General features: G+C 45.4%; 45 protein-coding genes (1 of these 45 cut by a window edge). 22 read left to right on the top strand and 23 right to left on the bottom strand.

Going from position 1 to position 57,671, the window contains the following annotated elements; all coding sequences use genetic code 11:
• Nucleotides 1–708, top strand: the 3' portion of a protein-coding gene (locus tag QT973_RS11305; protein WP_333056088.1) for a glycosyltransferase family 2 protein. 480 nt of this gene lie to the left of the window's left edge; the window shows 708 of its 1,188 coding nt (coding positions 481–1,188); the start codon falls outside the window, past its left edge; it ends in the stop codon at nt 706–708.
• A gap of 259 nt (nt 709–967) precedes the next feature.
• On the opposite strand, the gene QT973_RS11300 is transcribed toward QT973_RS11305, so the two are convergent.
• On the bottom strand, nt 968–6,898 hold the full coding sequence (locus QT973_RS11300; protein ID WP_333056089.1) for an AAA family ATPase: 5,931 nt from the start codon (nt 6,896–6,898) through the stop codon (nt 968–970).
• Nucleotides 6,899–7,060: 162 nt separating this feature from the next.
• Here QT973_RS11300 and QT973_RS11295 point away from each other — a divergent pair, with 162 nt between their 5' ends.
• The 4 genes from QT973_RS11295 to QT973_RS11280 all read left to right on the top strand — a co-directional run bounded on the left by QT973_RS11295 (nt 7,061) and on the right by QT973_RS11280 (nt 10,376).
• Nucleotides 7,061–7,285: a hypothetical protein gene (locus tag QT973_RS11295; RefSeq protein WP_333260511.1), complete on the top strand. Its 225-nt coding sequence runs from the start codon at nt 7,061–7,063 to the stop codon at nt 7,283–7,285.
• Between the two features lie 113 nt (nt 7,286–7,398).
• Nucleotides 7,399–8,145 carry a hypothetical protein gene (locus QT973_RS11290; RefSeq protein WP_333056090.1) on the top strand — a complete coding sequence of 249 codons (747 nt, stop codon included), beginning with the start codon at nt 7,399–7,401 and terminating at the stop codon, nt 8,143–8,145.
• Between the two features lie 84 nt (nt 8,146–8,229).
• A complete protein-coding gene (locus tag QT973_RS11285; RefSeq protein ID WP_333056091.1) occupies nt 8,230–8,421 on the top strand; it encodes a hypothetical protein in 192 nt (63 codons plus the stop codon).
• A gap of 251 nt (nt 8,422–8,672) precedes the next feature.
• A complete protein-coding gene (locus QT973_RS11280) occupies nt 8,673–10,376 on the top strand; it encodes an NAD(P)/FAD-dependent oxidoreductase (protein WP_333339809.1) in 1,704 nt (567 codons plus the stop codon).
• Nucleotides 10,377–10,948: 572 nt separating this feature from the next.
• Here the strand turns inward: QT973_RS11280 and QT973_RS11275 are convergent.
• The 6 genes from QT973_RS11275 to QT973_RS11250 all read right to left on the bottom strand — a co-directional run bounded on the left by QT973_RS11275 (nt 10,949) and on the right by QT973_RS11250 (nt 18,238).
• Nucleotides 10,949–11,503, bottom strand: coding sequence for an NYN domain-containing protein (locus QT973_RS11275; protein ID WP_006635267.1), 555 nt, complete (start codon nt 11,501–11,503; stop codon nt 10,949–10,951).
• A gap of 180 nt (nt 11,504–11,683) precedes the next feature.
• Nucleotides 11,684–12,544, bottom strand: coding sequence for a glutamate racemase (murI, locus tag QT973_RS11270; protein ID WP_333056093.1), 861 nt, complete (start codon nt 12,542–12,544; stop codon nt 11,684–11,686).
• 112 nt (nt 12,545–12,656) lie between these two features.
• A complete protein-coding gene (locus QT973_RS11265; RefSeq protein WP_333339812.1) occupies nt 12,657–14,450 on the bottom strand; it encodes an N-acetylmuramoyl-L-alanine amidase in 1,794 nt (597 codons plus the stop codon).
• A gap of 573 nt (nt 14,451–15,023) precedes the next feature.
• Nucleotides 15,024–15,398, bottom strand: a complete 375-nt coding sequence (locus QT973_RS11260) for a hypothetical protein (RefSeq protein WP_333232085.1) — start codon at nt 15,396–15,398, stop codon at nt 15,024–15,026.
• A 284-nt stretch (nt 15,399–15,682) separates the two neighbouring features.
• Nucleotides 15,683–16,960, bottom strand: a complete 1,278-nt coding sequence (iscB, locus tag QT973_RS11255; RefSeq protein ID WP_333056097.1) for an RNA-guided endonuclease IscB — start codon at nt 16,958–16,960, stop codon at nt 15,683–15,685.
• A gap of 255 nt (nt 16,961–17,215) precedes the next feature.
• Nucleotides 17,216–18,238, bottom strand: a complete 1,023-nt coding sequence (locus QT973_RS11250) for an alpha/beta fold hydrolase (protein ID WP_333232087.1) — start codon at nt 18,236–18,238, stop codon at nt 17,216–17,218.
• Between the two features lie 417 nt (nt 18,239–18,655).
• Here QT973_RS11250 and infC point away from each other — a divergent pair, with 417 nt between their 5' ends.
• The 3 genes from infC to QT973_RS11235 all read left to right on the top strand — a co-directional run bounded on the left by infC (nt 18,656) and on the right by QT973_RS11235 (nt 22,945).
• Nucleotides 18,656–19,192, top strand: coding sequence for a translation initiation factor IF-3 (gene infC / locus QT973_RS11245; RefSeq protein WP_006635262.1), 537 nt, complete (start codon nt 18,656–18,658; stop codon nt 19,190–19,192).
• Nucleotides 19,193–19,299: 107 nt separating this feature from the next.
• Nucleotides 19,300–22,347 carry a HEAT repeat domain-containing protein gene (locus QT973_RS11240; RefSeq protein ID WP_333056100.1) on the top strand — a complete coding sequence of 1,016 codons (3,048 nt, stop codon included), beginning with the start codon at nt 19,300–19,302 and terminating at the stop codon, nt 22,345–22,347.
• 121 nt (nt 22,348–22,468) lie between these two features.
• Entirely contained in the window at nt 22,469–22,945 is a 477-nt protein-coding gene (locus QT973_RS11235; protein WP_190660410.1) for a Crp/Fnr family transcriptional regulator, read from the top strand.
• Between the two features lie 248 nt (nt 22,946–23,193).
• Here the strand turns inward: QT973_RS11235 and QT973_RS11230 are convergent, their stop codons facing one another.
• On the bottom strand, nt 23,194–23,607 hold the full coding sequence (locus QT973_RS11230; protein ID WP_333056101.1) for a peptide chain release factor 1: 414 nt from the start codon (nt 23,605–23,607) through the stop codon (nt 23,194–23,196).
• 165 nt (nt 23,608–23,772) lie between these two features.
• Here QT973_RS11230 and QT973_RS11225 point away from each other — a divergent pair, with 165 nt between their 5' ends.
• Both QT973_RS11225 and QT973_RS11220 read left to right on the top strand, forming a co-directional pair.
• Nucleotides 23,773–23,979: a hypothetical protein gene (locus QT973_RS11225; RefSeq protein WP_333056102.1), complete on the top strand. Its 207-nt coding sequence runs from the start codon at nt 23,773–23,775 to the stop codon at nt 23,977–23,979.
• 238 nt (nt 23,980–24,217) lie between these two features.
• The gene (locus QT973_RS11220; RefSeq protein WP_333056103.1) at nt 24,218–24,637 is read left to right on the top strand and encodes a DUF6335 family protein; all 420 of its coding nucleotides are present in this window, start codon (nt 24,218–24,220) and stop codon (nt 24,635–24,637) included.
• Between the two features lie 93 nt (nt 24,638–24,730).
• Here QT973_RS11220 and QT973_RS11215 read toward each other — a convergent pair whose 3' ends face one another.
• The 3 genes from QT973_RS11215 to QT973_RS11205 all read right to left on the bottom strand — a co-directional run bounded on the left by QT973_RS11215 (nt 24,731) and on the right by QT973_RS11205 (nt 27,677).
• The gene (locus tag QT973_RS11215) at nt 24,731–25,411 is read right to left on the bottom strand and encodes a response regulator transcription factor (RefSeq protein WP_333391342.1); all 681 of its coding nucleotides are present in this window, start codon (nt 25,409–25,411) and stop codon (nt 24,731–24,733) included.
• The gene (locus tag QT973_RS11210; protein WP_333056106.1) at nt 25,408–26,862 is read right to left on the bottom strand and encodes a HAMP domain-containing sensor histidine kinase; all 1,455 of its coding nucleotides are present in this window, start codon (nt 26,860–26,862) and stop codon (nt 25,408–25,410) included. Before QT973_RS11210 ends, QT973_RS11215 begins: the two co-directional genes overlap by 4 nt.
• Nucleotides 26,863–27,065: 203 nt before the next feature.
• The gene (locus QT973_RS11205) at nt 27,066–27,677 is read right to left on the bottom strand and encodes a cupin (protein WP_333056107.1); all 612 of its coding nucleotides are present in this window, start codon (nt 27,675–27,677) and stop codon (nt 27,066–27,068) included.
• A 407-nt stretch (nt 27,678–28,084) separates the two neighbouring features.
• Between QT973_RS11205 and QT973_RS11200 the strand changes: the two genes are divergently transcribed.
• Nucleotides 28,085–28,732 (top strand): YHS domain-containing (seleno)protein, encoded by a 648-nt coding sequence (locus tag QT973_RS11200; RefSeq protein WP_333232092.1) that lies wholly within the window; start codon nt 28,085–28,087, stop codon nt 28,730–28,732.
• A 355-nt stretch (nt 28,733–29,087) separates the two neighbouring features.
• A complete protein-coding gene (locus QT973_RS11195) occupies nt 29,088–29,789 on the top strand; it encodes a DUF4079 domain-containing protein (protein WP_333260498.1) in 702 nt (233 codons plus the stop codon).
• Between the two features lie 239 nt (nt 29,790–30,028).
• Here QT973_RS11195 and QT973_RS11190 read toward each other — a convergent pair whose 3' ends face one another.
• The 3 genes from QT973_RS11190 to QT973_RS11180 form a co-directional block, all read right to left on the bottom strand.
• Nucleotides 30,029–30,907, bottom strand: coding sequence for a sugar ABC transporter permease (locus QT973_RS11190; protein ID WP_333391340.1), 879 nt, complete (start codon nt 30,905–30,907; stop codon nt 30,029–30,031).
• Nucleotides 30,908–31,039: 132 nt separating this feature from the next.
• Nucleotides 31,040–32,503, bottom strand: a complete 1,464-nt coding sequence (locus QT973_RS11185; RefSeq protein WP_333057409.1) for a CIA30 family protein — start codon at nt 32,501–32,503, stop codon at nt 31,040–31,042.
• Between the two features lie 123 nt (nt 32,504–32,626).
• Nucleotides 32,627–35,149: an ATP-binding protein gene (locus tag QT973_RS11180; RefSeq protein ID WP_333232095.1), complete on the bottom strand. Its 2,523-nt coding sequence runs from the start codon at nt 35,147–35,149 to the stop codon at nt 32,627–32,629.
• A 500-nt stretch (nt 35,150–35,649) separates the two neighbouring features.
• Between QT973_RS11180 and QT973_RS11175 the strand changes: the two genes are divergently transcribed.
• The gene (locus tag QT973_RS11175; protein WP_333057411.1) at nt 35,650–36,024 is read left to right on the top strand and encodes a hypothetical protein; all 375 of its coding nucleotides are present in this window, start codon (nt 35,650–35,652) and stop codon (nt 36,022–36,024) included.
• A 111-nt stretch (nt 36,025–36,135) separates the two neighbouring features.
• On the opposite strand, the gene QT973_RS11170 is transcribed toward QT973_RS11175, so the two are convergent.
• On the bottom strand, nt 36,136–36,993 hold the full coding sequence (locus tag QT973_RS11170) for an Hpt domain-containing protein (protein WP_333391337.1): 858 nt from the start codon (nt 36,991–36,993) through the stop codon (nt 36,136–36,138).
• A gap of 163 nt (nt 36,994–37,156) precedes the next feature.
• The gene (locus tag QT973_RS11165) at nt 37,157–38,083 is read right to left on the bottom strand and encodes a DMT family transporter (protein ID WP_333209525.1); all 927 of its coding nucleotides are present in this window, start codon (nt 38,081–38,083) and stop codon (nt 37,157–37,159) included.
• A 501-nt stretch (nt 38,084–38,584) separates the two neighbouring features.
• Here QT973_RS11165 and QT973_RS11160 point away from each other — a divergent pair.
• Nucleotides 38,585–39,388: an SDR family oxidoreductase gene (locus QT973_RS11160; RefSeq protein WP_333209527.1), complete on the top strand. Its 804-nt coding sequence runs from the start codon at nt 38,585–38,587 to the stop codon at nt 39,386–39,388.
• 112 nt (nt 39,389–39,500) lie between these two features.
• Here the strand turns inward: QT973_RS11160 and QT973_RS11155 are convergent, their stop codons facing one another.
• Entirely contained in the window at nt 39,501–39,683 is a 183-nt protein-coding gene (locus tag QT973_RS11155) for a hypothetical protein (protein WP_333057415.1), read from the bottom strand.
• 15 nt (nt 39,684–39,698) lie between these two features.
• Here QT973_RS11155 and QT973_RS11150 point away from each other — a divergent pair, with 15 nt between their 5' ends.
• Nucleotides 39,699–40,706, top strand: a complete 1,008-nt coding sequence (locus QT973_RS11150; protein ID WP_333057417.1) for an NAD(P)-dependent alcohol dehydrogenase — start codon at nt 39,699–39,701, stop codon at nt 40,704–40,706.
• A 61-nt stretch (nt 40,707–40,767) separates the two neighbouring features.
• On the opposite strand, the gene QT973_RS11145 is transcribed toward QT973_RS11150, so the two are convergent.
• Entirely contained in the window at nt 40,768–41,577 is an 810-nt protein-coding gene (locus QT973_RS11145) for a calcium-binding protein (RefSeq protein ID WP_333057419.1), read from the bottom strand.
• Nucleotides 41,578–41,775: 198 nt separating this feature from the next.
• On the opposite strand from QT973_RS11145, the gene QT973_RS11140 reads away from it, so the two are divergent.
• The 5 genes from QT973_RS11140 (at nt 41,776) to QT973_RS11120 (ending at nt 49,603) form a co-directional block, all read left to right on the top strand.
• Nucleotides 41,776–42,756 carry an ATP-binding cassette domain-containing protein gene (locus QT973_RS11140; RefSeq protein WP_333391334.1) on the top strand — a complete coding sequence of 327 codons (981 nt, stop codon included), beginning with the start codon at nt 41,776–41,778 and terminating at the stop codon, nt 42,754–42,756.
• Nucleotides 42,757–42,970: 214 nt separating this feature from the next.
• Nucleotides 42,971–43,759, top strand: a complete 789-nt coding sequence (locus QT973_RS11135; protein WP_333057421.1) for an ABC-2 family transporter protein — start codon at nt 42,971–42,973, stop codon at nt 43,757–43,759.
• Nucleotides 43,760–44,106: 347 nt separating this feature from the next.
• Entirely contained in the window at nt 44,107–46,671 is a 2,565-nt protein-coding gene (gene nirB / locus QT973_RS11130; protein WP_333260480.1) for a nitrite reductase large subunit NirB, read from the top strand.
• A 261-nt stretch (nt 46,672–46,932) separates the two neighbouring features.
• Nucleotides 46,933–47,292, top strand: a complete 360-nt coding sequence (gene nirD / locus QT973_RS11125; protein WP_333057424.1) for a nitrite reductase small subunit NirD — start codon at nt 46,933–46,935, stop codon at nt 47,290–47,292.
• Between the two features lie 217 nt (nt 47,293–47,509).
• Nucleotides 47,510–49,603, top strand: coding sequence for a HEAT repeat domain-containing protein (locus QT973_RS11120; protein WP_333391332.1), 2,094 nt, complete (start codon nt 47,510–47,512; stop codon nt 49,601–49,603).
• Between the two features lie 88 nt (nt 49,604–49,691).
• On the opposite strand, the gene QT973_RS11115 is transcribed toward QT973_RS11120, so the two are convergent.
• The 5 genes from QT973_RS11115 to QT973_RS11095 form a co-directional block, all read right to left on the bottom strand.
• Entirely contained in the window at nt 49,692–50,579 is an 888-nt protein-coding gene (locus QT973_RS11115) for a hypothetical protein (RefSeq protein WP_333391330.1), read from the bottom strand.
• The gene (locus tag QT973_RS11110; RefSeq protein WP_333391328.1) at nt 50,576–52,126 is read right to left on the bottom strand and encodes a DUF3696 domain-containing protein; all 1,551 of its coding nucleotides are present in this window, start codon (nt 52,124–52,126) and stop codon (nt 50,576–50,578) included. Before QT973_RS11110 ends, QT973_RS11115 begins: the two co-directional genes overlap by 4 nt.
• Before the next feature lie 124 nt (nt 52,127–52,250).
• On the bottom strand, nt 52,251–52,430 hold the full coding sequence (locus QT973_RS11105; protein WP_333391327.1) for a hypothetical protein: 180 nt from the start codon (nt 52,428–52,430) through the stop codon (nt 52,251–52,253).
• Between the two features lie 30 nt (nt 52,431–52,460).
• Complete coding sequence (locus tag QT973_RS11100; protein ID WP_333391325.1) at nt 52,461–54,161, bottom strand: pentapeptide repeat-containing protein; 1,701 nt, start codon at nt 54,159–54,161, stop codon at nt 52,461–52,463.
• Nucleotides 54,162–54,732: 571 nt separating this feature from the next.
• A complete protein-coding gene (locus QT973_RS11095) occupies nt 54,733–55,149 on the bottom strand; it encodes a hypothetical protein (RefSeq protein WP_333057452.1) in 417 nt (138 codons plus the stop codon).
• A gap of 255 nt (nt 55,150–55,404) precedes the next feature.
• Between QT973_RS11095 and QT973_RS11090 the strand changes: the two genes are divergently transcribed.
• Both QT973_RS11090 and QT973_RS11085 read left to right on the top strand, forming a co-directional pair.
• Nucleotides 55,405–57,174, top strand: a complete 1,770-nt coding sequence (locus QT973_RS11090; RefSeq protein ID WP_333232134.1) for a S8 family peptidase — start codon at nt 55,405–55,407, stop codon at nt 57,172–57,174.
• The gene (locus QT973_RS11085) at nt 57,171–57,392 is read left to right on the top strand and encodes a hypothetical protein (protein WP_333057430.1); all 222 of its coding nucleotides are present in this window, start codon (nt 57,171–57,173) and stop codon (nt 57,390–57,392) included. Before QT973_RS11090 ends, QT973_RS11085 begins: the two co-directional genes overlap by 4 nt.
• Nucleotides 57,393–57,671: the final 279 nt, after the last annotated feature.

The following is a 57,671-nucleotide window of genomic DNA, read 5'->3' as shown; positions in this document are numbered from 1 at the left end:
ACTTATCTCATGGAACAGCCACCAAATCCTACTCCCAAAGATTCCATTTCTGCTTTAGCATTTCTTGTGAAAAACTTAGTCCGTCCCAGCGGATTAAAACAGTTAGGATTCCCATCATTACTAACAGGTACTGGCATGGCTTTTCCCTGGTCGATAATTCGATCGGTGTCCCTAGCAAGCAGTAATATTGTTGAAGATATGCAGATGAGTTTGGATTTGGCGATCGCCGGACACCCAACAGTATTCTGCCCCGAAGCCAACGTCACCGGCTGTTTGCCACAGCAGCAGCAAGCAGCTAAAAGTCAAAGAACCAGGTGGGAACACGGTCACATACAGACATTGTTAACTCAAACTCCCCGGCTGACAGCAGCTTCAGTCGAACAAAAACGTTTTGACTTATTGGCGATCGCCCTCGACTTATCCGTCCCTCCCCTATCGCTTTTAGTCGCGATCTGGCTAGCTGCTTTTGCCACCTCTTTACTAGCAGCAATTTTGGGAACATCCTCAATTCCCGCCGTCTTGTTAGCAGTACAAGGATTGCTGATTTTAGTTTCAATTGTCGGCGCTTGGGCAAAATTCGGGCGTGCCGATATTTCTGGCTCAACTCTCTTATCTGTACCTTTTTACATCCTTTGGAAAATCCCTTTGTATCTAGGTTTTCTCCTGAAGCGGCAAACTAAATGGGTGCGGACAGAACGCGATGTTTAATATTGAAATTGAGAATTTTTAACCCCAGATATCAGCAGATAAACACAGATGAACGCAGATATAATTGTATCTGCGTTCATCGGCGTTTATCGGCGGTTAAAAAAACATATATAAAAACTTAGGGATGAGAATTAAATAAAATCCACTTTTCATGACTGTTGTGGGATGGGCCTAAGAGCCCGCCCAGAAAGGACGGGCTCTTAGGCCCATCCCACAAGAAAAAAGGGAAATTATTTAATTGACGATCCTTACAAAAAGTTCACTGCTTCACGGGAATTTCAATCACAAACTCAGCCCCCTCACCGGGCGCGGAAAAGCACATTAGCTTCCCGCCGTGTTTCTCTACCACAATCTGATAACTTATACTCAACCCTAAACCAGTACCTTTTCCCACAGCTTTTGTAGTAAAGAAAGGGTCAAATATTCGCGATCGTACTTCCTCCGTCATCCCCCGACCATTATCAGCAATATAAATTCTCACCAAGTTTAGGTCGCATACCTCAGTCCGAATCTTAATCCTTCGCTCAAAAATTGGAGATAAAGGATTTTCTAGTTGGGCAGTTGTCTCCGGTCGCCCAACTCCTAACTCCACTGCATCAATTGCATTGCTCAAAATATTCATAAACACCTGATTTAACCCAGAAGCATAACAATTTACGTTCGGCAGTTGACCGTATTCTTTAACTACCTCAACCCCATGTCCGAGTGCATCCTTTTTCAACCTGTGCTGCAAAATTAGCAGAGTCGAATCAATCCCGGAGTGAACATCCACTGGTTTCATCTCGGCTTCATCCAGGCGTGAGAAATTCCGCAGCGACAGCACAATATTGCGAACGCGATCGACCCCAACCTGCATTGATTTTAGAATTTTAGGCAAATCTTCTTGAATAAAAGCCAGGTCAATATCTTCTGTTCTAGCAACAATCTCAGGATTAGCATTCGGGTAAGACTCCTGGTACAGCTCAATCAATCCCAGCAGCTCCGAGCTATAATCGCTAGCATGGAGAACATTGCCATAAATGAAATTAATCGGATTATTAATTTCGTGAGCAACCCCCGCCACCAACTGTCCCAAAGAAGACATTTTTTCAGTTTGAATTAGTTGAGTCTGCGTCGAGCGTAATTGGGACAAAGTAACTTCTAATTGTGTCGCTTTTTCTCTCAATTGCCCCTCAGACAGTCGCAAAGCATCCTCCGCTAACTTGCGATCCGTAATGTCCTGTATCGTCCCAAATAACTTAATCACCTTACCGCCATCAAAAATAGCTTGCGCCTTAAGATAAATATATCTGACAGCTCCATCAGCGCGCAAAATTCTCATCTCATAATCGCAAGGATTTCCTAATAGACTAATCTGCTCTACTGCCTCTAACCACAACTTTAGGTCATCTGGATGAATTTGCTTCCTCTGTTCTAAAATAGTCGGTTCTGGTAGTTTAGGGTCAAGGCCAAAAATTCGGAATACTTCCTCCGACCAAGTTAATTTATCCCCCTCCAAATCAAATTCCCAGTTGCCTAGGTGCGCCAGTTTTTGAGCTTCTTGCAGCTTAGCTTCTTTAGTCTTTAATTCCTGCGTGCGCTCTTCCACTCTCACCTCCAGCGTCCGGGAATAATCCTCCAACTGTTCCTTAGCCTCCGACAAATTAGCAACAAGTACCGCATTTTCTAGAGAGATGGCAGCTTGGGAAGAAAGTATTTTCAAAACTTCCAACCTAGTTGGAGAAAACGCTTCAGTAGCTAAATTATTTTCCAGATAAAGGAGACCTACGAGTTTGCTTTGATTCAGAATAGGAGTACAAAGCGCAGATTTCACTTGCTGCCTTTTAATATAGGGATCGTCTGTAAATAGACCTTCTCTAGCAGCCTGACTTAAAACTACATCTAAGTGCGTTTTTTCAACATAATTAATCACGGTTATTGGCAAAACATCTGCAGGAGATACTCTAGGGCATTGTTCAACTGCAACATCGGAAGACTCCACCGATGCCGCTGCTTGAATCAGCAATTTGCCTGCCTTGGGCATCAACAGAAAACCTTTTTGTGCCCCAGCATTCTCGATCGCCATTTTCATTAATTTTTCTAACAACTTGTCTAACACAATTTCACTAGCTAGTGCTTGAGATGCTTTAACAACAGTTGTCAAATCCAATAAACTGCTGTGACTGCTGCTCGTGCTATAATTAGTGCTAGTAATAGTTCGATCTCCGCTGGCTCTTCCTGCCGATACAGGGGGTAAAGAAATCGGATATTCTGACTCCAAATGTTTGACCTTGGCGGTTGCTCCCCAATGAATATAGCCGTAGTAAGCATCTATTAGATAACTCTGAGCCACTTTGTTTCGACCGCGAGCCAGATAAAATTCTGCCGCGCGTTCGTTGGCTAGCGCTTCTTCGTGGATGTATTCATTTTCCGAAGCTCCTTTCACTGCTCGATCGTAATACAGAGCAGCTTTTTCATATTGTCCCAATACTCGCGCTTTCTCTGCCTCTACCAAGTCATATTTATGCTGATAATTCCTCGGAGATTTCACAGCCCAATGCTTCATTTTTTTCTGAAGCGAAGCAACTTTTTTTAAGTATTTTTTCTGTTCAAATTTTGAAGCTGTGGGATACAAAGCTAAGAGTGCTAGGGAATAGTAAAAATTGTGGAGGGGAACATACATCATGCCCATCACAGCCTCAGAATAATTTGATGCCATAATGGCATTTTCAGCAGATATTGCATAATCTTTAAATAGGTAATTTAGCCATAACTTAGACAAATGTACTAGAAATATTACCAGATTATTTTGACCATCTCTTAATCTTGGTAGCATAGTTTCTTCATTAAAATTGTCGCCAGTCAATAGGCAAGGATTGGCTGTTTTACCTTGTAAGTTTAAGACAACTTGTGATCCAACTCTGGCTTGATAAATCATAAATTCATTCTTATAATTCACCAACATTTGAATATAGTGACTCTGCTTAGTCTCCACCGACTCCAGAGGTTCCCCACTCAAAAATATATAATTGCTGTAAAAACTAGCACAATAACAAGCATTGTTGACATCTCCCGTTTCCAGTCCACTCTGAATACCCTCAAGTAAACCGCTAAGACTTTCCGTGACGTGTTCAGACCAGTGACGGATAAAACCATTAAAAATTAGTGAAATTTGAGAGTTGTACAAGTTGGTGTGGAATCGTTCTAAAAGTGCCTGAGCCATTTGACCGTATCGGTATCCAGAATCCATATCGCCTAACACCCCACACTGGAGCGAAGCATAGTTTGAATACCCAACACTAGATAGTGGCGTATTCCCGTACTTAAGAGAAAGAGTAACAATTTTAAAAGCGATCAGTGGGAACATATCGGGTAATGCTATAAAAGCAGCCGGAACCATATTCGTTAAAATCCGTATAGCCGCAATTTTATTAGGGTCAGTCATTGGTGGCAGTTGTAATAAATCCTCAATCTGCTTATTTCTTAAAGCTAGTTTTGTGCGAAATAGCTCCATTAAAATATTGAGTCTTTGTGGATTTTTAGGTATGTACACTCCCAGCATTTTCAAAGCTTCTAGAGCTATATCTATCGAAGCTTGGGCTTGATTTTGATTGAAGTGAAAAATAACTTTTAGCTCATAAACGGGGAGTTTGTCTAGCAATTTTTTGGCGCGGGACATAATAACATTTGATAGGTAAAATGAGCGCTCAAAATCGGTATTTATATAGGAAGCTTCCAGTGCTTCGGAATGGATTTCCATGATTAAATCGTAGTGACTCTGCCAAACCCCATCGGGTAGAAGTTCTAGACCTGCATTAAAATATTTTAGCGCTGCTTGATAGGCGGCACAAGCCTTAGCTTTCTTACCTGCTATGAGATTCAATTTAGCTAGTTCAATTCGCTGTTCCTGATTTGTGATGAATTCCACCCCGATATTGAGTTGGTTGACAATATCAAAGATATTTTCTGCTATCTCCGATGCCGTAGGGGCGGTGCCCCCGTGCCGGCCGTGCAATAGCATGAAGCCGATTTTTAAGTGAGTTTGTTTTTTCTCGGAGTCAGGGATGAGAGAATAGGCGGCTTGCTGTACGCGATCGTGCAAAAACCTGTAATCAATTGAGCGTTGCATAATTGCGGGATGATTTTGATTGTTTTGTGGGATGGGCGTCCCGCCCCTTCGGTGTGTTTTCACGATTTCCTCATCAAACATCGGAATTTTGTAAGCATCGCTCATTGGCAGAATTAAACCAGCTTGAAGTGCATCCCATAAATCTGCCGCCGTTTCCGAGCCTGATTTTTCCCGAACAATTGCCAAATTTTCTAAATTAAAATGGTTGCCCATACAAGCAGCTAATTTTAATACTTGCTGCGTCTCCCCCGGCAGTTGTTGCAGATTCCGAGCAACTAATTCAACGACACTGTAATCTGCAATACCAGCGACTTCAATTTCCGTGATGTCCCACTGCCATGCACCAATAGTGAAATCAAAAACTAATAGTTGTTCAGAGTGAATAGTTGAAATAAGTTGAGTCAGAAAAAATGGATTTCCGCCAGTTTTATTAAAAATTAACTCCGTCAAAGACTTTAAGTTTTCAGTTTGATTACCCAAAGTATCGCATACTAGCTCATTGACGCTGCTCAAATCTAAACATGGGAGGATAATTTGATGCACTGCAGCACCAGTCTGTTGAATATTTTCGACAGTTTGAACTAACGGATGAGTCGAATTCACTTCGTTATCTCGATAGGCTCCTATCAGTAAAAAATATCGGCTATCCAGGTCAGTAACTAATTCCTGAATCAATTTTAAGGAAGCTAAATCTGCCCACTGCAAATCATCCAAAAATAGAACTAATGGATGTTCGGATCGGGCAAACATATTCATGAATTCTTTGAACAATCGATTAAAGCGATTTTGAGATTCTGTCGGCCCCAATTTGGGAACAGAAGGCTGCGAACCAATGATTATTTCGACTGAAGGAACAACATCAATAATAATTGCACCGTTATTACCCAGCCGTGACAAAAGCTTTTCTTTCCAAATTACCAAATCTTCTGAGCTTTTTGTGAATAACTGCTGCATCAATGACTCAAACGCTTGAGTTATTGCAGCATAAGGAATATCCCGCTTAAATTGGTCAAATTTCCCAGCAATAAAATAACCCCGCTGCCTGACAATTGGTTTGTGGATTTCACTGACAACTGATGTTTTACCGATGCCTGAGTAACCGCTTACCAACACCATCTCTGTATTCCCAAAGCTGACTCGCTCGAATGATGCCATCAAATCAGCGACTTCTTGTGTGCGACCGTAGAGTTTTTGGGGAATCAAAAATTGACCAGATTTGTCAAGTGTCCCTGGAATGAAATTTTCAATTTTGCCAGTAGTTTGTAGCTGAGTTAGACAATTTTCCAGGTCTGCTTTTACTCCAAAGGCACTTTGATATCTGTCTTCGGCATTTTTAGCTAGTAGTTTCATGACAAGGGATGAAATTATCTGCGGGACTTGATTGTTTAGTTGATGGGGAGGAACTGGCGTCACCGCAATGTGGCTGTGAATTAATTCTAAGGGGTCGGTTGAATTAAAAGGCAACTCTCCTGTTAGCATTTCATAAAAGGTGATGCCTAGAGAGTACAAGTCAGTCCGGTAGTCGAGGTCTCGGTTCATCCGACCAGTTTGCTCTGGGGATATATAGCCTAGAGTGCCTTCTAGCACCATAGTATTGCTATTTTGGTGGACTTCTCTCGATAGGCGCGTCGCCATGCTAAAGTCGGTAATTTTTACTTGTTTGAAATCTGGTGTTATGATAATATTTGAGGGTTTTATATCTTTATGAATAATCTGATTTTGATGCACTTCTCCGAGAGTTTGAGCCACTTGAATAGCTAGTGGCAAAAATTTCTGAAGTTTAATGCTTTTACCCGCTTGATGGTGCTTGAGAGATTGACCGCCACAATCTTCTAAGATCAGAGCGAAACTGTTGTTATATTTTTCTAAGCTATGGGGTTTGACAATCCCTTCGAGTTTGAGATTCGAGCTAATTTTGTATTCATGTCTCAAACGGGTAATTTCTTCTATTGTAGGGTACTCGGTATTGAGTGTTTTAATAATGACTGACGCTCGATCAGATTCCCTGACAGCGCGATAAATGATGGACTTCACACCAAGTTGAACAACTTCTGTGATTTTGTAACCGGGAAGTGTATTCATGGCTTTTATTCTGTGACGAAATTTTTAGTAAACATTGCGCTTGATATCGATCGAATCTCTGGCGAACTATACCTAAGTATTTTTTGTAAATTTGGTAACTGGGGATACCTTACAACCTAAGTAATTACTCAGGGATTTTTTAGATAGCGAGATGCCTAAACTTTGAAAGTGTCTGGACGGGCGGACAGCCAAACATCTGGTTTGAACTCCGACTTAATCATGTACGGTCTGACACCTCACCCAGTTAATTGCCATATTGTAACAAATTCTGTGATGCCGATCGCACACATGACAGACAAATTTTTATATACTCAAGGTTTTGCTCAACGTTTGAGTCCGCTAACCAACAACGAAGGGGACGCCCGGAGGACGAAAACGCAGGTTTAGGCGATCGAGAACATAATTAAACGTGATGTCAAACACAACAATTATTGATTTAAATCACATTTGCGTCGTGATTAAGTTACTAGCCTATAGATTCATTAATCAGGTGCATCACAATGGAAGAAGTCCTAGAATTGATTGAAAAGAAGAAGCAAGAATTTGCTAAAGCAGAGCTATTTGAGTTTATGCGAGACAAAAGCATAGACCCAAGACAACGCCTAGCTTTCGCTCCCTGCATTGCTCACTTTGCAATGAGTTTTGGTGAATTGAACCAGTCTATTTTCCGAGAAGAACCAACCAACGATCCTCTTCAGGCAATGATCAACAATCATACTTACGAAGACGATCATCACTGGTTGTGGTTTTTGGCCGACATGGAAACACTGGGTATTAATAACAAATCCTTGAAGTTCAGCGATGCTTTGAATTTTGTCTGGAGCGAACAACTAAAAGCTTCACGGTTGGTAACATATCAAATTTTTCGATACGCTTTTGGAGCCAGTCCAATCACTAAGCTAGCAATCCTGGAAGTGGTAGAAGCATCGGGTAACGTGTTCTTGTCAGCGACAGCATCAATTGCCGAAGAACTCCAATCAATTACTAAAAAGGAGCTTATCTATTTTGGCTATTTTCATTTGGATGTGGAAACAGGTCATACTACAGGGACGCCGGATGTTGAGCAATCGATCAAAAACATACCACTGACTATTGAGAGCCGTCAAGAGATTTTTGAGATAGTTGAAAATTTGTTTGAAATTTTCACGAAACAGATCGATCAACTTCTGGTTTATGCAAAAACCCATAGTTTTGACCAACCTTTTACCGAACCCCGCGAGATTTTGCAACCTTTAAAAGCTGCGTAGCTTACGAGATGTAAACTTTGGTACTTTTAGAACCAGATCGATCTTAGAATTAGACAAAGTCTATTACTTACAAGGAGACCTATCATGTCACAACTTAACAGCACTTCTTCTACGATAATGAATGAACTAGAACCGAATTTGATCCACACTTGGACTGAGAATCTGGATATTGCTCACACTTGGACTGAGAATCTGGATATTGCTCACACTTGGACTGAGAATTTGGAGATTTCTCACACTTCTCCCATAGCTGAAGATGAGAAAGTAGTGGGATAAAATCTGTTGGAAACTGAAAGGTTGCACTAATGTTAATTGGGGCTTTTTCGTGGGTGGGGGCGGGTTTACTTAACCTGTTTGTACCATTTAACGCGGTTGGTGAACCCGCCCCTACAAGTTCTTGGGAATGGTGGAACATCTCAAATAAAACCTGTTGAAAATAACTATTTAGCCTCGCTCATTTGGAGGCTGAATAGTTAGAAATTTTTCTCGTAAATACCCAAATTCAGCATCTACTATCTCTCTGTGATATGAGCCATTACGACGTTGTAATTGTGGGCGGCGGCCCCGCTGGGAGCACTGCTGGCACTCTGATCAAGAAATACAATCCCAATCTGAGCGTGCTAATCCTAGAGAAAGAAAAATTCCCTCGCGATCACGTTGGGGAAAGTCAATTGCCTCAAATTAGTGATGTGCTTCAAGAAATGGGATGTTGGGACAAAGTAGAAGCAGCCGACTTCCCAATTAAAATCGGTGCTACCTATCGCTGGGGAACAGATCCAAATCCTTGGGATTTTAATTTTATCAAGCCTGAACAGTTTAAAGATGAACAGCGTCCTGCTAAATTTGAGGGACAGAGACGGCAAACTGCTTTCCAAGTCGATCGAGCAAAATATGACGAAATTTTGCTGCGTCACGCGGAAGAAATGGGATGTTTAGTAAGAGAAGAAACCCCCGTTGTTAAAGTAGATACAGAGGGCGATCGCATTACCACCCTGCACCTGCGGCAAGAACAAATAACTGCCCGCTACTACATCGACGCCTCCGGCCACATCGGCGTGCTGCGGCGAGTTTTAGGAATTGAAACACACTGCCCGACGCGGTTGCAAAATATCGCTATCTGGGACTACTGGACAAACGCTGAATGGGCCGATAAAATTGGCGTTGGTGGCACCCGCGTACAGGTAATGAGTTTGAGTCACGGGTGGATTTGGTTTATTCCCTTGGGCCCCACTCGCACCAGTATCGGCTTTATTTGCCCTGCGGAACATTACAAGCAGATGAAACAGCGGCCAGAGGAGATATATTCTCAAGCACTCAACAGCGAACCCCGCATCAGCAAGTTAATCGCTAATGCTACCAGTACCGGAAAGATTGAAACTACAAAAGATTGGTCATTTTTGGCTGAGAGAACAGTAGGAGAAAACTGGTTTTTGGTCGGAGAAGCTGCTGGTTTTGCCGATCCAATTTTAGCTGCTGGCATGACTTTAGCTCACACAGGTGCCCGTGAAGTCGCTTACACAATTTTGGAACTAGAGCAGCAGAAGCACGAGGCTAACTGGCTGAAAACTCAATACGATCACAATCAGCGCAGCCGAGTTAAAAAGCACATTCGGTTCGCGGATTACTGGTACGCTGCTAACGGTCAGTTCACTGATTTACAAGAGCATTCTAGGGAAATCGCGCGGGATTCTGGGTTGAATTTAAGCCCGGAAAAAGCTTTTCAGTGGTTGGCTCAAGGCGGATTCACGAATGATATTTTGGGTCAAGCTGTGATTGCTGGATTTGATTTGGGTTCTATGAAACAGGTGATGCAACGCTTCTCGCAGCAGGAGGTTCCGTGGCTACTTTCGGCATACAATGTGTTTCAGTTAGATTTATTGGATGCGGAAGTCGAGTTTGTAGCTGTTTATGATGCTGGTCAAATTAGCAAGATCAAGTGTTATGTGAAGAACGGTCAGCGCTTGCCTGTTACAGGTTTATATGGTTTGCTGATTGACATTTTGGGCCGCACTCAGTACATTGAACAAATTTATCGGCAGTTGGTACTGCTGTTTAAGGAACGTTTTTCTGTGCAACACGCACGAGTAGCTCTTCATCAAGCCCTTGGTTGTTTGGAGGTGATGGTGAGTTCTGGTATTGTCAAGGCGATATTAAACCCGGAGTTGTCTAAGTTGAATATTTCCATACCTATGGAAGGTGAGTTAATTCACACTCACAGGGATGTGAATTAAGGCGCTACCAGAAAGCTTGACCCCAAACCATCTCAAGTCTTAAAAACAAAAAGTCTGAAGCTGGAAAATTCCAACTTCAGACTTTTACTAACTCCCCGGGTAGGATTTGAACCTACGACCAATCGGTTACACTTATCCCAACGTTTCCGAAGGGGGCGGACTATTTCATCATCCCTACAAATCATGTTTGTGATTTGTCGTCGGATGTCGGGCGCTATGAGATTTATTGGTTAGGCTCCTCATCTCTAGTCTCTGCACCTTTCCGGCTACTTGCGATCGTAACCGCTGCCTTTCGCCAGACTTGGCTCAAGATTGCCGCCACCCGAAGTGCTGCGGTTTCCTTGAATTCACCCGATTTTTCAGTATCCGTTACCGGATAGAGCTGCTATGTCACTAGGGCTTTTGGTTGATACCAAAGGCTTGCATTCATTACAGCCGACCGCTCTGCCACTGAGCTACCGAGGATTGGGGGTTTTTGTTACCCACATTTACTAACAATAGCTGAACTTCCTCGATTTGGCAAGGCCTTTGAGAAACTTTTTTTTTGTCAGACAGGGAGCGGGTTTCAGCAGCTAATGCAGCCCCATTCTCAACTTGGCGAGGCGCTGCTGGGATTCTGGATCGAGGGAACTGGCGAGAAAGCGACTGGAATTTTGTTTGCGGGATTTGTGTCGGCGCTCGCTGCGGCGGGCGGTGGATTCTACGTCAGCCGCTAGTTGTTCGGCGGACATCCATTCGGCACCGTAGCCGACTACGGTCAATTGCTGCGCTCGGTCTGAGGTGGCGACAATCATGCGGCCTTTGCCTTTGACCGATCGCAACTCGTAGCGCAAACTAGCACAAGATTTTTCAATATAAGTATCTGCTGTCTGACCGAAGTCAGTGTAGTGCACTGATAAATTTTTAGTAATAATTTCTTTAACGCCGGGAGTATCTCGATAGTGGGCGTCAAACACCAGCCTGGCCTCAAAATCTTGAACGGCGCTGTAGTTAACTAAAACCTCAATCAACTCGCGGCGAGCTGTTTCGAGTTCGTCGCGATCGCGCTTCTCTCGGAGTCGAGGCCAAAGTCCAATTATGTTATAGCCGTCTACAAGTAAAACTGCTTGTGATACATAGGGTGACATGGTTCAAGGCTGAAGAGCTCCAGCACGTATAGGACATTATTTGCATTGTTCATCAAAGCTTTTGTTCAATAATATTACCTATTGATGTGTAATTGCTAGGTTACATCGCAATAATTAAACCCCCCAGAGCCAGCTTTACCTGAGTTTTGGGGGGTTAGATTCATCTATAAATTTTCCGGATTATTCGGCAGATTCCAGTGGGACGGGCGATGGCTTACGCCCCGCTTCGCTACGTACAACTGTCGGCAGGGATATTTTCTCAACAGCAGGAGTACAACCGAGCCACTGCACCGACAACTGAGCAAACTGCTGCGGGGGGCCGCTCACGCAAAAACGAGTCGGTAGCGCCGTACCAGGATTTCGCAGCCCCAAAAGCTCCAATTCTCTGGCTGCAGCCGCCACCACCCGTACCGCAGGATCGATCAATGTCACCCCAGCAGGCAAAAGCGATCGAACCACAGGAGCCAACAGCGGATAATGAGTGCAGCCGTAAATCAGCGTATCGATGCGCTGCTGAATCAAAGGAGCCAAATATTCCCTAGCCACCTCACAAGTATAAGGATCGTGAATCCGGTTTTGCTCCACCAGTGGCACAAAAGCCGGACAGCTAACCTGCCACACCAGGCAAGAATCGTCCATCTCCAAAATCGCATTTCGATAAGCATTGCTAGCAGCCGTAGCAGGAGTTGCGATGACCCCGATCCGCTTGCCTTGCTGCACTGCTGCCTGCGCCCCCGGCAGAATTACTCCCAGCACCGGGATATCAAACTCAGCCTGCACCATCTCCATCGCCAAAGCAGAACTGGTGTTGCAGGCCATAATGACCATTTTCACATCCTGTTCCACCAACCAGGCCATAATTTCGCGGACAAACTCCACAATTTCTGACGGGGTGCGAGTGCCGTAAGGCAGCCTCGCGGTATCTCCAAAATAAAGTATCGATTCGTTGGGCAATTGTTGGTACAACTGGGTCAAAACAGTCAAACCGCCCACGCCGCTGTCAAAAATACCGATTCTTTGTTGTCCAGAGTCTGTTGTCATTTGTCAATAGTTAGTTGTCAGTTGGCAGTTGGCAGTTGTTAGTTGGCAGTTGGCAGTTGGTATTAGTCAACAGTTAACCGTCAACCGTCAACCGTCAACCGTCAACAGCCCATTATCTTTGTTGAAGATAAAGCAAAATGCCGCGAGCGATCGAAGCCGCCATTTGACTGCGGTAAACTGGGTCAGAAAGCCTAGCAGCATCCTCAGCACCCGTCACAAAACCCACCTCCAGCAAAACAGAAGGCATAGAAGTCTTCCTCAAAACATAAAATCGCGCCTGTCGCACTCGGCGGTCATTCGCCCCCGTCCCCTCCAAAATACTGGCGTGAATCACCCTGGCCAAATCTTGGCCGTTATTGAAATAATAAGTCTCAATCCCATTGATATCCGGCCGACTCATATTAATCGCATTAGCGTGAATGCTGACAAACAAAGTAGCATTCACCCGTTCCGCCAAAGAAACTCTGGGATCCAGGTCGATTTCCCTGTCGTCAGTCCGAGTCATCACCGCCTGCACCCCTTGCTGTTCCAGCAGCCTCGCCACCTGAAGCGAGATATCCAAAACAATCTCCTTTTCCAGAATGCCCTGAATCCCGACTGCCCCCGGATCGCGGCCACCGTGACCAGGATCGATTACTATTACGGCGCGGCGGTTAGAAGCTTGGGGCAACTCATCGGTTCCGAAAGTCCTTCTCGGCAAAGGCTGCAAATTGGGAGTGCGAGTCAAAGGCTGCGCGCTAGCATTCGACGATCGCAACTGCAAAGACAGCAACTGCGGGTTTGGTCTTGTCACCCTGCCTACCTCTACCCCCGATCGCGGCTGCACCCAAATCACCACAGTCTCCGCATCTTCTTGGCTGGCACTAAACGATACAGGACTGTTGGCATCGAGCTGAGGAATTTCGCCCGTCAGCACACTAGAGGCGATCCTAATCCAGTAAGCTCTCGACCCCTGAGCCCACCCGCTGCTATAGGAGACTTGGCGGTCAGTTCTCACCACCAGTTGCGTGCCGTTACTGGCTAAATCAATTGACTGAACTCTCGCTAAATTTCCTTGAGCTTGTCTAGCCGGAGGGTCTACAGTCAGGCGGCGGGGAACCGAGGGCTGTCGTACTACACTTCCAGGCAATAGCACAACCCCGCCCAAATTGCTCACTGACGCCCGCCACTGAGTATTAGGACTCTTCATCCGCAAAGTCACGCGGGTAACGGGCGGGTCTGTTGGCAGTTGCCGGACTTCAATCTTGTCAACCCCGTGCTGACCGTTCGTTTGAGGCTGTTGGCTGCTTAGGGCCGGAGCTAAAGTAGCTCCTTCAATATCGAGGGTAGCGATGTCCCCAGCGCGACTTTGTTCAAAATTAATTTGGGGGCGACGGCCCTGGGTGCGGACTAAAAAACCGTCCGCCGTCACCTGAACGTTTTGAACTACAGTCGCCTGGGCTGACTCGGCTTGGGATGCTGAAGGTTCAACTGATAACCTTTCTCCCCCTGGCTCTGAAATCGGATTTTGAGTTTCTGCCCGCACCGGCGTTGGCAAATCCACTGTCCACTCGCTCGGAGAAATACCCCGGAATTTTACTTGCTGAGGGTCTATAGTAAACCCGTCTCTGATCTCGACCACAATTCTGGTCGTATTGTTGTCAAACTGCCCTACCCGCACCGATTCGATCGCTCCTGAGAGCGGTCTGCTGACCGAGGGACGACCCAGACTCGTCCCCGGCAAGTCGATTACCAACCGCATCGGGTTGAAGATCAGTTGAGCCTTGGGTTGTACTCCCCCGTCTGTTGTAATGTAAAGCCGGTTCTCTGAAGCATCAAACCGCCAAGATTGCAGTCTAGCTGCTTCGGCGGCTCCGGCGAGCAAAAATACACTTAAGAAACTCGGTAGTAGCCAGTGGAATTTCACGACAGTTTTTTCCTCGTTTGCGTTACTGCCAAAAGCTGGAAGGGCGCTGCTTGCCCTCAGAGGCTTTCAGCAGTTAGCCGCCAGCAGACCGGGGGCACGGGGGCCGTCAGTTGTTGGCTAAATTGACTTTTTTATGCGTTAACAGGCTCCAAAATGCCAGATACCGGCATTTTTGAACTTTCCCGTATACTTGGGGGCGATCGGTTATAAGCAGACTGAAAGATTGTGGACACAAGGGAAGGTATTTATTTTTAGGAGCAAGAGACAAGGTGTTTCTTGAAGTTAGAAGGTACAAGTTAGAAGGTAGAATTTTACCTTTCTTCCAGGGAGGGGTTTCATAGCTCTTTAATGTTGGCGAATATCGTTACGGCTAGGGTTATAATCCGCTTTACACTTGCGTTTTGTTCTAACTTTTCCTAAACTACCTCAATAACTTAACAACTTACCTCGACAACAATCCGGATTTCCAAGATTTAGGTAACTTTTCAATACCGGCAAATGTTAGTCCCAGACAAACTAACATTTTTTTTGGAAAAAGCTTTTTTGCTAACTTTTTTGCTAACACATTGACAGTTAAATACAACTACATATCGCCCCTACTCTTTTTTTTCTGATTTTTAAAATCAGGGATTTTCGGTGCTGCTTGAAACTTAGTGGGGCGATCGCGATCGCGCCCGCCAATTTAACACTATGATAGCTAGTCCATGTTTTCAGCAGTAACGGGAGAGTTTTGTGTGTTACTTGGGCCGGCAATGCTTTGTACTTTAGACTCTTTTTGAGTGTTCGATCGACAGCCAGAGCATTGGTTGGTTGACCTGAGAAAAAGTTTTGACCGTAGATATAGTAGTTATCGCAGTTGTAAAGTTTGTTGGACAGCAAAGACAATCGATCGGCTTCTGGGTAAAACCTGTGATTTGGTTTAATGACTTGCCTTTCGACTAACTGCATAACTTGGATCTGTACTACCAGTTAGAGAAGATACACTATCTTGGTGATTGTGTCAATCTCTGAGCTTCTCAAAGAAGCAACCATCAATAACAGTAGATACATGACATCACAGAAAGACGGAGACTTACTTTGCTCCATGAGTCGTCCACCTAAAATGCGACAAGGGGGCGGACGCTATAACCGAGGCGGATATATCGAGCTCCGCGAGTACCGCCAACGGATTAGCGTCTGGGAAATTGTCGCCAATAAATAAGTTGCCCGACAGGGCATCCTTGTTTTTAGGACTAATATTCATAGCCATCAGCCTTATGAATAGTTGTCAGATGTTTTGGATGCACGTCAAAACATTTGTCTCTTGCGGTTAGCTTAAAACTTGGTCTAAACCGAATTGCAATTCTGCCTGTGTAGCTTCCTGCATATTTTCCAGTGAGGACGTTAGCTTTCACCAAGTCCCCAGTTTGAAAACCCATGAATAACTTTTGCGCCGGTGCATGACGAATGGGGAACCCAAATCTGTCGGTTCCGCAGCGCTGTCTTCTTCCGTGTCCCTTAGCCTTAATTAGCAAAGGTTTCACGCTATTTAGCAGTAGTCTTTCGGGAGTTGATTCCCCGACACAAGCTGCATCAGTCCAATGCTGTTTTTCTATTCCCCTGGTTTGGCGGTTGAATTTTGTTCGTCCCCCTGAACCCAATTCCACGGGCAGTCCGGTTAACTGTAGTCTTCTGTATAGCTCCCAACGAGTAGCATTGACGGCTGCTGCATCCAGTAGAGGTGTCTTGGCTTGGGCTAGTATCCGCTGAAGGATTTCAAGTTTTTTCTTGAGAAATTCTTCAACGGGTTTACTTCCCTTGGCTTGGTTGCAGGAATGGCAACTAAGACACAGATTGCTGACCCGATTACTTCCTCCCTTAGACTTGGCGAGAATATGCTCAACCTCGAAAGGAACATTTGTCGCACCGCAATAAGCGCACTTCCTATTCCATTTTTGCAGTAAATATTCCTTAATTTCAAAACCGAATAATTCGCCCCTTTGATATTCGATTCCAGAAATTTCAGGATTCTGGAACTGTTGTAAATCGAAACGCACCAATTCTTGAGAAATGGCGGTAACGGGACAGACCTTTCTGATTCGCCTAACCCAGGTTTCAATATTGGCAACACGGCTATCAAGAGATGGTGGCAACCATCCTGTTTTACGGGTTCTGTTTAAAAAACGGGGTTGGCGGTAACGGGTCTTTCTGTTGCGACGCCATCTTCTGAGCGAGCTGCGAGATTCGAGAGCCTCTTTAATTTGTTGCCCTCGGTGAGCAATTTCTAATGCGTTCGTGACGCGACCAGTTTGCTCTTGAACCACGGCAATACCCGTAGTTTTGCTACCTGGGTCAATTTTGATTCGGTGACAGTGAGTTACCGAATCTTCGAGAATCCTATCCTGTAAAACAATGGTAAACGGATAGCGTTTAAAAACCTTAGCCCTCCCTTTTTTCAATAGTTCTCTTGCCCGTGCCCGGTGGCATGGGTCAAGAGGTTTCAAGTTTTTATCTAGGACAAATGTACGCATTACTGCATCACTCAATTTCTTGGTTAAGTTTGCCTCGACGATGTTAAGACTCGGTACTATCTGAGCAACACTGGCTTTCCCTTAATCACCTGTTTAATTGCTCGGTTGTAGAGCTTGAAACTGGCACGCATTTCAAGGTACGAAGTTTAACGCTTGGTCTTAACGCCTGCTAGTCAAGAACTAGCCGTCTGGTCAACAGGCTTTTTCAAGCCCACACCAGACCCTTCGGGTTGGTGTGCGGTAGTTGACGTCTAATCAACAGTGCTGCAATTCGCTCTCGCCCATAGGTGCAAAATTCCGGCTCATCCAGTTCAAAATGGCTTGATTTACTTGTTCCGGGCATTCATCCTGGGGACAGTGGCCCGCATTGTCTAATTCAACTAGCTCTAAATAATTGGGGTTGCATTCGACAAATTGGTGGGGTCGGGCGAACCGAGGGGGAATCATCCGGTCTTGTTTGCCCCAAATTAACAGCATGGGGATTGTTAAATTTCGCAGCACAGTCTTGACACTGGGGCAAAATTGTGTACTCCCTACAGCTTTAAATAAAGCGCAGAAGGCGCGGGCTGCTCCCCGATCGCCCGCTGGCCCTGCTAGAATTTCAACTAATTCGTCGGTGACAGCTTCGGGGTTGGAGTAGGCAAAGCCAACCCAGCGACGGACAAAGGAAGGCTTGCGGGCAAAATAAAACAGAGGCCTGAGTATGATCGGAGAAACAAACAAACTTTCAACCGTTTCGATCGCCGGAAGCAGCCATCCAGGCACCGCCTCGGCTCGCACAGAGGGGTCTGGGAGGCTAATCATCACCGTGCCGGCCACCATGTCCGGGTGAGCCGCCGCTACGGCCAGACAAATTAGTGAGCCGATCGAGTTTCCTGCCAATATTACTGGCTCTCTGATAAAAGTTAGCCAAAAATCATAAACTTGATCGACCCACAAAGAGACAGAGTAGTCGATCGGAGCTTTTTGGGAAGCGCCAAACCCTAACAAATCCAAGGCGTAAACCGTTTGGTTTTCGGCGAGTTGGGCGAGATTTTGTCGCCAGTGTCCGATCGAAGCTCCAAACCCGTGCAGTAAAATAATCGGCGTTCCCGATGCGCGCGGGGCCATTGGTTTGGCCCCAGAATCTTGAAATTCCAGCGCGCCTTGATTTCGTACCCTATCGGGCCGCAAATAAGTGTAGCGAGTTTGCCAGCCCCGCCACATCCAGTCTCGTTGAGTTCCCACCCGTTGGTGCCACAGCAGAGAATTTGTCAATTTTGCCTCAGCTCGCAACATAAATTTACACTTGGTTATACCTATTCTACAAGGCAAATCAGGCGACTTGGGGGAGTTGCCAGACCGGGGGAGATGGGCTAGCAAAAGCGGTTGTACCTCATCCTTCAACTTTTACCCTGAATTTTTGACGGTTTTGTCATCGATCGGGCCTGGGAGCGGGCGATCGTGTGTGAAGTTAAAATAAAACTAGGCAGAAACTCAGCCAGACTGAGTAGAATAGCAAGTATTGTAAGAATTCATTTACGATCGTCCAAATATTCCCCAAGGCTTTAGCGGAGGGGGCACAGGGCGCGGTAGTACGTCCGGTAAGGGTAACACCTTATAAAACAGTTCGATCGTCAATCGTGAAAAATTGACCGCTCAAACCTGTAACTATCAAGAAGCTTCGCTATTAAACTACTGCTTGTAAAACCATTCATGCCTGTGATTGAAAGAAGACAAAATCGCAACCTACCCCAGATCAACGAAAATATTCGATACCCCAAAATCCGGGTAATCGATACCGACGGCGCGCAACTAGGGATATTGACACCTGCAGAAGCGCTGCGCCTCGCCGAAGAAAAAGAACTCGATCTCGTACTTGTCAGCGACAAAGCTGACCCGCCCGTATGCCGGGTAATGGACTATGGGAAGTACAAATTCGAGCAGGAAAAGAAAGCGCGAGAAGCAAAGCGGAAGCAGCACACTGCCGATGTTAAAGAAGTGAAGATGCGCTACAAAATTGAAGAACACGACTACCAAGTGCGCCTCAAACTAGCAGACCGCTTTATCAAATCTGGGGACAAAGTAAAAGCCACGATCATGTTCAGAGGTCGGGAAATCCAACACAGCAACCTAGCAGAGGACTTGCTTAAGCGCATGGCCACAGATTTGCAGGAAATCGCAGAAGTGCAGCAAGCCCCCAAAAAAGAAGGACGCAGTATGATGATGCTGCTGTCGCCAAAGAAAGTATAAATAGATAGTCATTAGTGAGCAGTCATCAGTCATAAACTGGTGACTGATAGCTGATGACTTCGGAAGTTAGTCAGGAATAAGCTACCACACAGGGAAATCAACGCTGCATGGAAAATTTTCAAATCAGCGGTTCGGCGGGAGTAAGACAAGGAGTGCTGCGATCGCTCAACCTGCGATCGGAAGAAGTAGAGCGAACCGTACTGATGTTCCTCGTCTACACTCTAACCTCCGTCGGGCTGATCTGGCTGGAACTCAGCACAGTAGGTCTTTTTCTAGATGAATTTGGTGCAGACAAAATGCCCTGGATTTATATAGCCAGCGCGTTTATAGGTTCTGGCTTGGGATTTGTCTACTCGTGGCTGCAAAAAATCCTGCCGCTAAGGCGCACCGTAGTGGTTGTTCTGGCAATGATGTCGATACCGCTATTTTTATTTCGATTCGGGATCGGCTACGAAAATACTAAGATAGCTGGCGTCAGCATCGCTTTTATTACTATTTTTTTGATGTGGCTGTGGGTAGAAGCTTGCTATGTCCTCAACGACCTTAATACTTCTATCACTTCCAACCAACTGTTTAATATTAGAGAAATCAAGCGCACCTATCCGCTAGTCAGTAGCGGCTATCTAGTAGCTGGAGTAGTCAGCGGATTTTCTCTGCCTGTTTTGCTGTACGTAGTCGGACTCAAAAACGTTACCCTCATATCGGGGTTGATGGTGGCGATCGGCTCGGTGTTGCTGTACTACCTCACGGAAAAATACAGCCAAGCATTCCCGGAAACGGCTCACTGGACGGATGATGATGATGAAGACGACGACCAAGAAGAATTTACCGCCCGCAAAGTTACAGGCCCACTTCAAAAATACGCCGTACCTCTAGTCAGTTTTTTCATCCTCGCAGAAGTCGTCTACGTGCTGGTAGATTTCCAATTCTACAGCCAGCTAGAATACCAAAACCCGGGGGACGGAGCTAGCTGGATCGCTAGCTTCTTGGGCATTTATGAAGGCATACAAGGCCTGTTTCAAGTGGCGACTCAGTGGTTCGCTTCGAGCCGGTTGGTGGAAAGAATCGGTGTATTCGTGACGGCGATGATTTTGCCGGCGGGCATCGCTATACTCGGAGTGCTGACCATAGGAGCCTCTCTCGGCCAGCTAGTATCTGTGTTCATCGGGCTAATATTGCTGAGATTTTTAGACGAACTGCTGCACTACACGCTTTTGGAAACTGTTAGCCCGGTTTTATTTCAACCGATTCCCGACAATATTCGATCGGGCATTCAAACTCTGGTCAACGGTGTGGGCGAACCTTTGTCCTGCGGAGCTACAGGAGTAGGCATCCTGATTATGCTGTGGGTGACAGGCAAGATACTCCCCCAGCAAGACGAAAATGTATTTCACGACCAGCAAAGCTTGATATTTATTGGCGTGATCGTCATATTGGCACTGTTGTGGGTGTTTGTCGTATGGTTGATCCGCTCTCAATACGTGGGTTTGTTGGTCAAAAGTGCGGAGCGGGGGCGCTTGGGCGTCACAGACGTTGACCTCAAAGCTCTCAAGCGCGCAGTGGTGGAAACTCTACAAAAGCCGGGGGGCGAAGATGAAAAGCGCTCTTGCATAGAACTCCTGACGCAAATTGACCCCAAAAATGTCGGAGAAGTTCTGGCTCCCCTCCTCGATTCGCTGTCCCCTGGTTTGCAGCGCCAGAGCTTGGAAACGATGCTGCAACACCCGAACCCCGCCTATTTAGAATCAGTCCGCGCACTCTCGCAGCAATCCTTGCCGCCGGAGGTTCTGGCCTTGGCTTTGCGCTACATCTGGCTGACGGAAGCTGAACCGAATATTGAGAGCTTGCGGCCTTACTTGCAGCCGACGGTCGATCCGGTGGTGCGGGGGACTGCTGCTGCTTTAATTATGAGAAGGGGCGATCGCCTGCAAAAGGCAGAGGCTACTAATACGCTGCGCCAAATGCTGACGCACAAACAAGAGCGGGAACGTGTTATGGGGACGCGGGCTCTGGGAGAAGCTGATTATTTGCAAGGACTGCGGCTGCATATCCCCAATCTGTTGCAAGATGAATCTCTGCGAGTGCGCTGCGCTCTGTTAGACGTGATTTCGTCTACTCATTCGGAAGAATATTATCCTTCGCTGTTGCGCGGACTTGGTTACAAATCGACTAGGGAAGCGGCTTTGCAGGCTATAGTCAAACTTCACAACGATGCCATTCCTTTGCTCGTTTATTTGGCTGAGGATATCCACAAGTCGGATTTGGTCAGGTTGCAAGCTTGGACGGCTCTGGGTCAAATTGGGACAAATGAGGCGATCGACATTTTGGTGAGCAATTTGATGACGGCTTGGGGAACGACGAGGCGCAATATCCTCCGCATCCTGTTGAAAATGCCTTCGGAAGCGGGGATAGAAGGGGTTCTAGACCGCATCGGCCGTAGCGGCTTGGAAACTCTTATCGAACAGGAGTTAATGTTTATCGGTCAAATTTATGCAGCTCTAGTAGATTTTTCTGGGGTAACAACCTACGGCAATTTCTCGGATCGGGAAGCCAACAGCACCGGAGCACCTGGGAACGATACGGCTCAATTGTTGCAGCGGGCTCTGGCGGGATTGGAAGCTGATGCTAGGGAGCGGTGTTTTTTGCTGATGAAGTTTCTTTATCCGCTGGACACGGTACAAGCCGCTGCTTTCAACATCGCTTCTGGCCAACCTTCTTTGGTTGCGAGGGGATTGGAAATTCTCGATAATACTGTGGATATAGCTAGGAAGCGATCGCTCATCAATTTGTTAGACCAACACTCGGAAAGAGAAAAATTGAGCAACCTCTCGGAATTGATGGTTTACAAACCTCTAGCGCCTAGCGATCGTTTGCGCCGCTTGCTAGAATTGCGCCACTTCCTTTCCGATTGGGCCTTGGCCTGCTGCTTTCACTTGGCGAGACAAGCGCGCTGGAGTCTTACGGCTCAACAAACTCTTGTCTGTCTGCAGCACCCGACGGGTTTTGTCCGCGAAGCAGTGTTAGCCTATTTGAAAATAGCCTCGCCGCGGGCTTTGGTCGAATTGTTGCCCAGGCTGCAAAATGACCCCGATAATTTGGTATCCGCTCAAGTTGAAGAAATGATGGCAGAGTTGGGTGCTGGGGGGAAAAGGTAAAGAAGGAAGAAGGAAGAGGGATGAGGGAACAAAAAGAAACTATGCCCAATGCCCAATGCCCAATGCCCAATGCCTCTTCCTCTTCCTTTGTTTAAGTTTAAATTAATCATTGCATCTCATTATGTTAACAAGCGTCGAACGCCTATTGTTTGTGAGGGAGGTTCCGATTTTTAAGGAACTGCGGGATGATTTTCTCGTGCGTCTAGCATCGGTAATGGATGAACTTTCATTTCCTTCTAAGCACAGGATTTTTACGGAAGGACAAGAAGGTCGATCTCTCTATATTTTGGTATCGGGAACGGTGCGGGTGCATATAGGCGATCGGGATTTGGCACAGTTGAAAGCGGGGGCTTGTTTCGGGGAAATGTCGCTGTTTGATGCAGAACCTCGATCGGCTTCTATTTCTACTCTCGAACAATCCGAGTGTTTGATGCTGACTCAAATGCAGCTATACGATGCGATTGATGAAACGCCGGGAATTGCGGTGAATATTATTCGCTTGCTGTCGCGCCGGATTCGGGAGTTGAATCAAAAGTTGAATGCTAAAGAAGCGATGATGCCTCCTACAGAGACTGTGAGAGTTCCTGAAATGCGATGAAATTGGGGAATTGAGAATTGTGTTTTTAGTCGATCGGTAATTCTGCACAATTTATCTTCTGTAAGGTGCCAATAGCGCACAATTTTTCTGGCTAGTGTCCGCTATTTGCACCTCATACTATATTTACAAAAAAAATGTAACTATAGACAACCCCCAAACCCGAATATTCATCAGTCATAGCCAATCTAAAATCTAAAAACTAAAATCTAAAAACTAAAATCTAAAAACTAAAATCTAAAATGGCATGACTATCGCCAATAAGGTCGGCCCTTCCAAAAAACTCCCACCGTAACTCCGATGAGTGCAGCTTCCGATAAACTTGCTAATAAAGGAGGGATGGGTAGGAATGACTTTAACACCAAACCCAAGAGCACGCAGAAAACTAAAACCCACAAACTAATTCGGTTGAGCAAAAATTGTTGTTGCCAATACTCTAAAAAGTACACTGCTAAAGCTCCCATTCCCAGTGCAGCAACGAAAGGTATCAATGTCCCGAGGGAGGAGCCGTAAAGAAGCGTCACGACGTTGCGGATTGGCCGCGATTGCGTGAAACCCCAGGCTAAAAATAGCTCCACTCCAATCACGATTGAGTTGACGAGGGCGGAAATTTGCAGCATTTCTCGCCAAGGTAAAAGTTTTAAGCGCCGCAGAAAATTGTTCACGATCGGCAGATTAGGTAGGTTGCTTTGATTTTATAACAGTTTTGCCCTGGCGATCGACCTTTGATGACAATTTGTGAAGTAAAATAAAGATATAGAGCAGTCTCTTGACAAATTCACCCAGAGTACCTGCCTATTAATTGTTGGAACCGCGAAAGGAAAAAAGTTATGGTGGAGAACACTGTCGATTGTGCTGTAGCTTGCGTCAATGGCTGCATTCTGGGCGACAAGTGCCCGAAGCGGGAATACGCAGAAGCAACGTCCAACTTTATTGAAAATACTTCTCTGGATAAAATGCTAGAAATAGCAGAGGAAGCGGTGAGAAGGAAACGGACGGAACCCCCCAAATGGGTAATTCCTGATTTTCCCGAATAGAATTAACATCCCCATTAAAAAGCGATCGCCCTTATCAAACGGGCGATCGCTTTTTGTATTCCCAATGAAATAGCTGCTCAGAATCAATATATTTCCTGGGATAGAAGCTAAAAGCTTAAATAGCAATTACAATGTCATTTAATGATAGCCATTGGCAATTACTAAAAATAATTCAGCTCAAGCGAAATTCGGACATTTTTAATTTAATTGAGTTCAAAAACAAACAGGAGCAAGTCTCGTGGCACAGCAAAAGGAACGCAACGCAAAAACAACAAGAGATGGTGATAATTTGGGCGAATTGCCTCAAGAAATTACCGAATCTTACGGTACAGGCGTCATCGATCAACCGGGAGTGAGCCAAGACGACATAACAACTCTGCAGGACAGCAGTTCGGAATACTCTTCCACTTCCCAAATCGGCGGCGAGGACGGCGATCCGGCTGCGGAACAAGAAAGTGCCACGGGCGAGCAATCTGTGGGCGGAACCGCGCCTACTCCAGACCTGGATATGGTTGATGAACTCGGAGCCGCTGCGGGCATAGAGATGCCGGATGGGGCTATTTTGCACACAACAGATATGCTGGAACATCGAGATGAAAGCCGGTGGGAATTAGACCCGAGTTCTGCGGAAGATTATCAGGAACGACCGGATTTCTAGGTCGATTTTTTACAAAAAAATAGATAGTATAATAGGAGCGGGTTCACCAGTATCCATACTTCATATCCGAAGTATTTGTAAATCCGCCCCTCCTCACTTTTGCTCTCGCAACACATATCCAACTCCCCGAACCGTATGCAGCAGGCGTTTTGAGTTACTTGCTTCTAATTTAATCCGTAACGCACGGATATACACTTCAATAATGTTTGACTCTCCCATAAAATCGTAACCCCAAACTTTTTCTAAAATTCGGTCACGGGTAATGACTTGACGGGAATTTTGCAGCATAAATTCTAACAAATCAAACTCTTTGGCAGTGAGTTCAATTAGTTGACTGCCTCGATAAACTTCACGGGTTAAACCGTTCAATATTAGGTCTTCAAATTGTAAATTATCCGGGTCATTTGCTTGAGTTCGGCGCAGACGTGCTTTAACTCTCGCGAGGAGTTCTTCCATACTGAAAGGCTTAGTAACATAATCATCGGCTCCAGCATTTAATCCCGTCACGCGATCGGGTACTTCATCTTTTGCTGTCAGCATAATTATTGGTACTTGAACACCAGTCGATCGCAACCTTAAACAGATGTCTAATCCAGAGATGCCGGGAAGCATCCAATCTAAAATTAATAAATCCGCTTGAGCATCACGAGCGATCGTTAATCCATCCAATCCGTTTGGGGCGACAGTGACGTGATATCCTTCAAGACTAAGTTCAGATTCGATGAACTTTGCCAGTTTAGGGTCATCTTCAACAAGGAGTATGCGATCGCTCATAGCTGCGGATTCCAGACAGGTAAGGTGATAGTAAAAATACTACCTTCTCCCGGTTTAGATCGGAGCGTAATACGTCCTTCCATGCCTTCGATCAGGCTTTTGGCGATCGCCAATCCCAGCCCTGTACCGTCTCTAGAGCGCGTCATTGACTCATCCACCCGGTAAAATCGCTCAAAAATCCGGTTTTGATGGGGGAGAGAAATACCAATTCCGCGATCGCCCACATGAATCATCACCTGCTGTTCCCTCTTTTCTAATACTAACTCAACTGGTTGTTCGGGAGCAGAATACTTGATTGCATTATCGACTAAGTTAATTAACACCTGTTGTAAACGATCCTGATCCGCACAGGCTACAACATCCTCATCATTTGACACGAAAATAATTTTTCGATTGCTAACTTTTTGACTCATCTGGGCAACCTCAGCCACCAGAGTATTCAGCATCACCGGATTCAAACGAAAGTGCAAGTTGCCACTATCAGCCCTTGCCAAATCCAGCAAATCTTCTAACATCCGAATCGTGCGTTCAGTTTCCCCAACGGCTGTTTCCAGTGCTTGTTGCTGATAGTCACTTAAGTTAGTGCTGCGTCGCAGCAAACTTTGTAAATAACCAACTACAACCGTCAGAGGAGTGCGTAATTCGTGGGAAACATTACCGACAAATTGGCGTTGTTGCTCCCAGGAACCAGATAAGCGAAACAACATCTCATTAAAGGTTTGTGCTAGTCCTAAAATCTCATCAGGAGCCTGATGCAGTTGGAGTTTTGCCGCCTGCAAATTATCAGCAGACAAAGTGCTAGCTACCTGACTCATATGTTCCAAAGGATGGAGAGCATGACGAATGCGACTGGCGATGGCCAACATTAACACTAAGATTACCACAACACTGACAACAATTAGACTGCGAATCCCATCATTTAATTGACGTTGCTCATCAGTGATATCTTGAGAGAAATATACCGTACCCAGTAACTCATTTTTAATCCTCAGAGTTCTGCTACAGATCACCAAGTAGCGATCGCCCACCTGAACAAAAGTAGGCTCAGCAGGTACTTCGGTCAACGAGATCATCTTCGTAATCTTAGAAGATTGCAGATCCATATCAGGTGAATTCACCAAAAGCATCCCATCATTTCGCTTCACCCACACCATAATTCCTCCTGTGGAAGCTTTATGGACGCTTCGGGTTAAGCCAATTTCTAGTGAACCCATTTCACTATAAAGCTCAACCTGTTCGGGAAAGCGTATTCCAATGTATTCCAGGGTTTTTTTATGGGCACCGACTAAATTTTGCGACCTTTGCCAGCCGGCCCAAAATGCCACACTGCTAAGTCCTATAATCGAGAGTACCAGCAATTCCAGTGTCAGGCGAAACTGAAGCGAAGAGGTGGAAATTCGCTTGCCAGTGAGAGGGTTGATAGCGACTATAAATTGGGGAATGAGCTTCATTATATCGTCAGGTAGCGAGGAGACTTAAGCATTAAAATTAGGAAAAATTCCAACTAGATTGTTCCTGGACGCACTGTACAGTCAGAAACCGGGTTTTTTTACGAAAATCCTTCGTTATAGCCAGGAGATTCGCTAAAAAACCCGGTTTATTTGGTATGATTGCGTCTAGGACTATAGCTCCAAAAAATCATTAGAATGCACCCTTAAAAGTTTTCCGCAGTACCTTTAATCTGGTTAAACTCAAATCGTCGATCGTAATCTGTTACACCATAAAGATTAAAACTAATGGTTGGTTGATCTCCCAGTGCTTCCACATGATGAATCGCATCTGGCATTAAGCACAAAACGTCACCAGGGGCAAGCAAAATATCGCCCACTGTTGTGATTTTATCGGGAAACTTGCGAGTTGGCGATCGCTGCCAAAAAGTATTTTTCTCCTGTCCATCAAGTAGCGCCACCAGTCCCCAACTGGCATGATTGTGAATCGGAGAAACAGCACCCGGAGCCCAAGCCACCAACTGCACCGTCAGAGGAAAAAATGGTTCATCATACAGTGTTTGTACGGCCCAGCCTGTCTCAGAGTCAGGCTCAAGGAGAGCAATTTGAAACCAGGAAGAACTATCTAACAACCTGCGGACAAGGGGACAAATTGCCTGGAGTCGTAAATAATCATCACTAATTTGCTCTAATACATCTTCCAAGTCAGTTAAAAAGCGGTAAAGTCGGTAGGGATGAGTCAAATCTTCAATTTGACTTGTAGCCTCAAAAATACTGCACTGTCCATCATCAGTCACTAACCAGTCTTTTCCTGTCATAATTTCTCAACTCGCGATTAAATTACTGCACTACTAAGTTTCTCATCAGCAATCTTGGGTTGAGAAACCAGATATCTAGCAAGAAACCCGGTTGCTAAGCCAAGAGTGTATCAAGGACTCTTAAGGATAGTCAGGGTTAATCTCCACTCTATAAGAAATTCCGGGTAACTAGATGATGCGTTCCTAATTTCCCGATGAATTTTTGCTGAATAAAGGGACGTATAAAGTATTCAGAGTTTTATCTCTCATCCATCTCTTCCTCATCTAGCACTCATTTTCTTGAGCATTAATGTAAATAACCTCAAAGCTTGAGGACAACAACAAGCCAGCATAATTCCCAGAGAGCAAGAACTCTCAAGCAAACATCTGGCGTGGAATTACTAACAATTTATCTGGAAATTAGACACATGAAAGTAAAATACATTACTACGATCGCCATTGCCGCCATTCTCGGTTTGGTAACAACTAATGTTAGCTACGGCAACTTCAAGGCATCAACAAACTCAAACTCTACAACGGTTTCATCCAAGGTTGCACAATCCAATCCTTGTGCGGGTAAAGCCAATCCTTGTGCTGGTAAAGCCAATCCTTGTGCGGGTAAAGCCAATCCTTGTGCGGGTAAAGCCAATCCTTGTGCGGGCAAAAGCAGCACAGCAACCGTTCATCCTGAATTTTACACCGAAAAAGGTGTGGCTCTTGATGGTCAGGATGTTGTAGCCTATTTCACCCAAAGCAAATTAGTTATGGGAGTTAGCCAATTTAAACATAATTGGGGTGGAACAACTTGGATGTTTGCTAATGCAGCAAACCGTGATATGTTTGCTAAAAATCCTGAAAAGTATGCTCCTCAATACGGTGGATATTGCGCCCAGGGAACCAGTGAAGGGCATCTTGTTGTCACTCAGCCTGACGCCTGGAAAATCGTTAATGGGAAGCTTTATCTCAACTACGACAAGAAAGTACAAGCACAGTGGATGGGGGATATTCCTGGTCACATTGCTTCAGGAAACAAAAATTGGCCTGCTATTCTGAATAACAAAGAACTGTTCCGCTAAGGAATGAGAATTAAATAACTTCCACAAGTTTGTGGGATGGGCGTCCCGTCCGTCCGTTTTGGACGGGCGGGACGCCCATCCCACTTTCAAGAGTGGAAGTTATTTAGTTCTCATTCCTTAACAAGCTGTACCTCACACAATTGACAACTGCTATATTTTCTGAGCGAGCAAAATATTGGGTGACTTATCCTTCATAAAGCGTGTTGGTAGTCAGGACTTCAGTTGTATCTATGCCGATGAACAATTACTATTAGTCCTGACTACCAAATTCCTGTGCTTAGATCGCCGGATATGATATTATGTATCGCAAAAACCGGGTTAATGAAGCCAACTCTCCTCAAGAAAAAGGTGATCTATGGAATTTAAAGATTTTCTGGGTTTGCTGCATCCTATTTTAGCTGTAGCGATTGTTTTTCCTATGCTTGGTGTTGTTCTCAATATGGCGTGGCAAACTATGCAGCGTCGCAAGCAAATTGCGATCGACACCAAGAGCAAAATTCCACCTGTAGTCGGTTCAGAACACGTCAAAGCAGGTCGAATTCTGTCAGGTTCTGTGGTAGGAGTGACGTTGGTGGGTCTAGCCTACCCGATTTTTGAGCATATTTTGAGCAAGGATGTTTGGAGCAAAAACTCGTTTCAGGTCATTTTCATTGTGCTGATGTTTGTTGCAACTGTCGCCTCTTTGGTGATGCTATATCGAGCTACACCCGCTTTATGGCGCGGCATATTTGCGACCCTAACAGGTACTGGTTTGGTGATTCTTGGCACTCAAGATGGCGTTTATCGGCGAACCAATGAATGGTACTGGTCTCACTACTACATTGGCATCGCCGCTGCGCTAATTATGGTTTTCTCCCTTGCCATCATTCAAGACATTTACAAAGACCGGTCAAATCGCTGGCGCACTATCCATGTGATATTAAACTCGATCGCTGTGTTGCTCTTTCTGGGACAGGGAATGACCGGAACCAGGGATTTATTAGAAATTCCTCTAAACTGGCAGAAACCCTATATTTATACCTGTGATTTCACCAATAAGACCTGCCCAAAACCGTGAGCGATCGCATTACTTTGAGATTCAAGTCTAAAATTAGTATAAATTAGAAGGGCGGGACACCCCACAAGAAATTTCATGTATTGTGAAACAGGCATCTTGCCTGTTTTTAAGATGTGATGTATTGTGGAACAGGCATCTTGCCTGTTTTTAAGATGTGATGTATTGTGGAACAGGCATCTTGCCTGTTCTTGAGATCAGAATGTTGCAATATCTCACTCACTACCAATCAGTCACCAATCTTAATCATTGCGAGTCAAACCCTGAAGGCTAACTTGCAAAATCGACAAACCCAAAATTAGCAAAAACAAAACCAGCCCGATCGTACAAGCATAGCCAATTTCCAAATCCTTAAAAGCCCGTTCGTAAAGATAATAAACAACAGTCTTAGAACTATTGCGAGGCCCGCCCTGAGTCATAATATAAACTTCTTCAAAAACCTTAGTAGCAGAAATCGCCGAAATCACTGCTACCAAAACTAAATAAGGCTTCATCAGGGGCACAGTAATATCCCAGTGCTTTCCCAAACCATCAGAACCATCAATAGCAGCCGCCTCATAAAGTTCTGCCGGAATAGCTTGCAGCCCTGCCAAATAAATTACCATGTAATAGCCCAATCCTTTCCAGATAGTAACTGCCATGACGCTAAAGATTGCTAACTTCGGATTAGCCAGCCAAGAAACAGGAGGTAAACCCAACAATTCCCCCAACTGATTCAGCAGTCCAGTCTCAGCAAACAGCCACTTCCAAGCAATCCCGGCGACAACCATTGAAATCACCGCCGGCGTGTAGTATGCGGCTCGAAACCAGTTCATCCCCTTAAGTTTTTGGTTGCACAAAATCGCCATTCCCAACGGTAGAACAACCAATACAGGCACAACGCAGGTGAGATACAGCAGCGTATTCGTCAAAGTTTGCCAAAATGTGCGATCGCCCCACAACCTCTCAAAATTCTTTAAACCCACCCACTGCGGCATTTGAGTTAAATCATATTCGTAGTTGGTAAAACTCAAATAAAAAGCTTGTACCGCAGGCCACAAAACAGTCAAACTCAAAATAAATAAAGCAGGTAGCAAAAACAAATAAGGAGTCAGGTTTCGTCGCAAAAAAGTCAAAGGCATAAATTAGTTATTAGTTATTAGTTATTACTCGTTCCCAGGCCGAGCCTGGGAACCAGTTATCTCTTAGTCTGCGGAGGCAGACTTCGTTTGTGTAGACGCGGTTTCAACCGCCGAGTAATAAGGGATTAACACTTATTTAACTCCAGAAAACAAACCCTGCCAGTCTCCGGGAGAACTGCCATTTTCCCCCTCTTTCACCTCAAAAGTAACGTTGCAAGCTTGCGGTTGTTCCAAAGCCTCCACGCACAATTCTGCAATATCTTCCCGACTGACTTTGCCCCTAATATTGTCTCCTTGCTCAAATATTAAAGCTTTGCCTCCCGCTTCTTCTGTCAAAGCGCAAGGTCTGACAACAGTATAAGGTATGCCGCTCGATCGCACGCAATCCTCCCCTTTCAACTTCCAAGTCAAAATCCCCCCCAACATATCATTCATCCTGACAGCAGGCGGTTCTTCTTCCAAGTTAATTCCCGGTCGGCCAGGGCGGGTAACTCCTGCCGAACTCACCATCACAAATCGCGGCAAAGTCTGTCCCCCATCAGCTTTAATAGATTCTAACTCCAGTTGAAAAATACCCGGTGTAAATTTCGGGTTGAGCGCGCCATCATATTCAAACTTGCTCAACATTAACTGAAAAGAAAAAATAGTGCTGGCATCAAATTTAGAGCCATCTTTGACAGTTTTGGCGCGGAATACTGGGATTAACTCATCAAAGGGAACAGTGATAGTAATCCAGATATTGTAAACAGTATCAAACGAATAGCAATAGCCAATTCCATCCCATTTAGCTTCGCTGCGAACAATCAATTTGTAGCGCTTGCCGTCTCCTTTGACACGTAGTTGGAGACCGCTAAATCCTGCGAGATTGAGGGGAGGATCGAAGTTGCGGGTACGCACCGAAGCAAAGCCGCCCGAGTTGGCAGTAGAAACATTGCCTGTGAAGATAGCTGTATTGTCTGTAAGTACGATCGAACTTTCGCTAGTGCCGCCCATCACGATATCGTCTAGCGCACCCCAAGTTTCTTTTAAATCTTGGCTGGGTTTTGTGAAGTCAAAAATTATTTTTTCGCCTGCTTTAATTAGCTGGCGGCGAACAGCTTGCACCAAATTATTGAGGCCTTTGTATTCGACTATTTCGGGAACATCCACAACTTCCGGCATATAAAATTTGATGCCTTGATAATATTTTTCCCGCGTTGGAGTGTCTCCTTCTACTGGTTGAACTTTGGTGCCAGTACAGCAGATAACTGCTTCTATGCCCTCGGTTACTAGCGGTGTTAGGGTTTCTGGGAGAGTGATATCTCCTTCGACTAATTCGACATTTTTGCCGAGAATTTCTGTTGCTCTTTTAGCATCTCTGACGAGGGCTCGCACTCTATATCCCCGCTGTTGCAGCCGCTTGACAACTCGCTTCCCGACGCCGCCGGTAGCACCGGCTACCAGTATCAGTTTGGGTTGGTCTTTTTTAGTTTTGCTGCTGCTTCCAAAGAGTTGTTGCAGCCAGCTAATGCTGCCAATGAAGGGAATGACGCCGAAATAAGCCAAGGTTTTGAGAAACCGGCCGGCATCCCATTGGGCGGTTTTTTTTTCAGTCATACTAGCTTCCTCTGAATTGGCTCAAATCTACTTAGCTGCTTTTGTATTTTAATCTAATTTTCGATTTTTGAATTGGGGCGATTTCCTAGCCTTTGGGATAGATTCGCTAGCGCGGACTTTTTTTCACTTGACAATGGGTGTGGGGTGAGTTTGGCTCAAGGGAATCTCAATAATCAACTCGGTACCCTCTCCGGGGGCAGAAATGCAAGTCAATTTGCCACCGTGTTGTTCTAGCACAATTTCGTGGCTAATCGCCAAACCTATCCCCGCACCTTTGCCCACCTGTTTTGTGGTAAAAAACGGCTCAAAAATTTTCTGGCGCACTTTTTCTTCCATGCCCCAACCGTTGTCCTCGATCCGAACTGCTACGGCTTTTTTCCCCGGACAAAGTTCAGTCACAATCCGAATTTGTCCGTACTTAACTGGCTCTTCTTTGTCCCCGCCGTGCGACGATAAGTTATTGTTGACAAAGGCATCTTCGAGAGCATCAATGGCATTTGCCAGTACATTCATAAATACTTGGTTGATTTGAACTGGGTAACACTCAACAAAAGGCAGAGAACCATATTCTTTGATGAGATGAATTGCGGGGCGATCGGGCTTCGGTTTTAGTCGATTACTCAAAATCAACAAAGCGCTATCCAATCCGTCGTGAATGTCAACTGGTTTAATCTCTGCTTCGTCAATTCTAGAGAAGTTTCGCAGCGACTGAACTATCTCGCGGATGCGGTTAGCTCCTACTTTCATTGAACCCAGCAATTTCGGTAAGTCTTCAACTATGAACTCTAATTCTACTGCTTCTATTTGTGCTTCAATTTCTGGCGAAGGCGACGGATAGTGCTGGTTGTAAAGCTGCAATAAATTGATCATTTTTTGACTGTATTCATTAGCATAGCTAAGATTGCCGTAGATGAAGTTAATCGGGTTAGTGACTTCATAAGCTACTGCCGCCACCAACTGTCCCAAGCTTGACATTCTTTCGCTTTGCACCAATTGAGTCTGCGCCCGCTTCAGCTCGGACATCGCTGTTTTTAAATGAGCAGTTTTTTCCCGTTCTCTGGCGACTGATGCTTCTAGTGCTGTATTTAATTTTTCGAGTTTATCGACTTGACACAGCACTATATTAATCATTGCTTTTTTCAGTTCCAATGCAGCTTCTATTTCGCATTGTTTCCAAGGCAACGATTTGTACCTCACATTTTCTTTCCACAGCTCGAAGGATTTCCGAGGAGACAGTCGAGGGTTGCCATCTTCATCGGTTTCCACTGGTTTGTTGGGGTTGCCCGCCCAATTTACGGTCTTAATTACTTCCGGGCGAAACCACAAAACGTATATTTTCTGAGTCGGAGATATTGCTATGGCCAAACACCCGCTGGCTGTGTCTTTAAATTCCTCAGCTTCTGGATAGCATTTGGTGAGCGAGTCCGTATAAAAAATTTCTTGTTTGAGGTTATTTTGCACCCAATTAGTTAAGTATTTGAGCGCTTCTCCTTGAGGTGTTTGCCCTACTTGATAGCACTTGTCTCCAAATACTATTGCGGCTCCCTGGGCGTTGACTGCTTCTAGCAAATTCTGCTGACATTTAACTAACACTTCTGACAAGTTGTCGGACGTGGATATGTCTTCAAAAATCTTGGTTTGAATGGATTTTAAGTGTAGTTTGTAGTCGTAGTCTTCGTTTCCTTCTTTTGATTGCAGTTCTAAGGACATTACTTGCCCGATAAATTCGCAGGCGGCGCGCAATTCATAGTTGAGGTATTTTGGTGTATAGTTGTGGCAAGCAATCAATCCCCACAGTTTTTTGTCTTTGATTAACGAGATTGACATCGAAGCTGCAACGCCCATATTTTGCAGGTATTCTATGTGAATGGGAGAAACGCTTCTCAATACGCTGAAACTCAGGTCTGTGGGCTGGGTGGTGACAGCATTATTTCCTGAAACAAGGGGGACTGGTTGATAATTAATATCTGGGATTAACCTCAGCCAATTTAACGCATACAGTTGTCGGGCTTGTTTGGGAATATCTGAACTTGGGTAGTTTAATCCTAAGAAAGGACTCAGCATTTCTGCTTTGTCTTCAGCGATTACAGCGCCGTTGCCTTCGTGGTCAAATTGATAGACCATAACTCTATCAAAACCCGATATTTTTCTGACTTCTTCTACAGTTATTTGAGATAATTCTTTGAGATTTTTGGCGCTTTGAATTTTGCTGATAGTAGATCTCACTGAATGATAAAAACTAAAAACTGAAAGATTTTCTGGGCTGGTGGCCAATTCCAACTCGACCATCAATACTTCTTCTACTCGGTGGAGGATGCAGTCAAATTCTAAATATTTACCTTTGTTTATGACAGAGAGTTTAATGGGATTAACGGTTTTTAAGTTTTCATTACACAAACAAAGCTTGAGTTTTTTGAGTTGAACTCTATTGAAGAATAAGCTCAAATTTCGACCGATCGCACTTTCGGGCTCTACTCCTAACAAATCTTGCGTATTTTCACTGACTTGCAGTATTTCTAGTTCAGGTTCTCGTACAACAAGTAGCACCCCGTGTGGCTGAATCAGCCCCGATATGTGAATCTGTTCTCTGTCGCAGTTTGTCAAGTCAACTTCTTCGAGTGCGGGAATTGTGATTTGTAGATCCATTTTCTTTGTCTTCCGCTGTAAAATGTCGAGAGGGTTCTAATGATTTGAGATTTGAGAGCCAAGTGGCTTTTCTATGATAATCTCATATTGTTCGATCGCATAACGGATCGATCCCTGGACGGACACTGAGAATCAATCAAGAATCAATCATCCGATCATCAGCGAATCAAAAAAGATTTAGTCGAAAATCAGCCTGCAGTATTTGTTGCTGTGAGACCAGCCTCAGCTTTCTATAAATTTTACCGACTTGGCTCCTATATACTATCGCTTCCCGATGTTAATTATCATAGCAATTGTTGCGATTCTTCAAGTATGTTTAATAATTTTCCAAAACTTTAATATTTGTGGTAAAATTTTCCCTGCAAGAAAAGGGGGAGAGAAATGCGTCTCCAGAGCGGCCTACTTACTGAAATATTAAGTTAAGGTAAGGGTGACAAGATATGAAAGTCAAGTCACGCTAAGCTCTTTAAGTATACCCAACAGGCCCGACATTTAGACTGATGCTCGACTTCAATACAGTTACTGAATTTTCTCATACCTACTGCATAGCTATCTGTGCCTTTTTAGTTCCGGCAAACTTGCTGACTACTTTGCAGACAGCGATTTTGACAGGACTAAACCGACCTCGAATGCAAATTTGGGCGTCTGTGGTTGTCGCCAGCCTTTGGGCTACAGCAATGATATTTCACGTTTTTACCTGGTTCGCGATCGGGGTAGTAATGCCTCCGACATACATCTTGCTAGTTATGGCAATCACTTGTCTGACAATCAATGTCTGGGCGATCGCTCATCCTGCAAGCATGATGCAATTAATTCGAGTTGCGGTATCAGTTGTTAGGGGATATTTCCGAAGGAAGAAGGATGTAGTTGTCTAAAAACTTAAAAAAAATGGCAGGGGGTAATGTGAAAAAAATCAGGGAAAATATGGGTTTCCGAAGATTTTTTCGAGAGGCAAATCGTGCTTCCGAGGGCTGAGTTTTCAGCGGTTATTCCGGTTCGCGATCGCGACAATCATCTGTTTCCGGGCCGCGGGGATGGATCGTGCAGTTGAGCAGGTAGCCCCCGTCGCTTCTGCCGTAATAGTAGCGGCATCCGATGCAAATTGCGGGAGGTTCGATCGCACTTTGGTAAAGCGGATAATCTCCAGTCGCCAGCAGCGAAAAGTCGCGCTGCGTCTGAACATTCCCGATAATAGCGCCGGAGAGTTCGACAGCTTGGCGGATGTTTTCGATCCTGGTGTAAGGTGGCAGGTAAATGTCAATACAAAGGCGTATCCCCTGGCTATCCCGATCGTGGCGGGTAATAGTGCCTCCGAGCAAACCGACGCGCGAAGCAATAGCCGAGGAAAATTCGCTCAAGGAGGTGCAGTAACCGGAGAAAACGTGAATATGTTCGTCCGTAGTAGCTCTCACCGTCAGGCGAGTGGGAATTCGCAATCTCAGGTAAGCGTCGAGTTCGTCAAAAACTGGTTCGGCGATGGATAGCATTTGGTTTGCGTCTTCGTGCTTGAGCCCAAAACCCTTAGAAACCTTGGACACGAGGGCGGCTAAAATATCAAAAACTTCGGTTAAGAGCGATTGTAGCCTGCTATCAATGGCGATCGGACATTCTCTCAGCAGCTTTAAATAATCCTCCAACCGATGAGCCATGCGCTGAATGCTGCTAAATCCGAGCATAGCTGCTCCCCCTTTTATCGAGTGCGAGGCTCGGATGAGCTGGTGTATTCTTTGGGGATCTGCCAGGGTGTTTTGGATATCTTGCAAGCCTGGTTCGATAATTTGGATCTGTTCTGTGGCTTCTTCGATAAAGTAGCCGATGATCCGCTGTAGTTGTTCTGGCAGCATAATTTTATTCTCCTAAAGGCAACCGAGTATTATTAGTCATTAGTCAGACATTTGATAGTTTGGAACTGATATTTAACTGACGAGTTATTTTTGTTTTTAAGCCCTGATTTGTTTTATTCTGACTCACGGCAACTGTAGTGGCAATGTCGAAAACTTTTAACTCTTAAGTGTTGACAGTAATTTTTTTGGCTCCGACGGTAGCGGTTGCTACACCCAACAACAGCACCGCAGCACCTGCGAGTACCGCCGGCGCCGGCATTTCCCCAAACAGCAAATAACCCAACCAACTCGCCGCCACCGGTTCAAACAAGATGGCAAGAGTTACCAGAGTTGGGGAAATCTGCATTACAGCCCAGTTCAAAATGGTGTGGCCGACTAACTGAGGCAAAGCTGCCGTTAACAAAATATAAAAATATACAATGTCGGGGTAATTAGTATAAGTAGTGCCGAAGGCGAAGGGGAGAGGCAGCAGGACGATCGCAGCAACAGTATAGGCGATCGCGATATAGCCACCAATTCCCAGTCCCTGGCGCTGAGCTTCCCGGCCCAGCAGCAAATACAAGCTGACAGCCCAGGAACCAGCCAGAGCCAGGAAATCGCCCAGCAGTTGGCTGCTGCCAGCATTAGCTGCGCCCGCACTTCCAAGGGCGATCGCCATTCCCCCAGTCAGGGCTATAGTAATACCAGCGATCGACATTTTGCTGAGTTTTTCGCCGAACCAGAAACGCGACAAAAGCGCTACCCAGACAGGATTAGTGGTGACAAGGGCTGTCGAGGCGGCGATCGAAGTATAAGAAAGTGAGGTAATCCAGAGGGCAAAATGCAGGGCGAGACACAAACCCGCAGCCGCAGCATAGCGCCGAGCTCCCGGTTGCAGGGTGTTCCACTGAATTTTTCGCCAAGCCGGAAGCAGAATTAAAGCAGATAAAGTCAGACGAGAGGCCGCGAGCACCAGACTGAAACCCAAACCGCCCGCCCCTGCTGAAAAGTTAGCCAGCCGAATTAAGATTGATGAAGTTGAGACGGCTAAAACGCCGATAATTAACACTAGGGCGATCGACCAATTAGGCGTTTGTTTCGGAAGATTCATTTTTTAGGCATTGGGCATTGGCTAAACAGGGCATTGGGAAAATTTACAAAGCAATTTTCGCACAAATTATGAATAATTTCTCTTCTCTTCTTCTCCTCTCCTCTTCTCTCTTCCTTCGCGTCTTAGCGCTAACGCGCCGCATCGCTAACGCGCCTTCGCGGTTCGTTAAAAAAGCCCGATCGCCAAATGAAAAATTGCTATACTCAAGAAATATTAACCTAGAGCGCGCCTAAAATTACCTGACCTCTGTTATAGTTTCAATATCGCAGTATGGGCAGGGCGGGTTTATGAGATTGTAGATTATGGGCAATTATTGTTGGCGAACCCGCCCCTACAAAAATTAACATCATACAAGTCCGAATCATCTCGTTTCCGGTTGCATCGGTATTGTTCAAATGTCCAAACAGTTAACTGTTAACAGTCAACAGTCAACAGTTAACAGTTAACAGTCAACAGTCATTTCGGTTGAACCGGAATTGATATTACAATTTATAAATATCTATGGCTCCGACAGTTTTGATTACAGGCGCTTCTCAAGGAAGCGGCAAAGCAACAGCAATTTTATTTGCAAGTAAAGGTTACGATGTAGTTATGGTAGCTCGCCAGCCAGAGAGATTGGCAGCAGCAGCGGCTCAAGTGCAGCGAGAAGGCACTTCTGCTGTAGCTATTCCGGGGGATGTGGGCGACATTCAACAAGTGCGGGCGATCGTCCAAAAAGCCCTAGATACCTGCGGCAACATCGATGTTTTAGTTAACAATGCTGGCATTTGTCTCACCGGGGCGATCGAGCACACTACCTCCGAAGACTGGCAGCAATTAATGAATACCAATTTTTGGGGATGCGTTAACACAATTCAAGAAATGTTGCCACATTTTTTGGAACGAAAAACCGGGACAATCGTCAATGTTGGTTCAATTGGTGGCAAAATGCCTTTGCCTCAAATGACTGCTTATTGTGCCAGCAAATATGCAGTAACAGGTTTAACAGAAACTTTGCGATTGGAATTAGCGCCTCAAGGTATTCACGTTTGCGCCGTGCATCCGGGCCTGATTAACAGCGATTTTTTAGAAAGAGCTCAATTTCGCGATCGAGACGAACCCGCAGTCGAATCGCGCCGCCAGCAAATGAGCAAAATGCTGAAATCTGAGTGGGCAACTCAGCCAGAAGATATTGCTAAAGCTATCTGGGATGCTTTGAAAAATCAGCGTGCAGAAGTTACCGTCGGCCCTGCTTTTTTGGCATCGGAAGCTTATCGGTTATTTCCCGGTTTGATGCAGTGGGCAATGGGAAATGGCAAGTTATGAGACTAATTGGTAATTGCTATAGCAATCCTAAATGATTTGTGTAATTCTTGTAGGGGCAACCCCCCCGTGGTTGCCCCGATGCAGGCTGGGGTAGGCACTATTAGCACTACCCCTAAATATTTTTACAACTGATGCGAGGATTGCTATAATTGGTAATTGCTAATTGGTAAGGTGCGCCACAAGCACCCGACAAATTATTAGTAACGCGCATCATTTCTAGGGGTATGTTCACCTGAATATATACAACTAAAGAAAGAGACTGTGAAAGTCGATCGAGCACTATAATGGCAAACAAACCAGGAAATACACCATGCAAATCAAAGCACTTGCAGTTACAAAAACAGGCGGATTGCTTGAAGAATACAAATTCGATGTCGAACCTCCAAAAGTACATGAATGTATTATCAAAGTTTTAGCCTGCGGCATTTGTCACTCTGACTTGCACATGATTGACAATGACTGGGGTCAATCAAAATATCCCCTCGTTCCGGGCCACGAAGTTATCGGAGAAGTGGCAGAAATAGGGCCGCAAGTGACTCATTTAAAAGTGGGCGATCGCGTTGGTGTCGGCTGGCAAAGGTCGTCTTGTTTGCAGTGCCACGACTGCTTGCGCGGTAACGAAAATCTCTGCGATGAAAACCAGGGATTAATTGTTACAGGGCCGGGCGGTTTTGCCGATTATTTGATGGTAGATTCCCGCTTTGCTTTTCCTATTCCCAAAGGCATCGATTCCAACGTAGCGGGGCCGCTGTTGTGCGGCGGAATTACGGTTTACGCCGGTTTGCGAAATGCGGGGATGAGTTCTGGGCAAGAAATTGGCATTCTTGGCATCGGCGGTTTGGGACACATGGCGGTGCAATTTGCCAAAAAATTAGGCAACCGAGTTACAGTTTTTACTACTTCCCAAGATAAGGCAGAATTTGCACATAAAATGGGGGCGGACGAAGCTATTGTAGTAGGAAAAGGCGAAGTTCCTCAAGCCCCCAGCAGCAAATTAGATATTTTGTTGAGCACTGTTCCTGCTTCTTTAGATTGGGTTCCGTACATTGATTTTCTCGATTCTAACGGTGCGCTTGCTTTTGTGGGAGTTCCCGACGAACCTTTGAGCATTCCGTTATTTTCGCTGCTGGTAAAGCAACGCCGAATTGTGAGTTCTCTCATCGGCGGTCGCGCTATGATTAATGAAATGCTGGCAATTGCAGAGAAGTTTGAGATTGAGCCAATTGTTGAAGTTTTTGCGATCGCACAAGCGAATGAAGCAATGCAGAAAGTCCGGGACAATCAAGTGCGCTATCGCGCAGTTTTGACGATGAGTTAGATAATGGGTAATGGGTAAGGTGCGCCCGGTCGCACCCTACTAGAGATATATAAGCAACGAATTAAAGCAAAGAATTAGCATTAATAAAACGATCGTTTAAATCGGCTGGGGTCACATTCAAAACAGTACCCAACAACGCATTAGTAAAACCAAATCTAATATTAGTAGCTTCCACACGGCCGTTGCCATCGGGATCGAGACTTCGCTGGGAAATGCCACCCTTGGCTAACAAACTCGTTCCCCCCGCTATAGTTGCAGGATTGATCAGCAGCAGTCTCGGATCGTTCAAGCTATAGCTTACCTCTTCCAATGATATATTGCTGCTGGTAAATGCCACACTAATGCCAATCGAATCGCTAGACTTATCAAAATCCACAATTACCGCGTCAGGAACTTCAATTCCAACTACTCGGATTCCCGCTTGATCGACTCTAAAAACAAATACATCATTCCCTGCACCACCTTGGTAAATATCCACATCTCTGTCGCCAATTAAAGTATCATTACCGTCTCCGCCCACTAACAAATCAACACCTTGTCCTCCGCGCAACAAATCATTTCCCGCACCCCCATCAAGGAAATCGCTATTTCTATCTCCTGTCAAGAAATCGTCGCCAGTTTCTCCCAAAACATCGTCATCATCTTTGCCGGCGTAAATAGAATCATTGCCGACACCGCCTAACAGACTGTCTTTACCATCGTTGCCGAAAATCCGTTCTGCATCTGACGATCCCCTGACAGTATCATTGCCGCCCACCATCCAAAGTCCCCCAGGAAAACTAGCAAGTTGTCCTGGTGCAAGTGTAATATTTTCAGGAGAATTGTCTCCTACCAAACGAGAGATGCCTGAATTATCTGGGGTGAGTACCATAGTTGTAAACTTTGTGCGATGTGATTATGGATATTTTGCAATATTCTACAGTTTATTAGGGTGCGCCAGAACACAGTTACTTCCTGACTCGCGATCGAGCAATGGCTGGCGCACCCTACTAGATAGCTCGATCGCTCCATCTTGACACAAGCCTGATGGAAATACCCTAGATTAAAATAAAAGTTAAAATTTGAGCCGATGCCAATTATCTTAGTTGAAGACTTGAGCAAAGTTTATCCAGTAGCGATTAAAGAACCGGGACTTAAAGGAACAGTGCGACACTTTTTTAGTCGCACTTACCGCAATATCAAAGCAGTTGAGGGCGTCTCTTTCAGTATTGAACCGGGGGAATTCGTGGGGTTTCTCGGCGCTAACGGTGCGGGCAAAACTACTACGCTGAAAATGCTGACGGGTTTGATTTATCCGTCTGCGGGTACGGTGAGTGTGTGCGATCGTACTCCTTTCCGTCGCGAAGCCGATTTTCTGCAAAAAATCACCTTAGTGATGGGGCAGAAACAGCAGTTAATTTGGGATTTACCTGTGCTTGACTCTCTGCGAATCAATGCCGCTGTCTACGGCATTCCCGATGCAGATTATCGACGGCGAGTCGGAGAATTAACAGAGATGCTGTCACTAGAAGGCAAGTTAAATCAGCCTGTACGAAAGCTTTCTTTAGGCGAACGCATGAAAGCTGAATTGATGGCGGCGCTGCTGCACCAGCCGGAGGTATTATTTTTAGATGAACCGACTTTAGGTTTGGATATAAACGCACAGTTTAGCGTCAGGCAATTTCTGCGAGAATATAACGAGCGCTATCAAGCAACGGTGCTGTTGACGAGTCATTACATGGCTGACATTACTGCTTTGTGCAAGCGCGTTTTGTTAATCCATGAAGGGCAATTAGTTTATGATGGCAGTTTGGACGGATTGCTCGACAGGTTTGCACCTTATCGGGAAGTTCAGGTAAAATTAGCTAAGCCGCTGGCAAAAGATAGTGCTTTTGCTTACGGGGAGGTAGAATCTATTGAGGGACAATCGGTGCGATTTTTGGTGAAAAGGGAAGAGCTGACGGTGAGCGTGGCGAAGATTTTGGCGGAGTTAGAAGTGATAGATTTGACTGTTACCGATCCGCCAATTGAAGAGGTAATTGGTAGAGTTTTTCGCACGGGAAAAGTGTAATGTTTTTGGCTGGGTTGATTCTCCATAGCAGGCAAGATATCTGTTCCACTAGATTTTCAATATTTTGTGGAACGGGCATCTTGCCCGTTGCTAAAACCGTTGCTAAAACAGAAAAATTGAACAGGCAAGATGCCTGTTCCACGAGAGTTTCAATATTTTGTGGAACGGGCATCTTGCCCGTTGCTAACACCTAAAAATTAAATCTACAATTGATATGAACAGAATTGTGAGAATTGCTAAAACTTTGCTAGTTACCTACTACGCTTATATGCTCGAATACCGGGCGGAGTTGTTTTTGTGGGCGCTGTCGGGAGCTTTGCCGTTTATCTTGATGGGTGTCTGGATGCAGGCGGCAGAAACTGGTCAATTTGGGCTGAATTCGATCGACTTTGCTCGTTATTTTCTAGCGGCTTTCATTGTCAGGCAAACAAATGTAGTTTGGGTGATTTGGGAGTTTGAAAAGGAAGTAGTCCAAGGCAGGCTATCTAATAAATTGTTGCAGCCTCTCGATCCCGTATGGCACCACTTCGTATCTCACATTTCCGAAAGGTTTGCGAGGCTGCCGTTTGTATTGGGATTAGTGCTGCTGTTTTTTGCACTTTACCCGCAGGCTTTTTGGCTGCCAAGTTTTGGCAGGTTTTTGCTGTTTTTGCTGGTTATCGTCTTGGCTTTTTGCTTGCGGTTTATTATACAGTATACCTTTGCGCTGTTTGCTTTTTGGCTGGAAAGGGCAAGTGCGATCGAGCAATTCTGGTTTCTAATTTACCTGTTTTTATCGGGACTTATCGCGCCACTAGAAGTGTTTCCCGCACCCGTGCGCGAAGTAGTTTTGTGGACGCCGTTTCCTTATTTGATTCATTTTCCCGCTTCTATCTTGATAGGATTACCCGTAGATTTAGGCCGCGGTTTGTTGGTAATGTTGGGTTGGAGTGCGGTGTTTTTTGTGTGGAATCGCTGGCTATGGCGGCAGGGTTTGAAGCAGTATTCGGGCATGGGCGCTTAAATAATAATTAAGAATTAGAAAACTGTAAGGTGCGTCACAGTAAAAATATTAATCGTTTTGTCAAAAAGACTTACTTGACGCACCCTACTTAACTGTGGAGTAAATCTAAAATCTAAAATCTAAAATCGACTAACGCACCCCACTTAACTGTGGAGTAAATCTAAAATCTAAAATCTAAAATCTAAAATCGGTCGATCGGTCGATCGCACATATCATGCAAAAATGCAATCGGAAGTATTCGACAATTGCATAAATCTCCATTTTTTGTATCTATAAGTACAAAAGTTTATAATAAATTCTTATATTAATTAACCCAACGACTGATAAACGGGATAAAATAGATTCTCATGACAGCCAAAAAAAACCTCATTGTAATCGGCAATGGCATGGTAGGTCACAAGTTCCTGGAGTTAATGGTGAGCTCGGATGCTGCCAAACACTGGAATTTAATTACTTTTTGTGAAGAACCGCGCGTTGCTTACGATCGCGTAAACCTCAGCGGATTTTTCTCTGGCAAAACAGCGGGAGATTTATCTTTAGTTGCACCGGGATTTTATCAACAAAACGGCATCCAGATTCACATTGGCGACAAAGCAGTCGCCATTAATCGGGAACAAAAAACAGTCTCTTCAGCCAACGGTTTAGAAGTTCCCTACGACAAAATTGTTCTCGCGACCGGTTCCTATCCATTTGTGCCATCAATTCAAGGCAAAGACGCTACAGGAACTTTTGTTTACCGGACAATTGACGACCTGGAAGCGATGTCCGATTACGCTAAAAATTGCAAAACAGGTGTAGTAATTGGCGGCGGTTTGTTAGGTCTAGAATGTGCTAATGCTCTGCAAAATATGGGCTTGAAAACTCACGTTGTTGAGTTTGCCTCGCGGCTGATGCCCGTGCAAGTTGACGAAATTGGCGGGGCAATTCTCCGCAGCAAAATAGAAGATTTGGGGGTTTCGGTTCATATCAGCAAATCTACCACAGAAATTGTCAGTGAAGATGGCAAAGTTACTAAAATGCTGTTTGCTGACGGTTCGGAATTAGCAACAGATATGATTGTGTTTTCTGCTGGCATTCGGCCCCGCGACGAAATTGCCAGAAGTTGCGGTATAGAAGTAGGTGAACGCGGCGGCATTTTGATTAATGATAGCTGCCAAACCTCCGATCCTGACATTTATGCGATCGGAGAATGCGCCCTGTATCAAAATCGCATCTACGGCTTAGTTGCGCCTGGGTATACAATGGCAAGCGTAGCAGCAGATATTTTGAGCCGTGTAGCGGATGACGGACAAGATGCCCGTCCCACAAGCACTTTTACAGGTGCGGATATGTCCACTAAACTCAAATTATTGGGAGTGGATGTCGCTAGTTTTGGAGAGCCTTTTCCCAAGTCGGGCGATGCTAAAGAAATTGTTGTCACTGACACATTCCAAGGCATTTACAAAAAATTAGTTTTAAATCAAGACGGCAGCCGAATTTTAGGCGGAATTCTCGTGGGAGATGCTTCGGCTTACGGCACTTTGCTGCAATTCATGCAAAATGAAATTGCTCTGCCGCCGCATCCCGAAGATTTGTTAATGCCACCGCGAGAAGGGGGAGTACCGGCGGGTTTTGGAGTTGACAGTTTGCCGGATTCGGCTCAAATTTGTTCTTGCAATAATGTTACCAAAGGGCAGATTTGTGCAGCGATTCGCGAGCATAATTTAACCGATGTTGCCAGCGTCAAAAAATGCACTCAAGCTGGGACGGGCTGCGGCGGGTGCGTGCCTTTGGTGACGGATATCTTCAAGGCGGAGATGAAGAAAGCTGGGTTTGCAGTCAAAAATAATCTCTGCGAACATTTTGAATATTCTCGTCAAGAATTGTACCATTTAGTGCGTTCTCAAGAGATTAAAACCTTTGAGGAGTTGATTGAAAGACACGGCAAAGGTAAGGGTTGCGAAATTTGCAAGCCTGCTGTTGGTTCGATGCTGGCTTCTACTTGGAATGACCACATTTTAGAGAAGTCTCACGTCGCTTTGCAAGATACGAACGATTACTTTTTGGCCAACATTCAGCGCGACGGTACTTATTCGGTAGTGCCGCGAATACCGGGGGGAGAAATCACTCCCGATAAGTTGATTGTTTTGGGTGAAGTTGCCAGGGATTTTGGGCTTTATACTAAGATTACTGGCGGGCAACGGATTGATTTGTTTGGAGCTCGTGTGGATCAATTGCCGCATATTTGGCGGCGGTTGATTGATGCGGGATTTGAGTCGGGACACGCTTACGGTAAGGCTCTGCGTACTGTAAAATCTTGTGTTGGTAGCACTTGGTGCCGCTTTGGGGTGCAGGATTCAACGAGTTTGGCGATCGAAGTTGAATTGCGGTATCGTGGTTTGCGATCGCCCCACAAGCTCAAATCTGCTGTCTCTGGTTGCACTCGCGAATGCGCGGAAGCTCAAAGCAAGGACTTTGGGATAATTGCGACAGAGAATGGTTGGAATTTGTATGTGTGTGGCAACGGCGGTATTAAGCCACAGCACGCGGTTTTGCTGGCGACGGATATCGATAAGGAAACGCTGATTAAGTATATCGATCGATTCTTGGTTTTCTACATCCGCACCGCCGACAGATTGGAACGCACTGCTACTTGGTTGAACAAACTTGAGGGCGGAATTGAATATTTGAAACAGGTAATAATTGAGGATTCTCTGGGCATTTGTGCTGAATTAGAAGCGCAGATGGAACATTTAGTGAATACTTATCAATGTGAGTGGAAAACGACGATTGAAGACCCACAAAAGGTGCAGCGATTCCAGCATTTTGTGAATTCCGATTTGCCCGATCCGAGTATTGTTCGTGTTGCGGAACGGGGACAAACGCGGCCGGCTAACGAACATGAAAAGGCTCTGGCTGGAGTTTCGGAATAACCCATATAATCGGGTTTCCAAGCAGAGCCTAGGAAACCCGGAGATCCCCCCTAGCCCCCCTTAATAAGGGGGGAACAAGAACACTAGATTGAAGTAAATTAATCTCGTTCCCAGGCAGAGCCTGGGAATGAAGTCCCGGAGGCTCTGCCTCCTCTAACCGTAAGCCAGAGCCTCCTTCCGCGAGGCGAGGCAGAGCCTCGAAACCTACGTTCCCAGCCGGAGACTGGGAACGAGATTGAAGTAAAATAACAGGAAAAGAAAATGGTTCAATCATTACAAGTTTCGGATACTGTGACTACTTGGGTAGATGTGTGTTCTCTGGATGCGATCGCCCCTTATACTGGAGTTTGCGCTTTAGTTAAAGGCGAACAAGTGGCGATTTTCCGAGTGGGAAACGGGGATGAAGTTTATGCGCTTAGCAATTATGACCCGTTTAGCAAAGCTTTTGTTTTGTCGCGGGGAATTGTGGGCGATCGCAACGGCACTCTCAAAGTTGCTTCTCCCATTTACAAACAAAACTTTAGTCTGACTACCGGGCAATGTCTGGATGATGAAACGGTAAAGATTCCTACTTTTGCGGTTCGGGTTGTAGCCGATCGCGTCCAAGTAGCTGTTAGTTAGATTCAGCGGCTTAATTGTTCGATCGCCATCCGCCACCACCTAACATTTCTGTGGGTGCTGGCGGATTTTGCATTAGGGCCCTCCCGACTCAGTATTTTTCGTATAAAATAGAGTCGATTGGCTCCATACTCCACGCTCGCTCAAAAAAATCTCAATTAATATCCGAGCTGATGCGAGGATGGTCAATGCAAACAAACTTAAGGGGCAGGGTATCGGTATGTTGTTAAAAAAACTTGTTTCCGAAAATAATCCCCAGATTGTAGCAGAGTTAATCCATGCCCAACTCCAAATCGGTCAACTGACTTGGGGCGAACTCAACATACAAGTTTTCGGCCAGCACTGGCGGGACGAATCTTTGCACGAAGTCCTCAGAGAAATTGCAGCTAAGCTCGACAAAGAAACAGCGAGCCAAATTATAGAATATCTCACAGATCAGAACGGTCAACAAGAAAAATTTATTAATTTGTTTTTAGCAGCGCAATGCTTGTTAAAAGTTGAAAATGATATTAATAAAAAAACCGAAAAAAAACTGTTAAACGCTTTAAAAAAGTTATCGCAATACGGCACGGGTTTCCTGATTCTTTATCAAAGCGCTCAAGAATTGCAGGAAACTTATCAAATTCGCAATCGATCGATCGCCGCGATCGCCCAAACTTGGAAAAACGACCCGCAAACCCTGCCCTGGCTGAAAATACTCGCTCACTCCACCGACTGTGGCGAAGTCCGATCCACAGCAGTCGAAGCAATAGCCCGTGGTTGGCCAGATCAGCCAGAAATTTACCTGATGCTCAAAAACCTCGCCAAATCAGATCCAAGCTGGGCAGTGCGATCGACCTGTGCGCGAGAAATGGCTTGTGGTTGGCCCGACACGAGCGATACCTTGCCGCTGCTGAGTGCCCTGGCTATGTCAGATCAAAGTCCCGCAGTCCGCACCGCAGCACTCGAACAGTTGGCCTCTAATTGGCCCGATCGCACAGATACCTTGCTGCTGCTGAGAACCGCCGCCGAATCCGACGAAAATTTGGGAGTGCGAGTCTGTGCGTGGCAAGAAATAGCCAGAGGTTGGCACAGCCTTTTAGGCACGGCCTCCCTGCTCAAAAACCTTGCCCAGACAGGAAGTTCTATCCTGCGAACCGTAGCGGTGCGGGAGTTGGCAGCGGGCTGGCCCGCCGCAGCCGACCTTTGCCTGCTGCTGAAAACCCTAGCCGAATCCGACAGCAGCAGAGAAGTGCGGACAGCAGCCTTAGAAGAATTGGCCTCGCACTGGCCCGACGAACCAGACATTTACCCGCTGCTGAAGACTAAAGCCGAGTCCGACGCGAGTTCCAGCGTCCGGCGCTCAGCAGTGCAAGCAATAGCCTCTGGCTGGCCCGGGAACCCCGAAACTCTGACTTTTTTGCAAAATATAGCATTGAGCGATCGCGACGCCGACCTGCGCGAAATAGCCCTACAACAGATAGCCGCAGGTTGGCCCGACCACCCCGAAACCCTGCCCCTGCTGCAAAAAATAGCTGATTCCGAGGATTACTGGACTGTGCGGCAAGTAGTAGTGGAGGCTGTCGCCACACTGGCGTCAGGCAGTCTCGAAGTCTTTGGCTGGTTGCAAAATCTCGCCGAGTCAGACAGACACCTGAACGTCCGAGAAACTGCGGTGGAAGAGATCGCAAAACGCTGGTCTCATCGGGGCGAGACGCTGCCTTTCCTCAAAAGCCGGGTCGAGTGGGAGCATGATTCTCACCTGCTGAGCGTGCTGGTGCGATCGATCGTGCGGGGGTGGCCAGACGACCCGGAAACCTTGCCTTGGCTGAAAATTCAGCTCGATTCTGGGGAAACGCTGGTGCGGGAAGCGGCGGTGCTTGAACTCGCTTACAACTGGCCAGACAATCCTGAAACTTGGATGCTGCTGGAGGCTAAAGCAGAGGGCGATGAGAGTCCCGCTGTCAGGCAAATCGCTTTGCAAAAGTTAGCGCGCGGGTGGACAAATCAGTCTCAAACTTTCGAGTGGCTCAAAAGTAGAGCTCAAAAAGATCAAGATTCGCAGGTGCGGGCGATCGCCCTGGTAGAGTTAATGCGGGGATGGAAAGATGAGCCGGGAATGTTTGAGTTTTTGCGCGATCGAACTTTGAGCGATCCTGACAATCAAAACGGTTCTTTTCCTTACAATCCCAGATTTACAGCACTCGAAGCTATTATCGAACATTATCCCGAAAATCCGGGAGTTGTGCCCTTGTTGCGATCGCTTGCAGTTTCCGACGCAGAAGAGCAAGTGCGGGCCTTAGCGAGTCGCCGACTACGCAGCCAAGACTGGTAAACAGAAACAATCCTTTAGACATAGGAGTAAAAATTGGCGATATCTGCCCGTTTTGTGGTAGCTGCGGCGGGTATTGTGTAATAAAGTTCTACAAGCCGTCATCGTGTTCACCTTCATCGTAGTACCTTAAAAATTTGATTTTGTTATTAACATACTTGTAATGAATCCTGGTTGAGGATGGTCGTTGGGTAATCCTAAAACGATACTCTTTTTTCTGCTTCAGATACTCATCTTGTAAATGTGGGTCTCTAGCTGCTTCTTGCTTAGTTAATGTTAGTCTTTTTGCAGTCCACTCAATAATAGAAGTTCTGTGATTTTGAACTTTAATAATATCCTTTAAGAAAGATTTTGAAAATTCGTACTCATAGATCGGTTGTTTATCCAGCTTCTTAAATGCAATCTCTAAAGCTGTATTAAATTTTCCCTCCTCATCAATATTACTAGGCCAGTAGCTTTCTGTTAAGTCAATATGGTCAAGCCATTCAATTGGTTTAGCAATCACCACAGGATTAACTTGAAAAGAATGGCAGTCACAAAGAAAGGTAAATTCTTCCCTTATCCTATTAACGCCTAAACACAAATACACATTTTCTTCTCGCTCTATAACTATGTGCATCAACTCCAAAAAAGAACACAAAGCTAAACCTTCAAAACAGCTACAATTCAAAACTGGCTGCATTAGACATGAAGATAAATTTTCCGGGCTTTGTATAAATTTTCTTGCGGTATTAAAAGCTTTATATATAATCGGAACAATTTGTAACTTCCAATCTCTATCTTGACGCCAAGGTGGCAATTGAGGATGATCCCAAAGTAATTCCTCAAGGTCATCTGTCCAATATACCCTTGTAATCTGATAGTTATTAATATTTTCCAAATTATCTAACAAATGCTTTAAAAAAGTATCTCTTTTTTCAGAATCTTGCCAATCTGATTCAGATATAAAAAGAATTTCAGGCTCGAAGACAGCTTTCATTGCTTCTCCTGTTCATTCTTACTAGCACTGCTTCTGGCAAGTTGTCTTTTTTTTATGCCTGCCTTTAAAATCTTTTCTTGTTCCAATGCCGTTTGATCAAAAAAGTCTACAGGCCAATTAGTAACTCCAAAATTTTCATCAATACAAACTTCTTCGTAGACCGATCCAGAATCCGTTGCACTAATAAAATAGATGCCAATTAAATCTTTTAACCTACCTGTGTCATCTTCAACAATTCTTCTAACTAACCTATTGATAATGTGATCGCTGTGAGTTTCAACCATCACTTTCTTCCCAGAAAGAGCTAGTGCAATAAAATAATCAGATAATTGCATTTGAAGATTGGGGTGTAGATGGATCTCTGGTTGCTCAAGTAAGAGCGTATGCCGTTGTGGCATCCTTAATCCTTCTAAAAGGATAGGAAAGATTTGACTTACTCCAAAGCCTACATCTGCGATACTAACGCGGGTTTTGGATGTATAGCTTGAGTTAAGGTTTAAATAAACAATGTCATTGATCAGCTCAGACTTCAATCCTTTTATATTCATCAAATCTAGCCATTCATCCACAGCATTAGATAAAGTCATGTTCCTTTTTGGCTTGAAAGAATTACTTTTAGTGTCATAAAACCAGTGATTTGAAAGAGGTTGATCTTTGTCGATTAAATAAATATATGGTGCATTCTCACCTTTGACACCAATTTCTGTAATTTCATCTTCGTATATGTATCTTCTAGAAGGTTCTTCCCTCAACGGACCTATATAGCTATACGATGAAAAAATTGTTTTAAATAAATTATTTATGCGGTTAAGTGCAAATGAAACATCAAATAAACCTGCGACTTTTGCAGAGTCACTTTCAGAGTCACTTTCAATAGGAACAGCATCAACTGAAAATAAATTTGTAAATTTGACTTTGGCAGATAGTATTTCTTCTTTACTACTTTCCTCATCTCGTCTGATTCTATTTTTTATATTCTGCCACCGGATTTTATATAAATCATTTTCCACAAGTTGTACATCAATAAAAGAACCTGGAATTTTTTGTTGGTCTGAGCCTATGGTGTCTAGCCTAAATTGAAACTGCTCAACACTAATTCCTTTTATGTAACTTTTACTGTTAGTTCTGTTTTTAATTTTAGACGCTTTCAGGAGAATTTTGAGGTAAATCAAGATATCTTGATTTAATAACTGTTTTTGTGTAATAAAATCTCTCAAGAACAGTATTAGGGGAGGACTATTTCTCAGGCGAGGTAATTTTAGGTCTTCTTTAGTTAATTTGAAAATAAATTCCAATACTAGGGGATTGTCCAATTTTTTCTCAAAAATTAGGTTTTCAAATGAGCCTAAATTTACGAACCTTCCATTTAGTAAAAGAATTTGGTTGGGATTTTGGCTCTCCAGAGTTTGTTTGAGTAGGAGTATGCTTTGCAGGATGGAGCTTTTGCCACAGCTATTGGTTCCACATAAAATTGTGATTGGTTTAACATTCAATTCCTGTAAATTTTTAAACCCTTTGAAGTTCTCTAAAGAAATGTTTTCTAACATTATTTTAATTTTTAATTTTTTTTGCAGTTCAGTCTAGTATATCCTATACATCCGACATCTCCAACAATTCTTGTGGGACAGGCATCCAGCCCTCCCTGGAGGGGCTTTTCACTCCTATGTCTATTCATTCCCACAAAAGGGCGATCGCATACCGCACCGCTTCCCCCATTACCGAACAGCGATCGCACTCCGAAGCCCTTTTCTCCCACATAAGCAACTGTTCCCGAAAAGCTTGGTATTGCTTAGCCTGCTGCACGATGCTTGCAGTTTCCGACACAGAAGACTCAGTGCGGGTATTAGCCACTCTGCAGCTTCAAGGGTTAACAATTAAATGTTAATAATCGGTCAAAAGGGCGATCGCATACCGCACCGCTTCCCCCATCATCGAACCGCGAACGCGATCGGACGCCGTTTTCTCCCACGCGAGCAACTGTTCTCGAAACAACGGGTCTTGTTTTGCCCGCTGCACGATCGCCTGACTGATGACTTTCTTTTGAATCTGCTCTGTCGGGATACCTTGCTGCTTCAAATAATCCAACAGCCGCTGCACGCTTTCGGAGAATTTATCCGGCGTCTGAGACATCAAAATAAACGAAATTTGGCGCACCATTCGCTGGTAGATTTCCTGTCTTCTGAGCAAAGCCTCCTTGTGACTCGCCTCCGCATTGTTACTAGGAACAGCCAAGTCGAGCAAACTCAAAATTTCAGCACCTTTGGCTAAAACCTTTTCCAACATATCTGGATAAAGCTCCAAAATGCGATCGCCCAAAATCTTGCCGTTTACCAAACGGTTCGCGCTCAGCCGCAGTAAACTTTGTTCTCCCGCAGAATCAAAAAATTGAACGTTGAATTTGAGTTCGTGGCTTTCCAACTCCACCCGACGCAGCGTAAAAACCAAAGCCTCCCAATTAGGAGATTCATCAAAACACACCTTGACAATAGAACTGTCCTCTTGATGCTGCCGCCCCAATTCCCCCGACTCAAAATCGCGATCGACCGGAAAGCGATTGGCCGCAACTTTGGCAGTATAATCAAACTCAGTAAAAACATAGCTGCAGTCAACTCTCGACAGATCGACATCTTGAACTTGCCAATTTTGAATGCAGCAACCCGTAAGCTGCGCCCCCTCCAAATTCGTCCGAATCAAACGGCACTCAATCAAACAAGCTTCTCTTAAATCCGCCTCACTCAACATCGCATCCATCAAATAAGCGCCACTCAAATCAGCTTTCCGCAAATCAGCACTTCGCAAATTAGCTTCGCTCAAATCAGCTCGCAGTAAATACACTCCTTGCAGGTTAGCTCGCAGCAAAAGCGCCTTCTTAAAACTCGCTTTCAATAAATAAGAACCCGCCAGATTAGCTCGACTCAAATCAGCGTTATCCAGCACCGCCTCAGTCAAATCCGCCCCCGCCAGCACAGCTCGGTGCAAGTCAGCGCCCGTCAGATTTGCCGATCGCATTTGAGCGCCATTCAAGTCAGCTTCAATCAAATTTACACCGCTCAAAATTGCCGATCGCAAATTCGCTTCCACCAAATGCGCTTCCCGCAAATTAGCACCCGTTAAATTAGCACCAACAAGACTGGCGCGGTTGAGATTCGCCTCCATCAATTCCGCCTCCATCAACTTCGCGCCGTCGAGTTTAGCCCCAGCCAAATTAATTTGGTCAGATTTAACTCCTTGAAGATTAGCACCGCCCAAATCCGCTTCGGGGAACGCGGCCCAATTGAGTTCTGCGGCTTCCAAACAAGCAAGGCGCAAATCCGCTTTAGCAAGATTTGCCCCGCTCAAATTTGCCCCGCTCAGATTCGCCCCAGCCAGCCCCACACTGCGGAGATCCGCGCGCCGCAAACAAGCCCCTATCAACTTGGCATTGCTCAAAAAAGACCAGCTCAAATTAGCACCGGTCAAGTTAGCACCAGTGAGGTCTATTTCTCGCAGGTTAACACCGCTTAAACTAGCGCCGCTAAGGTCAATGTGACCAAAGTTGCGCTCTCCCTGTTGATAGCGCTGTAAAAATTCTTGTGTTTGCATTCCGCAGATTGGGGGGCTGGCAATTTAGCTGTTTTAGGACGCGCGGGTCAATCGATTTTAGATTTTAGATTTTAGATTTTAGATTAAAGCATTGACCCCACAGATAAATACGTTCGCCAATTTTCATCGGATACAGGTTTTTTATTTCTGGACGGATGAATCACGTGGCGGGTATCCTGGATGCGAGGGGGTCAATAACTTGAACTGTAAGGTACGCACGGAACACGAGCGGGCTAAGCACGGGAACACTACTCCTACTACTTACTGTAATAACTCATGTCCTCCGGGCGATCAGTGCGTACTTTACCCCTATAGATGGCAGTTCAAAGGATTTGGTGCGTAACTTCTATTTCTACTACCAGTTTTACAGACTTTTGTAACTTCAAGTAGCCGAGTTCATATCTAATACGCTGGGAGCATCTTATATTTGGAAAAATACTTCTTCTGGCTCCTTCCTTCTTCCTGTTTTCTTCTGCCTCCTGCCTCCAAACTCCTGCCTCCAAACTCCAATTTTGGGCTTGGTTGCTTTCATTGAGATGCTCCCCATACACTGCCCCGCCGGAGAGTGTTTTTACCTAAAGCGCTGCAATTCTTGCTGTAAGTGTTTTCCCCATTTAGTCGCTAGAGGAATTTCTGTAAAAGGAACCTGCACCGCAGCAGCATCTTTCAACAAAAATTCGAGGGCGATTGGACTTCCCGAATTCGGCGGCGACTCTAAATCAACTGCCTGAGAGTTGACTAACAACCGCAGCGACTGCACGTCTTTTAAAGAAAAAGTTTGCAAATTTACAGGCCCGCTGCGAGTAGGTTTTCCCCAAGTTAAACAGTCTTCTTGCTGACCGAGTACAGCATAAATATCGTACTTGGCTTTAGCGAATTGTTCTGCCCAGACGCGATACGCTTCCAGCTTTTGATACTCGTTCCACCCTGCCCAAGCCAGCCCGATAAAGATTGCCAGCAGGGGCAGCCACATTAAACCTCTTTCCATGCAATACCCTTGTTGAAAATACTCGCTTGTTCTGTTTCTCATCTTCTCTAATGATACAATTAATTGAACTCCTAAAACTTGCTCTGCAATTTAAACTAGAAATTAGAGCAATTTTTGATCGAGCAACAGCCACAGCCGAAAAATACCAAACGCCCGCGTGCGAGATATCCACAAGCCACAGCAAGGAAAACTGGCGCGGGCAGTGAAAATTGGGTTATTGTGGTGAACACGCCTTCCCTAAACGGACGATCGGCAATGAAAAAGTTTTTCCTTCTGTGCTTATTTTTAATCGGGCTCGGCTGGGCGATTTCTAATTTCCCAGGACTTGCTACTCAAGGCACTTACGACTCGATTGTGCTGGATTTCCGCGAAGATTTGGGTGCTGCTGAGATTGCGAAAGAAGTAAATGCGATCGCCCAACAGTACCAAGTCGCACCGCAACTCAACAGCGAATTCTCAGCGGCAGACAATGTATATGTAGTTAAGGGCGATCGCACTTTGCTAAACGCCCTGAGAAAATCAAATTTGGCTAAAGATACCGAATACATTGAACCGAACTACGTCTACAGCGCTTTCGAGATTCCCAACGACCCCATGTATACCAAGCAGTGGAATCTCCGCAGTATCAATGTAGAATCTGCCTGGAACGAAACCAAAGGCAGCGGCACAACAGTAGCGATAATTGACACGGGTATTACTCCAGTCGCTGACTTAAAAGAAACCAAATTTGTACCGGGCTACGACTTTGTAAACGATCGCGCCGAAGCCTACGATGACAACGGCCACGGTACTCACGTCGCAGGTACTGTCGCCCAATCAACTAACAACAATTACGGCGTTGCGGGCATCGCCTACGAAGCAGCTTTAATGCCGCTAAAAGTGTTAAGCGGCAGCGGTGGCGGCACGGTTTCCGACATCGCCGAAGCAATTAAATTTGCTGCTGACAACGGCGCCGATGTTATCAACATGAGTCTCGGTGGCGGCGGTGAAAGTCAGTTAATGTCCGAGGCGATCGACTACGCCCACTCTAAAGGCGTTGTCATCATCGCAGCCGCCGGCAACTCCGGCGACAGTTCCGCTTCCTATCCCGCCCGCTATCCCCACGTCATCGGCGTTTCCGCCCTCGGCCCCGACGACGAAAAAGCCTCTTACTCCAATTTCGGCGCAGGGGTTGACATTGCAGCCCCCGGCGGTTCTGAAATGGGCAAAATCCTACAAAGTACGATCGACCCGGAAACCGGCGCCGAAGTCTTTGAAGGCTACCAAGGCACTAGCATGGCTTCTCCCCACGTTGCAGCCGTTGCAGCCCTTGTCAAGGCTTCCGGTATCACAGAACCAGACGCAATTCGCAGCGTACTCTTGCAGTCGTCGCGAACTGTCACTGAAGATCCCTTAAACCATTTTGGTTCAGGACACCTAGACGCAGCCGCAGCAGTTCAGCTAGCCCAGCGCGGACAAATCAACTTCCGCGATTTTTTCCGCTGGCTGCGCGATAACGGCTATCTCAACCCCCGCTTTTGGATTGACGGCGGCGCAGTCGCCCTGTTGCCTAAAATTGCAATGGTGCTCGGTTCTTACCTGCTGGCTTTCTTGATGCGGAATTATTTCCCCTTCGCCTGGACTTGGGGCTTTTCCGGTGGCTTGATTGCTGGTAGTTCTGGGTTCTTTTTCCTGCGGAACTTGTTTGTATTTGACTTGCCGCAGTGGCCGATGCGGGTGATGGGCAGTTCTATTCCCGAACTCGGCGGTGCAATTACTGGCAGCAGTATGCTGAATCCCTTTTTTGCTAGCGTTTTGATTCCTGGGATTTTGATTGCTTTGCTGTTGGGACATCAACAGTGGAAGTGGATCGCGATCGCCATTTCGATCGGCTTTGCTAGCAGTTTAGCGGTGAATGCTTTTGTGTCTCCCGCAGTCTGGGGATTGGGCACAGGTTTATTATCACAAACATTCTTGATTGTCAATGCTTTTCTGTGTTTCGGACTGGCGCGTTTAGCAATTAAAACAGAGGTGCGATCGGCATGAGTATTACTGTCAAAGGCAAAATTGAACGCAAAGGATTAGGCCCGGGCACTTGGGCTTTGGTTGGCGAAGATGGGGAAACTTACGAACTTAAGAATGCTCCTTCTGAGTTGAAAAAAGCTGATTTGAAAGTCAGTGTCAAAGGTGAAGTCCGCAAGGATGTGATGACTTTTGCTATGATCGGCCCGGTGCTTGAGGTGCAGTCTTTTGATGTGTTGTAGGTCGATCGACTAATCCAGCTTTCGAGCAAAAAAAACCCCGGCCAAAATTGGCTGGGGTTTATTAATCAGGGTGCATCTTTATTTACTTTCCAGTGGCTAGGACGATGTTCGGGATCAATTTGATTTTTAACCGCCGATGTACGCAGATTAACGCGGATAATTATTGATTTATTGAAATTTTGTGGTTTTGACTGCAATACGAAAAAAAAACCCGGCCAAAATTGGTCGGGAGTTAATTAATCAGGGTGCATCTACTAATTTAGTCTCCGGTTCGAGGTG

The sequence above is a fragment of the Microcoleus sp. Z1_A1 genome (genome assembly GCF_036700305.1).
In the GTDB taxonomy this organism is placed as follows: domain Bacteria; phylum Cyanobacteriota; class Cyanobacteriia; order Cyanobacteriales; family Microcoleaceae; genus Microcoleus.
This window is presented reverse-complemented; position numbering and strand designations above follow the sequence as displayed.

What these genes read in the sequence shown, in the direction of transcription:
- QT973_RS11180 (WP_333232095.1), bottom strand. Translation starts at nt 35,149, where the DNA reads ATGGATCTACAAATCACAATTCCCGCACTCGAAGAAGTTGACTTGACA.
- QT973_RS11215 (WP_333391342.1), bottom strand. Translation starts at nt 25,411, where the DNA reads ATGAGCGATCGCATACTCCTTGTTGAAGATGACCCTAAACTGGCAAAG.
- murI (WP_333056093.1), bottom strand. Translation starts at nt 12,544, where the DNA reads ATGACAACAGACTCTGGACAACAAAGAATCGGTATTTTTGACAGCGGC.
- QT973_RS11115 (WP_333391330.1), bottom strand. Translation starts at nt 50,579, where the DNA reads ATGAAAGCTGTCTTCGAGCCTGAAATTCTTTTTATATCTGAATCAGAT.
- QT973_RS11160 (WP_333209527.1), top strand. Translation starts at nt 38,585, where the DNA reads ATGGCTCCGACAGTTTTGATTACAGGCGCTTCTCAAGGAAGCGGCAAA.
- QT973_RS11280 (WP_333339809.1), top strand. Translation starts at nt 8,673, where the DNA reads ATGAGCCATTACGACGTTGTAATTGTGGGCGGCGGCCCCGCTGGGAGC.
- QT973_RS11090 (WP_333232134.1), top strand. Translation starts at nt 55,405, where the DNA reads ATGAAAAAGTTTTTCCTTCTGTGCTTATTTTTAATCGGGCTCGGCTGG.
- QT973_RS11285 (WP_333056091.1), top strand. Translation starts at nt 8,230, where the DNA reads ATGTCACAACTTAACAGCACTTCTTCTACGATAATGAATGAACTAGAA.
- QT973_RS11145 (WP_333057419.1), bottom strand. Translation starts at nt 41,577, where the DNA reads ATGGTACTCACCCCAGATAATTCAGGCATCTCTCGTTTGGTAGGAGAC.
- QT973_RS11150 (WP_333057417.1), top strand. Translation starts at nt 39,699, where the DNA reads ATGCAAATCAAAGCACTTGCAGTTACAAAAACAGGCGGATTGCTTGAA.
- QT973_RS11275 (WP_006635267.1), bottom strand. Translation starts at nt 11,503, where the DNA reads ATGTCACCCTATGTATCACAAGCAGTTTTACTTGTAGACGGCTATAAC.
- QT973_RS11175 (WP_333057411.1), top strand. Translation starts at nt 35,650, where the DNA reads ATGCTCGACTTCAATACAGTTACTGAATTTTCTCATACCTACTGCATA.
- QT973_RS11300 (WP_333056089.1), bottom strand. Translation starts at nt 6,898, where the DNA reads ATGAATACACTTCCCGGTTACAAAATCACAGAAGTTGTTCAACTTGGT.
- nirB (WP_333260480.1), top strand. Translation starts at nt 44,107, where the DNA reads ATGACAGCCAAAAAAAACCTCATTGTAATCGGCAATGGCATGGTAGGT.
- QT973_RS11095 (WP_333057452.1), bottom strand. Translation starts at nt 55,149, where the DNA reads ATGGAAAGAGGTTTAATGTGGCTGCCCCTGCTGGCAATCTTTATCGGG.
- QT973_RS11120 (WP_333391332.1), top strand. Translation starts at nt 47,510, where the DNA reads ATGTTGTTAAAAAAACTTGTTTCCGAAAATAATCCCCAGATTGTAGCA.
- QT973_RS11165 (WP_333209525.1), bottom strand. Translation starts at nt 38,083, where the DNA reads ATGAATCTTCCGAAACAAACGCCTAATTGGTCGATCGCCCTAGTGTTA.
- QT973_RS11140 (WP_333391334.1), top strand. Translation starts at nt 41,776, where the DNA reads ATGCCAATTATCTTAGTTGAAGACTTGAGCAAAGTTTATCCAGTAGCG.
- QT973_RS11210 (WP_333056106.1), bottom strand. Translation starts at nt 26,862, where the DNA reads ATGAAGCTCATTCCCCAATTTATAGTCGCTATCAACCCTCTCACTGGC.
- infC (WP_006635262.1), top strand. Translation starts at nt 18,656, where the DNA reads ATGCCTGTGATTGAAAGAAGACAAAATCGCAACCTACCCCAGATCAAC.
- QT973_RS11135 (WP_333057421.1), top strand. Translation starts at nt 42,971, where the DNA reads ATGAACAGAATTGTGAGAATTGCTAAAACTTTGCTAGTTACCTACTAC.
- QT973_RS11195 (WP_333260498.1), top strand. Translation starts at nt 29,088, where the DNA reads ATGGAATTTAAAGATTTTCTGGGTTTGCTGCATCCTATTTTAGCTGTA.
- QT973_RS11085 (WP_333057430.1), top strand. Translation starts at nt 57,171, where the DNA reads ATGAGTATTACTGTCAAAGGCAAAATTGAACGCAAAGGATTAGGCCCG.
- QT973_RS11240 (WP_333056100.1), top strand. Translation starts at nt 19,300, where the DNA reads ATGGAAAATTTTCAAATCAGCGGTTCGGCGGGAGTAAGACAAGGAGTG.
- nirD (WP_333057424.1), top strand. Translation starts at nt 46,933, where the DNA reads ATGGTTCAATCATTACAAGTTTCGGATACTGTGACTACTTGGGTAGAT.
- QT973_RS11250 (WP_333232087.1), bottom strand. Translation starts at nt 18,238, where the DNA reads ATGTTGCGAGCTGAGGCAAAATTGACAAATTCTCTGCTGTGGCACCAA.
- QT973_RS11110 (WP_333391328.1), bottom strand. Translation starts at nt 52,126, where the DNA reads ATGTTAGAAAACATTTCTTTAGAGAACTTCAAAGGGTTTAAAAATTTA.
- iscB (WP_333056097.1), bottom strand. Translation starts at nt 16,960, where the DNA reads ATGCGTACATTTGTCCTAGATAAAAACTTGAAACCTCTTGACCCATGC.
- QT973_RS11235 (WP_190660410.1), top strand. Translation starts at nt 22,469, where the DNA reads ATGTTAACAAGCGTCGAACGCCTATTGTTTGTGAGGGAGGTTCCGATT.
- QT973_RS11260 (WP_333232085.1), bottom strand. Translation starts at nt 15,398, where the DNA reads ATGCAGTTAGTCGAAAGGCAAGTCATTAAACCAAATCACAGGTTTTAC.
- QT973_RS11170 (WP_333391337.1), bottom strand. Translation starts at nt 36,993, where the DNA reads ATGCTGCCAGAACAACTACAGCGGATCATCGGCTACTTTATCGAAGAA.
- QT973_RS11290 (WP_333056090.1), top strand. Translation starts at nt 7,399, where the DNA reads ATGGAAGAAGTCCTAGAATTGATTGAAAAGAAGAAGCAAGAATTTGCT.
- QT973_RS11225 (WP_333056102.1), top strand. Translation starts at nt 23,773, where the DNA reads ATGGTGGAGAACACTGTCGATTGTGCTGTAGCTTGCGTCAATGGCTGC.
- QT973_RS11190 (WP_333391340.1), bottom strand. Translation starts at nt 30,907, where the DNA reads ATGCCTTTGACTTTTTTGCGACGAAACCTGACTCCTTATTTGTTTTTG.
- QT973_RS11185 (WP_333057409.1), bottom strand. Translation starts at nt 32,503, where the DNA reads ATGACTGAAAAAAAAACCGCCCAATGGGATGCCGGCCGGTTTCTCAAA.
- QT973_RS11205 (WP_333056107.1), bottom strand. Translation starts at nt 27,677, where the DNA reads ATGACAGGAAAAGACTGGTTAGTGACTGATGATGGACAGTGCAGTATT.
- QT973_RS11200 (WP_333232092.1), top strand. Translation starts at nt 28,085, where the DNA reads ATGAAAGTAAAATACATTACTACGATCGCCATTGCCGCCATTCTCGGT.
- QT973_RS11100 (WP_333391325.1), bottom strand. Translation starts at nt 54,161, where the DNA reads ATGCAAACACAAGAATTTTTACAGCGCTATCAACAGGGAGAGCGCAAC.